At 68.2% G+C, this 56,369-nt stretch carries 51 protein-coding genes and 1 pseudogene (1 of these 52 running past the window's edge); 27 read left to right on the top strand and 25 right to left on the bottom strand.

Annotation, left to right across the window (positions count from 1 at the left end; translation table 11 throughout):
* The 3 genes from BDI24065_RS28955 to BDI24065_RS28945 all read left to right on the top strand — a co-directional run.
* Positions 1-480, top strand: the end of a protein-coding gene (locus tag BDI24065_RS28955; RefSeq protein WP_175034133.1) for a porin. Its footprint begins 708 nt before the window's first position; only the last 480 of its 1,188 coding nucleotides appear in the window; the start codon falls outside the window, past its left edge; it ends in the stop codon at positions 478-480.
* Between the two features lie 318 nt (positions 481-798).
* Positions 799-2,820 (top strand): BCCT family transporter, encoded by a 2,022-nt coding sequence (locus BDI24065_RS28950; protein WP_175034132.1) that lies wholly within the window; start codon positions 799-801, stop codon positions 2,818-2,820.
* Between the two features lie 52 nt (positions 2,821-2,872).
* Complete coding sequence (locus BDI24065_RS28945) at positions 2,873-3,184, top strand: hypothetical protein (protein ID WP_175034131.1); 312 nt, start codon at positions 2,873-2,875, stop codon at positions 3,182-3,184.
* Between the two features lie 99 nt (positions 3,185-3,283).
* Here BDI24065_RS28945 and BDI24065_RS28940 read toward each other — a convergent pair whose 3' ends face one another.
* Entirely contained in the window at positions 3,284-4,132 is an 849-nt protein-coding gene (locus BDI24065_RS28940; protein ID WP_175034130.1) for a class I SAM-dependent methyltransferase, read from the bottom strand.
* 200 nt (positions 4,133-4,332) lie between these two features.
* Between BDI24065_RS28940 and BDI24065_RS28935 the strand changes: the two genes are divergently transcribed.
* The 3 genes from BDI24065_RS28935 (at position 4,333) to BDI24065_RS28925 (ending at position 7,560) form a co-directional block, all read left to right on the top strand.
* Positions 4,333-5,796: a metallophosphoesterase family protein gene (locus BDI24065_RS28935; RefSeq protein WP_175034129.1), complete on the top strand. Its 1,464-nt coding sequence runs from the start codon at positions 4,333-4,335 to the stop codon at positions 5,794-5,796.
* Between the two features lie 68 nt (positions 5,797-5,864).
* Complete coding sequence (locus tag BDI24065_RS28930; protein ID WP_254609877.1) at positions 5,865-7,187, top strand: cytochrome-c peroxidase; 1,323 nt, start codon at positions 5,865-5,867, stop codon at positions 7,185-7,187.
* 97 nt (positions 7,188-7,284) lie between these two features.
* Entirely contained in the window at positions 7,285-7,560 is a 276-nt protein-coding gene (locus BDI24065_RS28925; RefSeq protein WP_175034127.1) for a hypothetical protein, read from the top strand.
* 81 nt (positions 7,561-7,641) lie between these two features.
* Here the strand turns inward: BDI24065_RS28925 and BDI24065_RS28920 are convergent, their stop codons facing one another.
* On the bottom strand, positions 7,642-9,126 hold the full coding sequence (locus BDI24065_RS28920; RefSeq protein ID WP_175034126.1) for a PLP-dependent aminotransferase family protein: 1,485 nt from the start codon (positions 9,124-9,126) through the stop codon (positions 7,642-7,644).
* 203 nt (positions 9,127-9,329) lie between these two features.
* Here BDI24065_RS28920 and BDI24065_RS28915 point away from each other — a divergent pair, with 203 nt between their 5' ends.
* Positions 9,330-9,680, top strand: a complete 351-nt coding sequence (locus BDI24065_RS28915) for a hypothetical protein (protein ID WP_175034125.1) — start codon at positions 9,330-9,332, stop codon at positions 9,678-9,680.
* A gap of 154 nt (positions 9,681-9,834) precedes the next feature.
* Here BDI24065_RS28915 and BDI24065_RS28910 read toward each other — a convergent pair whose 3' ends face one another.
* The 8 genes from BDI24065_RS28910 to gtdA form a co-directional block, all read right to left on the bottom strand.
* Entirely contained in the window at positions 9,835-10,257 is a 423-nt protein-coding gene (locus tag BDI24065_RS28910) for a DUF6691 family protein (RefSeq protein WP_175034124.1), read from the bottom strand.
* 1 nt (position 10,258) lies between these two features.
* Complete coding sequence (locus tag BDI24065_RS28905; RefSeq protein WP_175034123.1) at positions 10,259-10,693, bottom strand: YeeE/YedE family protein; 435 nt, start codon at positions 10,691-10,693, stop codon at positions 10,259-10,261.
* Positions 10,683-11,033 carry an ArsR/SmtB family transcription factor gene (locus BDI24065_RS28900; protein WP_175034122.1) on the bottom strand — a complete coding sequence of 117 codons (351 nt, stop codon included), beginning with the start codon at positions 11,031-11,033 and terminating at the stop codon, positions 10,683-10,685. The genes BDI24065_RS28905 and BDI24065_RS28900 overlap by 11 nt, the downstream gene beginning before the upstream one ends.
* Before the next feature lie 104 nt (positions 11,034-11,137).
* Positions 11,138-12,499, bottom strand: a complete 1,362-nt coding sequence (locus BDI24065_RS28895) for an MFS transporter (protein WP_175034121.1) — start codon at positions 12,497-12,499, stop codon at positions 11,138-11,140.
* A 79-nt stretch (positions 12,500-12,578) separates the two neighbouring features.
* Entirely contained in the window at positions 12,579-13,787 is a 1,209-nt protein-coding gene (locus tag BDI24065_RS28890) for a 3-hydroxybenzoate 6-monooxygenase (RefSeq protein WP_175034120.1), read from the bottom strand.
* Between the two features lie 19 nt (positions 13,788-13,806).
* Positions 13,807-14,448 carry a maleylacetoacetate isomerase gene (gene maiA, locus BDI24065_RS28885; protein WP_175034119.1) on the bottom strand — a complete coding sequence of 214 codons (642 nt, stop codon included), beginning with the start codon at positions 14,446-14,448 and terminating at the stop codon, positions 13,807-13,809.
* Between the two features lie 25 nt (positions 14,449-14,473).
* Positions 14,474-15,172 (bottom strand): fumarylacetoacetate hydrolase family protein, encoded by a 699-nt coding sequence (locus BDI24065_RS28880; RefSeq protein WP_175034118.1) that lies wholly within the window; start codon positions 15,170-15,172, stop codon positions 14,474-14,476.
* 95 nt (positions 15,173-15,267) lie between these two features.
* Positions 15,268-16,311: a gentisate 1,2-dioxygenase gene (gtdA, locus tag BDI24065_RS28875; RefSeq protein WP_175034117.1), complete on the bottom strand. Its 1,044-nt coding sequence runs from the start codon at positions 16,309-16,311 to the stop codon at positions 15,268-15,270.
* A 164-nt stretch (positions 16,312-16,475) separates the two neighbouring features.
* Between gtdA and BDI24065_RS28870 the strand changes: the two genes are divergently transcribed.
* Entirely contained in the window at positions 16,476-17,420 is a 945-nt protein-coding gene (locus BDI24065_RS28870) for a LysR substrate-binding domain-containing protein (RefSeq protein WP_175034116.1), read from the top strand.
* A 58-nt stretch (positions 17,421-17,478) separates the two neighbouring features.
* Here the strand turns inward: BDI24065_RS28870 and BDI24065_RS28865 are convergent, their stop codons facing one another.
* The 4 genes from BDI24065_RS28865 to BDI24065_RS28850 all read right to left on the bottom strand — a co-directional run bounded on the left by BDI24065_RS28865 (position 17,479) and on the right by BDI24065_RS28850 (position 21,161).
* Complete coding sequence (locus tag BDI24065_RS28865) at positions 17,479-18,747, bottom strand: NAD(P)/FAD-dependent oxidoreductase (RefSeq protein ID WP_175034115.1); 1,269 nt, start codon at positions 18,745-18,747, stop codon at positions 17,479-17,481.
* A complete protein-coding gene (locus tag BDI24065_RS28860; RefSeq protein WP_175034114.1) occupies positions 18,744-18,977 on the bottom strand; it encodes a 2Fe-2S iron-sulfur cluster-binding protein in 234 nt (77 codons plus the stop codon). The genes BDI24065_RS28865 and BDI24065_RS28860 overlap by 4 nt, the downstream gene beginning before the upstream one ends.
* 127 nt (positions 18,978-19,104) lie before the next feature.
* Entirely contained in the window at positions 19,105-20,232 is a 1,128-nt protein-coding gene (locus tag BDI24065_RS28855) for an NAD(P)/FAD-dependent oxidoreductase (protein WP_175034113.1), read from the bottom strand.
* Positions 20,229-21,161 (bottom strand): 4-hydroxyproline epimerase, encoded by a 933-nt coding sequence (locus tag BDI24065_RS28850; RefSeq protein WP_175034166.1) that lies wholly within the window; start codon positions 21,159-21,161, stop codon positions 20,229-20,231. The genes BDI24065_RS28855 and BDI24065_RS28850 overlap by 4 nt, the downstream gene beginning before the upstream one ends.
* A 251-nt stretch (positions 21,162-21,412) precedes the next feature.
* Between BDI24065_RS28850 and BDI24065_RS28845 the strand changes: the two genes are divergently transcribed.
* The 5 genes from BDI24065_RS28845 (at position 21,413) to ilvD (ending at position 29,013) form a co-directional block, all read left to right on the top strand.
* Entirely contained in the window at positions 21,413-22,333 is a 921-nt protein-coding gene (locus BDI24065_RS28845; protein ID WP_006484863.1) for a dihydrodipicolinate synthase family protein, read from the top strand.
* A 232-nt stretch (positions 22,334-22,565) separates the two neighbouring features.
* Positions 22,566-24,191 carry an APC family permease gene (locus BDI24065_RS28840; protein WP_175034112.1) on the top strand — a complete coding sequence of 542 codons (1,626 nt, stop codon included), beginning with the start codon at positions 22,566-22,568 and terminating at the stop codon, positions 24,189-24,191.
* 75 nt (positions 24,192-24,266) lie between these two features.
* Positions 24,267-25,859 (top strand): aldehyde dehydrogenase (NADP(+)), encoded by a 1,593-nt coding sequence (locus tag BDI24065_RS28835; protein WP_175034111.1) that lies wholly within the window; start codon positions 24,267-24,269, stop codon positions 25,857-25,859.
* Positions 25,852-26,874, top strand: coding sequence for an Ldh family oxidoreductase (locus tag BDI24065_RS28830; protein WP_175034110.1), 1,023 nt, complete (start codon positions 25,852-25,854; stop codon positions 26,872-26,874). The genes BDI24065_RS28835 and BDI24065_RS28830 overlap by 8 nt, the downstream gene beginning before the upstream one ends.
* A 279-nt stretch (positions 26,875-27,153) precedes the next feature.
* On the top strand, positions 27,154-29,013 hold the full coding sequence (gene ilvD / locus BDI24065_RS28825; protein WP_175034109.1) for a dihydroxy-acid dehydratase: 1,860 nt from the start codon (positions 27,154-27,156) through the stop codon (positions 29,011-29,013).
* 141 nt (positions 29,014-29,154) lie between these two features.
* Here ilvD and BDI24065_RS28820 read toward each other — a convergent pair whose 3' ends face one another.
* Together BDI24065_RS28820 and BDI24065_RS28815 are read right to left on the bottom strand one after the other, a co-directional pair.
* Complete coding sequence (locus BDI24065_RS28820; RefSeq protein WP_175034108.1) at positions 29,155-29,949, bottom strand: SH3 domain-containing protein; 795 nt, start codon at positions 29,947-29,949, stop codon at positions 29,155-29,157.
* A gap of 33 nt (positions 29,950-29,982) precedes the next feature.
* The gene (locus BDI24065_RS28815; protein WP_175034107.1) at positions 29,983-30,417 is read right to left on the bottom strand and encodes a hypothetical protein; all 435 of its coding nucleotides are present in this window, start codon (positions 30,415-30,417) and stop codon (positions 29,983-29,985) included.
* 298 nt (positions 30,418-30,715) lie between these two features.
* On the opposite strand from BDI24065_RS28815, the gene BDI24065_RS28810 reads away from it, so the two are divergent.
* Entirely contained in the window at positions 30,716-32,251 is a 1,536-nt protein-coding gene (locus BDI24065_RS28810) for a sigma-70 family RNA polymerase sigma factor (RefSeq protein ID WP_175034106.1), read from the top strand.
* Positions 32,252-32,432: 181 nt separating this feature from the next.
* Positions 32,433-33,335, top strand: coding sequence for a helix-hairpin-helix domain-containing protein (locus BDI24065_RS28805; protein ID WP_175034105.1), 903 nt, complete (start codon positions 32,433-32,435; stop codon positions 33,333-33,335).
* Between the two features lies 1 nt (position 33,336).
* On the opposite strand, the gene BDI24065_RS28800 is transcribed toward BDI24065_RS28805, so the two are convergent.
* Both BDI24065_RS28800 and BDI24065_RS28795 read right to left on the bottom strand, forming a co-directional pair.
* Positions 33,337-34,134, bottom strand: coding sequence for a hypothetical protein (locus BDI24065_RS28800; RefSeq protein ID WP_175034104.1), 798 nt, complete (start codon positions 34,132-34,134; stop codon positions 33,337-33,339).
* 104 nt (positions 34,135-34,238) lie between these two features.
* A complete protein-coding gene (locus BDI24065_RS28795; protein ID WP_174910680.1) occupies positions 34,239-34,664 on the bottom strand; it encodes a helix-turn-helix domain-containing protein in 426 nt (141 codons plus the stop codon).
* 140 nt (positions 34,665-34,804) lie between these two features.
* On the opposite strand from BDI24065_RS28795, the gene BDI24065_RS28790 reads away from it, so the two are divergent.
* Positions 34,805-35,302: a DUF2938 domain-containing protein gene (locus BDI24065_RS28790; RefSeq protein WP_175034103.1), complete on the top strand. Its 498-nt coding sequence runs from the start codon at positions 34,805-34,807 to the stop codon at positions 35,300-35,302.
* A 246-nt stretch (positions 35,303-35,548) separates the two neighbouring features.
* Here BDI24065_RS28790 and BDI24065_RS28785 read toward each other — a convergent pair whose 3' ends face one another.
* A complete protein-coding gene (locus BDI24065_RS28785; protein WP_175034102.1) occupies positions 35,549-35,986 on the bottom strand; it encodes a MarR family winged helix-turn-helix transcriptional regulator in 438 nt (145 codons plus the stop codon).
* A gap of 121 nt (positions 35,987-36,107) precedes the next feature.
* Here BDI24065_RS28785 and BDI24065_RS28780 point away from each other — a divergent pair.
* A pseudogene (locus BDI24065_RS28780) lies at positions 36,108-37,637 on the top strand (DHA2 family efflux MFS transporter permease subunit).
* 37 nt (positions 37,638-37,674) lie between these two features.
* Here the strand turns inward: BDI24065_RS28780 and BDI24065_RS28775 are convergent.
* Positions 37,675-39,189, bottom strand: a complete 1,515-nt coding sequence (locus tag BDI24065_RS28775) for an acetyl-CoA hydrolase/transferase family protein (protein WP_175034101.1) — start codon at positions 39,187-39,189, stop codon at positions 37,675-37,677.
* A 652-nt stretch (positions 39,190-39,841) separates the two neighbouring features.
* Here BDI24065_RS28775 and BDI24065_RS28770 point away from each other — a divergent pair.
* From BDI24065_RS28770 to BDI24065_RS28740, 7 genes are read left to right on the top strand one after another with little or no spacing between them, the layout of a single operon-like run.
* Entirely contained in the window at positions 39,842-40,522 is a 681-nt protein-coding gene (locus BDI24065_RS28770) for a CDP-alcohol phosphatidyltransferase family protein (protein WP_174910694.1), read from the top strand.
* Positions 40,519-41,325 (top strand): HalD/BesD family halogenase, encoded by an 807-nt coding sequence (locus BDI24065_RS28765; protein WP_175034100.1) that lies wholly within the window; start codon positions 40,519-40,521, stop codon positions 41,323-41,325. Before BDI24065_RS28770 ends, BDI24065_RS28765 begins: the two co-directional genes overlap by 4 nt.
* Positions 41,322-42,323 carry an HpnL family protein gene (locus BDI24065_RS28760; RefSeq protein ID WP_175013426.1) on the top strand — a complete coding sequence of 334 codons (1,002 nt, stop codon included), beginning with the start codon at positions 41,322-41,324 and terminating at the stop codon, positions 42,321-42,323. Before BDI24065_RS28765 ends, BDI24065_RS28760 begins: the two co-directional genes overlap by 4 nt.
* Positions 42,324-42,359: 36 nt before the next feature.
* Positions 42,360-43,127 (top strand): NTP transferase domain-containing protein, encoded by a 768-nt coding sequence (locus BDI24065_RS28755; protein WP_175034099.1) that lies wholly within the window; start codon positions 42,360-42,362, stop codon positions 43,125-43,127.
* On the top strand, positions 43,124-44,809 hold the full coding sequence (gene aepX / locus BDI24065_RS28750) for a phosphoenolpyruvate mutase (RefSeq protein WP_175034098.1): 1,686 nt from the start codon (positions 43,124-43,126) through the stop codon (positions 44,807-44,809). The genes BDI24065_RS28755 and aepX overlap by 4 nt, the downstream gene beginning before the upstream one ends.
* Positions 44,806-45,987, top strand: coding sequence for a phosphonopyruvate decarboxylase (aepY, locus tag BDI24065_RS28745; protein ID WP_175034097.1), 1,182 nt, complete (start codon positions 44,806-44,808; stop codon positions 45,985-45,987). Before aepX ends, aepY begins: the two co-directional genes overlap by 4 nt.
* Positions 45,987-47,051 (top strand): 2-aminoethylphosphonate aminotransferase, encoded by a 1,065-nt coding sequence (locus tag BDI24065_RS28740; RefSeq protein WP_175034096.1) that lies wholly within the window; start codon positions 45,987-45,989, stop codon positions 47,049-47,051. The genes aepY and BDI24065_RS28740 overlap by 1 nt, the downstream gene beginning before the upstream one ends.
* A 119-nt stretch (positions 47,052-47,170) precedes the next feature.
* Here BDI24065_RS28740 and BDI24065_RS28735 read toward each other — a convergent pair whose 3' ends face one another.
* On the bottom strand, positions 47,171-47,926 hold the full coding sequence (locus BDI24065_RS28735; protein WP_175034095.1) for a carbon-nitrogen hydrolase family protein: 756 nt from the start codon (positions 47,924-47,926) through the stop codon (positions 47,171-47,173).
* A gap of 97 nt (positions 47,927-48,023) precedes the next feature.
* Between BDI24065_RS28735 and BDI24065_RS28730 the strand changes: the two genes are divergently transcribed.
* Together BDI24065_RS28730 and BDI24065_RS28725 are read left to right on the top strand one after the other, a co-directional pair.
* Positions 48,024-48,962, top strand: coding sequence for a LysR substrate-binding domain-containing protein (locus tag BDI24065_RS28730; RefSeq protein WP_175034165.1), 939 nt, complete (start codon positions 48,024-48,026; stop codon positions 48,960-48,962).
* 84 nt (positions 48,963-49,046) lie between these two features.
* Positions 49,047-49,841, top strand: a complete 795-nt coding sequence (locus tag BDI24065_RS28725; protein WP_175034094.1) for a multidrug ABC transporter ATPase — start codon at positions 49,047-49,049, stop codon at positions 49,839-49,841.
* 9 nt (positions 49,842-49,850) lie between these two features.
* Here BDI24065_RS28725 and BDI24065_RS28720 read toward each other — a convergent pair whose 3' ends face one another.
* Complete coding sequence (locus BDI24065_RS28720) at positions 49,851-50,999, bottom strand: acyltransferase family protein (RefSeq protein WP_175034093.1); 1,149 nt, start codon at positions 50,997-50,999, stop codon at positions 49,851-49,853.
* Positions 51,000-51,320: 321 nt separating this feature from the next.
* Between BDI24065_RS28720 and pip the strand changes: the two genes are divergently transcribed.
* Complete coding sequence (gene pip, locus BDI24065_RS28715; protein ID WP_175034092.1) at positions 51,321-52,253, top strand: prolyl aminopeptidase; 933 nt, start codon at positions 51,321-51,323, stop codon at positions 52,251-52,253.
* Positions 52,254-52,321: 68 nt separating this feature from the next.
* Here pip and BDI24065_RS28710 read toward each other — a convergent pair whose 3' ends face one another.
* The 3 genes from BDI24065_RS28710 to BDI24065_RS28700 all read right to left on the bottom strand — a co-directional run.
* On the bottom strand, positions 52,322-52,594 hold the full coding sequence (locus BDI24065_RS28710) for a hypothetical protein (protein ID WP_175034091.1): 273 nt from the start codon (positions 52,592-52,594) through the stop codon (positions 52,322-52,324).
* Between the two features lie 178 nt (positions 52,595-52,772).
* On the bottom strand, positions 52,773-53,819 hold the full coding sequence (locus BDI24065_RS28705) for a transglutaminase family protein (RefSeq protein ID WP_175034090.1): 1,047 nt from the start codon (positions 53,817-53,819) through the stop codon (positions 52,773-52,775).
* Positions 53,813-56,369: circularly permuted type 2 ATP-grasp protein (locus tag BDI24065_RS28700; RefSeq protein ID WP_254609875.1), on the bottom strand; the 2,557-nt coding region annotated here is incomplete at its 5' end. The genes BDI24065_RS28705 and BDI24065_RS28700, both read right to left, overlap by 7 nt.

Below are 56,369 nucleotides of genomic sequence, written 5' to 3'. Positions count from 1 at the left end.
CTGAACCAGGGCTACCTGACCGCGAAGGCCGTCGAGCAGGTCGCGGCGGCCGGCAACTACACGCTCGGCGACCTGACGATGGGCCTCAACTACTCGAACGTGAAGTACCTGCCCGGCAACGGCTCCGCGTTCACGGACACGGCCGTGTTCAACACCTACGGCGCGCTCGCCGCGTACCGCTTCACGCCGGTGTTCTCGGTAGCCGGCGCGTTCGCGTACACGCTCGCGTCGAAGGCGAACGGCGTCAACAGTGCGGCCCGCTACCAGCAGTATTCGCTGAAGGAGTCGTACAGCCTGTCGAAGCGCACGACGCTCTATGCGCTGCAGGCGTACACGCATTCGAGCGGGCAGACGCTCGGTGCGCAAGGCGCCGGCCACGTGATCGACGCGGCACCGATCGTCGGCGATTCGCAGCAGCTCACGCCGTCGACGACGCACGGCCAGTTCGTCGGCATGGCCGGGATCGCCGTCACGTTCTGAACCCTCGCGGCAGCGCGTTCGGCGCGCTGCCCCTGCCCCGGGCGACACGCATTTCGCGCATTCCACGCGTGCTGTCCGGGCGCCCGATACACGGCCGCCGCAGCGTTTTCAGCGGCCCGTCCGCCCGCCGCGCGAACCGCGCGGGTTTTCTCGATCCCCTTGATACCTTACAATTCGTCAGGTTCATCTCTTCTGCATGCCCCCTTCTTGCAGTCCTGACACCGCGGTACACTCGACGCACGCCGTATCAGGGTCCGACGCGCGACGCGCGCGCCGGGCGGCGTCGCGCCTCGTTGCGCCCACAACTGGATGCCAGCCATGCCAGATTCCCGCCCCTTGCCCCGCACGACATTCAAGCCGCAGGTCGTCCTGCCCGCGCTCGCGGTCATCGGCGCACTGCTCGTCGTGTGCGCACTGCGCCCGAGCGAAGCCGGCGCGCTGTTCTCCGCCGGCCAGCAATGGGTCATCGCACGCTTCGACTGGTTCTACGTGCTCGCCGTCACCGGCTTCCTCGTGTTTCTCGTGCTGATCGCAGCCAGCGACTTCGGCAACATCCGGCTCGGCCCCGACGATGCCGAACCCGAATTCAGCTTCATGTCGTGGACAGCGATGCTGTTCGCCGCCGGCATGGGCATCGGCCTCATGTATTTCGGCGTCGGCGAGCCGATGCAGCATTTCCTGAAGCCGCCGACCGTCGACCCCGGCACGCCCGCCGCCGCGCGCGAGGCGATGCTGATGACCTTCTTCCACTGGGGCTTCCATGCGTGGGCGATCTACGGGCTGATGGGGCTCGTGCTCGCGTACTTCGGCTTCCGCTACAACCTGCCGCTGACGCTGCGCTCGGGGCTGTATCCGGTGCTGCGCGAGCGCATCAACGGCTGGATCGGCCACACGGTCGACGCGTTCGCGCTGGTCGGCACGGTCGCCGGCATCGCGACGACGCTCGGCTACGGCGTGATGCAGCTGAGCGCGGGCCTGCATACCGTCGCCGGCTGGGACACCGGCAGCAACGTGTTTCGCGTCGGGCTCGTCGCGATCGTCGTGATCCTCGCGGGCGTGTCGGCCGCGACCGGCCTCGACAAGGGTGTGCGGCGGCTGTCCGAGCTGAACCTGCTGCTCGCGTTCCTGCTGCTCGCCTTCGTGGTCGTCGCCGGCCCGACCGCATTCCTGCTGCGCGCGCTCGGCGACAACATCGGCCAGTACCTGTCGAGCCTCGTCGACCTGTCGTTCCGCACGTACGCGTACGCGCCGCCGCGCGAGGAAGGCTGGTTCGGCGGCTGGACGATCCTTTACTGGGCATGGTGGGTATCGTGGTCGCCGTTCGTCGGCATGTTCATCGCGCGCATCTCGCGCGGCCGCACGATCCGCCAGTTCGTGATCGGCGTGCTGCTCGTGCCGACCGCGTTCAACCTCGTGTGGATGACCGTGTTCGGCAACAGCGCGATCTGGCTCGATACGCACGGCGCGGCCGGCGCGCTCGCGCAGACGGCCACCCATGTCGACGCGCTGCTGTTCCGCTTCTTCGATTTCCTGCCGCTGCCGCAAGGGCTGTCGATCGCCGCGATCGTGCTGATCGCGGTGTTTTTCATCACGTCCGCCGATTCGGGCGCGTTCGTGATCGACCAGATCGCCACGCGCGGCAACGCGCACTCGCCCGTGTGGCAACGGCTGTTCTGGGCCGCGCTGCTCGGCGTGACGGCCGCGGTGCTGCTCGTGGCAGGCGGGCTCGGCGCATTGCAGGCGATGACGCTGATCGCCGCGCTGCCGGTCGCGATCATCATGATCGCGCTCTGCTACGGGCTGTGGCGCGGGCTCGCGGCCGACCGCGTGCACTATTCGCAGGACGTCGCACCCGCGACGAGCTTCTGGACCGGCCAGCACTGGCGCCACCGCCTGACGCACATCCTGCGGCAGACGACCGAAGCCGAAGCGCGCCAGTTCGTCGCCGAGACGGTCGAGCCCGCGCTGCGCAAAGTCGCCGACGAACTGCGCGCGAGCGGCGTCGATGCGAACGTGCAGCGCGACAACGACGACGCGGTGCGGCTCACCGTGCCGACCGCCGACCACCGCGATTTCGTTTACGGCGTGCGCGTGACGGTGAAATCCGCGGCCGCGTTCCTGGTGCGCGAGGCGGCCGAGCCGGACGCGGCGCGGGCACACGTGTACGGGATCGTCACGTTCTTCGAGGATGGGCGGCTCGGCTACGACGTCGAATACCTGCGCGGCGACGAAGTGATTGCCGACGTGCTGCGCCAGTACGAACGCTATGTGTCGCTCGCGGCCGACAAGCGCACGCATCTGCTGAGCCGGGCGCCGGGACACGCGACGGAGGCCGAATGATCCCCGCCTTTGGTGTGCCGCGGCGGCCCGCTACGCGCGACGGAGTCGCACGATGACCGGGCTCCTGCAAAGCCGCGCCTCCGACGTCATCGCACTCGGCACGCTCGCGTTGCTCTACCTCGGCGGATCCGGCATCGCGCTGTGGCGGATCCGGACCGCGGCGCCGCGCGGCAAGGTCTACTGGATCGTCTGCGCGGCGCTGCTCGCCGGCGGCGCCATCGCGATGGGCATCAACCTGTCGCCGATGCCGGACACCGGTGACATGCCGCCCGGGTTTGCGCTCGGCGTCGAAGCCGTGCTGCTCGGTCTCGCGTTGGTCGCCGGCGGATGCGCGTGGTTGATGCTGCGCGCGCGGCGACGCTGACGCGCGACCGTCACGCCGCCCGGCGTCGTCCCGCACGAGCGACAACGTGCGGGGCGAACCTGCCGCCCCTTCCGTGATCCGCTTCTCGAGCGCAACGCGTCATGCGGACGGTGCGCGCGCCGTCACGAGCCAGCACGCCGCGTCGAAGCGCACATTCGCGCCGTCAACGTAAGGCTCGAATGCAGCACGCATCGTGTCGACCACACGCCGCCGCGTTGCCTCGTCCACCTCGAGCAATGCCAGCCCGACCGGGCCCAGCCGCGTGATGTAGTCGTCCAGCGCGGGCGCGGGCAGCGCACACGCCAGGTCGACCGGCTCGATCGCAACGTCCGCCCAGCCGCTGTCCGCCAGCACCGATGCGATCCGCTGCCGGTCGCCGAACGCGAATTGCCCCGGCGCGCCGGGCCGCCGTGCGGGCAGGTTCGGCAACAACGGTGCGGCGGCCCGCTCGGCGATCGTCATGAACGGATTGTCGGCCGCGCTGCGCCATGCGACGAATCGCATCTGCGCATTCGGCCGCGCCGCACGCCGCAGATTCGCGAAGGCCCGAACCGGATCGTCGAAGAACATCACACCTAGGCGCGACACGATCAGGTCGACGCTCCCGGGCTCGAACATGTGCGTCTGCACATCCGCGCGCACGAAGCGGGCGCGGACACCGCTGCGTTCGGCACGCGCCAGCGCGGCGTCGATCATCCGGGCCGAGATATCGATCCCCGTGCATTGCGCGCCCGCATCGAGCCGCTGCGCGATCGCGAGCGTGACCGCGCCCGTGCCGCAGCCGACATCGAGCACGCTGCGCGCGGACGACGTGGCGGCCGCATCCACAAGCAACTGCTCCAGCGGTTCGAACATCCGGTCGATCGGCGCCTGCGTATCGACCCAGGCGCGCCCCGACGGGCCGTTCCACAGTGCGGATTGTTCATCATTGGGCCGGCTGGTTTCCATCGTCGATTCCCCTTCTGGTTCATTGATCGTGCATCGCACTGTGCTGCTTCAAGCCGGCTTGAGGTCAAGCCCCTCCGGCCGCGGCCTGCCGCCGCAATGTCGACGCCCGGCCCGCGTGCGAACCCCCGTCACGCCTCGTTCTTTTCACATTTCTTACATTCACGCTGCGTATCGTTGACGACTTTCCTACGGTGCCTCCCATGCGACGATTCCTCACGCGCGCGCTGCTCGTGCGCTGCGCCCCCCTTGTTGCCCTCGCCGCGCTGTCCGCGTGCTCGAACCACATCGATTCGCCAGCCGATCCGGCGAGTGCGTCGGTCAACGTCCAGGCCGCATGGGTCGAGATCGGCGAGTCGAACCAGGCAATCGCGCGCGTGATCACGAACTACACGCCCGCGTCGGCCAGCGATCCGCTGTGCCCGCAACTGACCGTCGACGGCAAGCTGTCGCGCATGTCGCTGCGCTCGGGCGCCGCGACCATCGCCCAGCGGCCGACCGCCAGCGACCCGTCCGATTCGAAGCCGTCGAGCTTCCCGGTGTCCGTCTGCGAGGCGACGCTGCCGGCCGGCGCGCAGGCGGCGAGCGTCGCGGGCCGCACGCTGCCGCTGCCGAAGGCGCAACCCCAACGCATCGCAATCATCGCCGACACGGGCTGCCGCATGAAGAAGGCCGACAACGCGTGGCAGGCGTGCAACGACGCGTCGGTCTGGCCGCTCGACACGATCGCGGCCAGTGTCGCGAAACTGTCGCCCGATCTCGTGATGCACATCGGCGACTATCACTATCGCGAGAACGCGTGCCCGCCGGACATCGCCGGCTGCAAGGACAGCCCGTGGGGCTATGGCTGGGATACGTGGCAGGCCGACCTGTTCCGCCCGGCCGCGCCGCTGCTCGCGAAGGCGCCGTGGGTCGTCGTGCGCGGCAACCACGAGGAATGCGCGCGCGCCGGCCAGGGCTGGTTCCGCTTCCTCGATCCGCGCCCGTATTCGGCCGCGCGCTCGTGCGACGATCCGGCCAACGACAACAACGCGAACTATTCGGAACCCTATGCGGTGTCGCTCGGCAGCGGCTCGCAGGTGATCGTGTTCGACACCGCGAAGGTCGGCCGCACGCCGCTCAAGACGACCGACGCGCAATTCGGCATCTACCAGAAGCAGTTCCAGACGGTCGCCGCGCTCGCGTCGAAGGCCGGCATGACGACGACGATCTTCACGAACCATCATCCGATCCTCGCGTTCGCGCCGATCGCCGGCAGCACGCCCGCGCCGGGCAACCTCGCGCTGCAGTCGGTGATGTCGAGCCTCAACGCGCAGGCGTACTACCCGCCGGGCGTGCACGTCGCGCTGCACGGGCATGTGCACGACTTCCAGGCGATCAATTTCTCGTCCGGGCATCCGGCGACGATCGTGTCCGGCAACGGCGGCGACAATCTCGACGTCGCGCTGCCCGACCCGTTCCCGGCCGGCCTGACGCCCGCACCGGGCGCCGTGATCGAGCGGCTGTCGCACAACAACAGCTTCGGCTTCCTGATCATGGAGCGCCGCGCCTCCCCGGCGACCGGCTGGGTGTTCCACGCGTATTCGGCGGCCGGCAAGCTGCTCGCGTCGTGCAACCAGTCGGGCACGACGCTCGCCTGCGACAAGACGGGGTTCATCGCGCCGTGAGTGAAGGAGTTCGATGTGACGGCCGCCCTGCACGCGGCCGGCAAACGCCGCGCACACTGACCGCAGTCGTGCTCGCCGGCCTGACGCTCACGGCTCACGCCGCGCCGGCCGAAACGGTCCTGCTTCCCGGCGCGCCGCCGTCGCGAGTCGTCGACACGATCGGCAACGGCACGCCGCAGGTGACGGGCAAGATCGATGCGGCGACCGCGCGCTTCGCGCCCGACCCGACGCTCGTCGCGCTCGGCCGCCGGATCTTCTTCGACCCGCGGTTGTCCGAGCCGCGCGGCATGTCGTGCGCCGGCTGCCACGACCCGGGCCGCGCGTTCGCGCCGACGCTGTCGGCCGCCTCGCTTGCAGGGCCTGGCGTACCGGAAGGCAGCCGGCCCGGGCGCTTCAGCCAGCGCAACGCGCCGTCGCTGCTCTATGTGCGCTACGTGCCGCGCCGCCACTTCTACCAGGATGACGACGCACCCGCGCCGTCGCCGTTCGGCGGCCTGTTCAGCGACGGCCGCGCGGATACGCTCGCCGAGCAGATTCGCGGGCCGCTGTTCGATCCGAACGAGATGAACAACCGGTCGCCGGCCGCGCTGCTGCGCAAGGTCGACGCGACCGAACTCGCGCCCGATCTCGCTGCGCGCTTCGGCGCGCCGGTGCGGCGCGATCCCGAGCAACTGGTGCGCGCGCTGGGCCTGGCCGTCGAGGCCTATCTGCAGAGCGACGAGATGGCGCCGTTCACGTCGCGTTTCGATGTCTTCCTGCGCACGCGCAAGCCGCTCGCGCCGGCCGAGATGCGCGGCCTCGCGCTGTTCCGCAATCCGGACAAGGGCAACTGCATGAGCTGCCATACGCTGTCGGAGACGTCGAGCCGCCCTGAGCGCTCACTCTTCACCGATTTCGGCTACGACGCGATCGCGGTGCCGCGCAACCGCGCGCTGCCGGCAAACCGCGATCCGCGCCATTTCGACAACGGGCTGTGCGACACCGCACGGCGGCTGCGCTGGCCCGAGCCGACGCAATGGTGCGGCTACCTGCGCACGCCGGGGCTGCGCAACGTCGCGGTCAAGCAGACGTTCATGCATAACGGCGTGTTCACGACGCTGCGCGACGCGGTCGCGTTCTACAACACGCGCTCGACCGACCCGGGCTTCTGGTATCACGGGGCCAGAACGTTCGACGACGTGCCTGCTGCCTATCGCGGCAACATCAACGTCAACTCGACGCCGATGAACCGCCGGCCCGGCACGCTGCCCGCGCTGACCGATGCGGAAATCGACGACATCGTCGCGTTCCTCGGCACGTTGACCGACGCGCGCTATACGGGGGGTGCTGCCCCCGTGGCACCTGCCGCCCCTGCCGGCCGGATCACGCGAACCGCCGTACCGGCTCGCTGACCCTGGCCGAACGGCCAGCCCCACGCGCACCCGCTTGCGGCCTTCGCAAACACTGGTTATATTTACAGTACTGTATTTATGAACAGTGAGGTGCGTGATGGAACATCTGGTCCGTATCGTCAACGAAGCCGATCGCCAAGTGCTGGCGTGGCTCCGCGCCCAGGTCGGCGACGCCCGCGTCGAGCGCGCGGCTCGCCAGCTCGGGCATACGCGCAAGCCCTTCCCGTCCGCCGTCTGCCGGTATCTGGGCATGAGCGCACCGGCCACGCTGCGCCAGGCCGAACGGCCCCGCGCCGCGCGTGATTTCTCGGTCGGCGATCGTTACCTGTCGCTGATCCGCCAGCACCTCGCTACCCATCCGGCCAGCCGATGAAATGGCGGCGGCTTGCCGCGTCGGTGGCACGGAAAGCCGGCGGGCTTGCGAATTCGCAAGCCCGGCCGGTCGCCACCACGCTTACGTGGCTGCCATGGCTTCCCTTACGAGGCGGCCGAGCGTTTCGAATGCCGCTTCGTGCGCCGCATCGAACACGCGCGTGCAAGCAAGCCGGATATAGCCGTCGAAGCGGTCGGAATTCGAGAAGATCGAACCGGGCGCGATCCTGACTCCGTGCGCGAGCGCGGCGTCGAACAGCGGCTCAGAGCGCACTCCGTCCGGCAATGCGATCCACAGCAGCATCCCGCCCGGCGGCTGGTTCATCCGGGTTCCGGCCGGGAAATGCCGTGCAATCGCATCGATCGTCGCGTCGCGCTGCACGCGCAGCTGTTCGCGAAACCGGTGCAGATGGCGATCGAACGCGCCCGAGCCGACGAATTCGGCGGCAACAGCCTGCAGCAACGCGGCATTGTGCCGACTGTGCGCGAACTTCAGCATCTTCACGCGGGCGTGCCAGCGTCCCGCGCTTATCCAGCCAAGCCGCATTCCGGGGGCCAGCACCTTGTTGAACGACGGGCAGTAGATCACCGTGCCGTCGCGATCCCATGCCTTCACCGGCTTGACCGCCTGCGGCGCCTCGACGAGCTCGCGATAAGGCTCGTCCTCGATCACGGCCACGCCATGGCGCGAACAGAGCGACACGAGCGCGGCCTTGCGCTCGTCGGGCATCACGCAGCCGAGCGGGTTCTGCAGGTTCGGCACGACCACCACCGCCCGGATCTCCGGATACGCGTTCAGCGCCACTTCGAGCGCCTCGATCGACAGACCGGTCGTCGGGCTGGCCGGGATTTCCAGCGCGCGCAGGCCGAGGCTTTCCAGCAACTGGATCAAGCCGAAGAAGGCCGGCGATTCAATCGCGATCGTGTCGCCGGGGCGCGCCACCGCGCGCAATGCGAGATTCACGGCATCGACGCCGCCGCTCGTCGACAGCACGTCGTCCGGCGTCACCGTCACGCCGTATGACAGTGCGCGTTTGGCCATCGTCTGCCGGAACTCGGGCGAACCGCCAACGGGCCCCGCATCGGTCAGCAACGTGGGCTTGCGCCGCAACAGCCGGATCGCGAGCGCCTGCAGGCGCTCGGCCGGATACAGCGTGGCCAGCGCGGACGCGCCGCCGAGATTCAGCGCATCGGGTGCCGCGTTCGCGCGGTCGATCACGCGCGACACGCGTTCGTGCAGGCCCGCGAACGGCGGCTCGACGCTCAGCGGCGGCCCGTCGCTTTCCGGCAGCGTTTCGAGTGCGGCCGACGCGCGGCGCCGCACGAAGTAGCCGGAGCGCGGCTTCGCGTCGCACCAGCCGGTATCCTCGAGCCGACGGAACGCCTGGATCGCGGTCGACAGGCTCACGCCGTGCTGTGCCATGAACGCGCGCACCGACGGCATCCGGTCGCCGGGCGACAGCGTACCGGCCGCGATGATGCGGCGGTAATGCTCTGCGAGCCGTTCGTAAAGCGGCTCGCCGTCCATCGGCAAGGGTGGGCGGGATGAATCGGTGAAAGGCGTCATGCAGCCGATCGTGCCCGCGCGGCCAAGCGCACGCCAGATACAGATTCCGGGGAAACCCACCGATACAGCGACGCAAAATCGGCGTCTGCACCGCAACAGATTCCCGGCCCCTGAATCTGTCGTGCCGGTGCCCGTTTCCCTAACCTGATTGCACGCTGTCGCCTCGCCTTCGCGAGGCCGTGCAACCGGGAAAGGGAATCGCCATGCAGACGCATCACATCCGGCTCGACGCCGGGCAAAGCCACTTTGCGTGGTTCGACAAGGGCAGCCAGGTGATCGTGCTGGACGGCGCGCTGGCGGTCACGCTGCGCCACGGCGGGCTCGACTGGCTGCCCGACGCGCCGCAGCACATTCGCCGCTTGCTCGACGAAGGTGAATGCCTGACGCTCGAGACGGCTGGCCACGTCGCACTGTCGGCCGGCGGCACGGGCGCGGTCAGCACGGCGGTCGTGGAACCGGACGGGCAGCCCGGCGTGCTCGCGGGATGGCGTGCAGCCCTGCGCTGGCTATCCGAGAGGATGCGCGGCGGCCATCGTGTGCGCGAGCATTCCTGAAATCGGGACTTGCCGCGTCACGAAGAATGGTCAGGCTGCCACCGCATCATCTGGCGGAGATCGGGCGCGATCCGGTTCGACCGTACTCGTGCGGATCGACCGACCTCCACCCAATCAACCGCCGCAGCCTCCCTCGCACGTAGCGCTCACGACATCACCGCACGCTCCTGCGACGCTCGATCCACTCGAACACCGCCATCCCGGCCAGCATCGCGACGACGAACACGATCCCCTTCGCCGATCCGAAGCCGAGCGACACGATCGCGGGCCCCGGGCAGAACCCGGCGATCCCCCAGCCGATGCCGAACACGGCACTTCCGGCAACCAGCCGAACGGTGATCGCCCGCCCAGCCGGCAATTGCATCGGCAAGCCGAGCCACGACCGCGTCCGGCGCTTCGCCCATGTGAACGCGAACACGGCCACGCCCGTCGCGCCGGCCATCACGAACGCGAGCGACGGATCCCAACGGCCCGCCAGGTCGAGAAAGCCGAGCACCTTCTGCGGATTGGCCATGCCCGACACGATGAGGCCGACGCCGAACAGCAGCCCCGCCAGAAACGCGAATCCTGCCTGCATGTCAGCCTCCCAGCACGTGCCGTCGCACGAAGACGGTCACGAAGCCTGCGACCATGAAGACCACCGTCGCGACCACCGAACGCAGCGCACCGCGCGACATCCCGCACACGCCGTGGCCGCTCGTGCAGCCGCCCGCGTACCGCGTGCCGACGCCGACCAGCAGCCCGGCCGCCACCAGTTCGACCCAGCCTGCGTCGACCTGCGGCGTCAGGCTGTTCCCGGCGACGTACATCACGAGCGGCGCGGCGATCAGCCCGGCGACGAACGCGGCGCGCCAGTTGCGCTCGCCGGCGCGCGCCGTGAGCAGACCGCCAACGATGCCGCTGATGCCGGCAATCCGGCCGTTGAATGCAACGAGCCACGCGGCCGCGAGCCCGATCAGCACGCCACCGGCCAGCGACAGCCACGGCGTGAAATGAAGCGCATCAAGCTGCATCGCGCCGCCCCTTCGCGGCCGGGCCGCAGAACTGCTCGTACAGCACGCCCATCACCGCGATCGCGGCCGGGCTGTCGAGCGAATAGTGGATGTTCTTGCCGTCCCGGCGCGTGCGAACCAGCGCGTTGTCCCGCAACACGCCGAGCTGCTGCGACAGCGTCGGCTGGCGGATATCCAGCGCTGTCTCGAGATCGCTGACGCAGCGCTCGCCCTGGGACAGTTCGCAGAGCAGCAGCAGCCGGTCGGGATTCGACAGCACCTTGAGCAGCGCGCAGGCCGATTCGGCGGCCGCGCGCATCTGGGCGGATTCCGGCAACCCGGCGGAAAGATCGTCGTTCATCGGCGCAGGGAGACAATTAAAGCATCAATATTATATTAATTTATATAATGTTGCTCCCAGCCGCTTGCCGACAGAGGCAGGCGGCCTTGCGTCGCGTCCTTTGTTCAGGCCTGCTCGCCCGCCATCGCCTTCGCGGCAGGCATGCGCGCCGCATCGGCACGCACCGCACCGAGCGCCAGCACCGCAATCCCCGCGATCACGCACGGCGCCGCGACGACAGCAAACGCAGTCGACAACGGCACGCCCATCGCCAGCATCGCGCCGCCCGCCATCGATCCGACGACCGAGCCGCCGCGACCAATCCCGTTCGCCCAGCTCACGCCGGTGGTGCGGCACTCGGTCGGATAGAACGCGGCCGACAGCGCATTCGCGCCAACCTGCGAGCCCGACACGCAGAAGCCGGCCGCGAACACGGCGAGCGCAGCGCCCCACGGCGACGCGGCAAACATGTCGATCGCGGCGACGAATACGCCGGCCGCCGTATAGCTGCAGGCCAGCACGCGATGCGGGTCGAAGCGATCCATCAGCCCGCCGAGGACGATCGCGCCGAGCGTGCCGCCGATCTGGAACATCGCGGTCACGCGCGCGGCCGTCTGCAGCGTCGCGCCGGTCGTGCGCAGCAGCGTCGGCAGCCAGCTCGACAGCAGGTAGATCACGAGCAGGCTCATGAAGAACGTGAGCCACAGCAGCAGCGTGCCGCGCAGCAGGTCGGCGCCGAACAGGCGGCCGAGCGGCGATCCGGCCGGCTTGCCGGCGGGCGCGATGAACGCCGCATTTGCAAGATGCGGATCCGGTGCGATACGACCGAGCATCGCCGCGATCCGTTCGTGCGCCGCGCCTGTGTTGACGAGATAGCGCACCGATTCCGGCAGCCGCCACGCAAGCACCGGCAGCAGCAGCAACGGTGCGGCGCCGCCGACGACGAGCACCGAGCGCCAGCCGTGGTGCTCGATCAGAGACGCGGCCGCGAGCCCGCCGAGCGCGGAGCCGATCGTGAAGCCGCAGAACATCGTCGTCACCAGCAGCGAGCGACGGCGTGCCGGGCAGTACTCGGACGTCAGCGTGATCGCATTGGGCATCGCGCCGCCAAGCCCGAGCCCGGTCACGAAGCGCCACACGATCAGCTCGTTTAGGCCGCCTGCACTCGCCGACGCGGCGCTCGCGATGCCGAAGCACGCCACGCACGCGAGCAGCAGCCGCTTGCGGCCGAACCGGTCACCGAACGGCCCGAACACGAGCGCGCCGGCCATCAGCCCGGCGAGCCCCGCGCCGAACACCGGCGCGAGCTGCGCGGGCGACAGCCCCCATTCCGCGCGGATGACGGGGGCGATGAAACCGATCGATGCGGTATCGAAACCGTCGATCGCGACGATCAGAAAGCACAGGACGACGATCGCGGCCTGAAACGGCGCAACGCGATGCCGGTCGATCCATTCGCTGACGTCGATGGACAGCGTATCGGTCATGATGGTGTCTCCTCCAGGAAGGCGGTCGCGCGTCGTGTCGTCGAATGCGCGCCGCCGGAATCGGGCTGACCGTGCCGCGTTACGCGACGGACTTCAGGCAATCCTCCGCGCGCCAGCCGTGCAGCCAGTCGAGCGCGTCGTAGAACTGCGCCTGCGTGCGGCCGACCCAGAGCCCGTTGCGCACCTGCCGCTCGACGCCCTTCGCGTGATAGATCCGCCCCATCTCGCGTGCCGAATACAGCACGCGCGCGGTGCGCGGAATCCGCACACGCTCGTACAGTGCGAACGCGGCTTCGAAATCCCCGTCGGTCCGGGCAACGGCCGCACCGAGCGTCACGGCGTCCTCGAGCGCCTGGCACGCGCCCTGCGCGATGTATTGCGTCATCGGATGCGCGGCGTCGCCGAGCACCGTCGCGCGGCCCGCGCTCCAGCGTTCGACCGGATCGCGATCGGCGGTCGCCCAACGCTTCCACGACGTCGGCCGGTCGAGCATCTGCTTCGGCAGCGAATGGATGCCGTCGAAGTACGACAGCACTTCCTCCTTGCTCCCCTCGCGCACGCCCCAGGTTTCCTGCTCGCGGCTGTGGAACGTGACGACGAGGTTGTACTGCCGCCCGCCGCGCAGCGGATAGTGGACGAGATGGCAATGCGGGCCGGCCCACACGACCGGCGCATTGATCTGCAGGTCCTGCGGCATGTTCTCGACGTCGACCACCGCGCGATACACGACGTGGCCCGTCACGCGATGCGCGTCGCCGATCAGCGCATGACGGATCGCGGATTTCACGCCGTCGCAGCCGATCACCGCATCGGCGCGATACCGTTCGCCGTGCTGGTCGGTCACGGTCACGCCGTTGCCGTCCTGCTCGAAGCCGCACACCTGCGTGCTCGTCCGGAATTCGATCAGCGGATGATCCTTGACCGCCTCATAGATCGACAGGTGAATGTCCGCGCGATGAATCACCGCATACGGATTGCCGAAGCGCTCGCGGTACGCGGCGCCCGTATCGATGCGCGCAACCTCGCGTGCATCGATCGCGTCCATCAGTTGCAGCCAGTCGGTGAACACGGCCCGGCTGCGCGCGGCCTCGCCGACACCCAGCGCGTCGAGCGCGTTGAACGCGTTCGCCGCGAGCTGGATCCCGGCGCCGATTTCGCCGATCCGATCGGCCTGTTCCAGCAGCTTCACGCGAATGCCCTGGCGCGCAAGCGCGAGCGCCGCCGCGAGCCCGCCGATGCCGCCGCCGATCACCAGCACGCGCCGGCCGTTGTGTTTTGTCTCGCCCATGTATGTCTCCTGCTTCGTGTTACGCGACGTAATCCGGTTGCCGCTGCGGTTGCGCGGCCTCGAACGCCGGCTCGTTCCGCGCGTGTTCATAGATCGCGAGGCTGCGCGGATAGGCGCTCAGGTCGCAATCCATCCGCAACGCATTCGCGACCTGTGGCACGAGGCATACGTCGGCGAGCGTCGGCGTATCGCCGAAACACCACGGGCCCTCGTCCGCGCGCGCGAGCAGCCGCTCGACGCCCGCCATCCCTTCCGCGATCCAGTGCCGGTACCACGCGGTCTTCTGCTGCGGCGTGACCTTCAACTCGGCGTCGAGATAGCGCAGCACGCGCAGGTTGTTGACGGGATGGATGTCGCATGCGATCAGCGTGGCCAGTTCCAGCACGCGTGCCCGGCGATGCGGCTCCTGCGGGATCAGCCGCGGTTCCGGATGGATCTGGTCGAGGTAATCGAGGATCGCGAGCGACTGGCCGAGACGGAAATCGCCGTCGACCAGCGCCGGCACCGCGGCCGACGGGTTCACGTTCGCGACGTAGGCCGCGTCGCGATGCTCGCCGGTGCGGATGTTCACCGGCAGCGTGTCGTACGGCAGCCCTTTCAGCGCGAGCGCGATGCGCACCCGGTAGGACGTCGAACTGTTGAAGAAGCTATGCAGTTGCACGATGTCGCCTTTCGAGGAAGATGCGTCAGACCACGCGCACGGTCAGTTCGCCGAGCCGTTCGACGCCGACCTTCATCACGTCGCCCGCGACCACCGCGCCGACGCCTTCGGGCGTACCCGTGAAGATCACGTCGCCCGGTTCGAGGCGGAAGAACTTCGACAGGTCGGCCACCGTTTCCGCGACCGACCAGATCAGGTGCGACACGTCGCTCTTCTGCTTCGTCGCATCGTTGACGGTCAGCCACAAGCCGCCCTGCTCGAAATGACCGACGTCACTCGCCGGATGCACGGGCCCGATCGGCGCGGAGCGGTCGAACGCCTTGCCGATCTCCCACGGCCGGCCCATTTCGCGCATCTTCATCTGCAGGTCGCGGCGCGTCATGTCGAGGCCGACCGCATAGCCCCACACGTGTTCGAGCGCACGCTCGAGCGGAATGTCCGACCCGCCCTTGCCGATCACCGCGACGAGTTCGGCTTCGTAGTGATAGTTCTGCGTCTGCGACGGATACGCGAGATCGAGCGTTTCGCCGTATGCGACCGGCACGATCGAATCGGCCGGCTTGCAGAAGAAGAACGGCGGCTCGCGATCGGGATCGAAGCCCATTTCGCGTGCGTGGGCTGCGTAGTTGCGGCCGACGCAATAGACGCGGCGTACCGCGAACTGCGCGTCGCTGCCGACGACGGGAAGCGCCACGGGCGCTTCGGGCGGGAAAACGAAAGTCATGAATGGCTCCAGCGGAAATACGAATGAAGGGGCGCGCGCGGTGACGGCGCACGGAAAACGGGAATCGGGAAACGAATCGTTGAAAGCAGCCGGCGTCAGTCGCGCGCTTCACGCAGCAGGTTCAGCGCGGACAGCACGGGCCGGTCGGAATAGCTGAACAGCACGCTGTCGGACGACGCGGACAGCCGCACGGGCGCCCACGACGGCGCGACGAAAATGTCGTGCGGCTCGAATTCGAAGGCGTTACCGCCGATGTGCGCGGTGCCGCTGCCTTCGACGACGCAGTAGATCGTCGCGTCGGTGCTGCGATACGTGCGGCCGTCGAAACCGGCGGGCAGGAACTGCATGAAGGTGGCGATCGTCGGCATCGGCCAGCCGCCCGTCGCGGGGTTCACGTAGCGCAGCTTCACGCCGTCCCACGCATCGAGCTCGCCGTTCCGGTACAGCGCGTCGAGCGCCTCGCGGGTGCGTGCATACGGGTAGCTGAACACCGGCGACGACGGATCGCTCGCGCGGTGCCGCACCGGCACCATGTTGTGACCGAAGCGCGCGAAGCTGTCGCCTTCCGGGCGATTCACGGGCTGCACGGCTTCCGGGTAGTTCTCCGCGAAACCCGCGTCGAGGTTCGCGAGCAGCGGGATGTCGAGCCCGTCGAGCCACACGACCGGCTCGCCGCCCTCTTCCTCCGACGGGTTGCCGTGGTCATGCCATGCCCACGACGGCGTGATGATGAAATCGCCCGGATGCATCGTCGTGCGCTCGCCGTTCACGGCCGTCCACGCGCCGCACCCTTCGACGATGAAGCGCAGCGCCGACTGCGTATGCCGGTGGCTCGGCGCGATCTCGCCCGGCAGGATCAGTTGCAGGCCCGCGTACAGGGTCGGCGTCATGCTCGACTTGCCGGGCAGCCCCGGGTTCTCCAGCACCAGCACGCGACGCACGGCTTCTTCCGCGCTGATCACGCTGCCGGCCTGCATCACGAGGTCGCGCACCTGTGCGTACTTCCAGATCGCGGCCTGCGCGGCCGGCTGCGGGGTTTTCGGCACGAGGTTGTGCAGCGATTCCCACAGCGGCGCCAGGCGTTGCTCGGCGATCCGGGCGTAGTAGGCGGCGCGCGACGCGTCCGGCTGGGTCGTCATGATGTCTCCTTGGAGTCGGCCGATCGGCGTCGGCGCTATGTCGGGGCGGGGACCGTGCTGCAGTCCGTCAGGTGATTTATATTCGACCCAGACATACCCGGTAAAATGGCGAAATCATCTAATCCATATGATTCTGGATATACCTTCTCGCGACGAGGCATGTGATGGACTGGACCCACCGGCTGCGATTGCGGCATCTGCAGGTACTGTTGAGCCTTGCCGGCACCGGCAATCTGAGCCAGTCGGCGGTCGCGCTCGCGACTACGCAGCCCGCGCTGTCGAAATGGCTGAAGGAACTGGAGGAGGATGTCGGGCTGCCGCTATTCGAGCGGCATGCGCGCGGCCTGCGGCCGACACCCTACGGCGAAGCGCTGATCGAGCATGCGCGCCGCGTCGAAGCGCAGCTCGACGTCGCGCGCGACGACATGGCCGCATTGCGGGAAGGCGGCAGCGGCCTCGTGACGATCGGCACGTCGGGCGTGGCGGCGGCCGACACGGTGCCGCTCGCGGTGTCGCAGTTGCTGAAACGGATGCCGCGCGCACAGGTTCGGATGACCGAGAGCACGATGAACCAGTTGATGCCGCAGCTCGCGCGCAGCGAACTGGATATCGTCGTGGGCCGCTCGGGATCGACATCCGTCGATCCGCTGCTCCACGCCGAAGCGCTGTATGTCGATCCGGTCGTGTTCGTCGCGCGGCCCGGCCATGCGCTCGCCGGCGCGGCGTCGGTCGGCTGGGACGACGTGCTCGCCTATTCGTGGATCGTATGGCCGGCGGGCACGCCCGTGCACAACGCACTGGAGACCGCGCTGACGGCCGCCGGCCGCGTGCGGCCGCCGCACTGCGTCGAATCGAATTCGTCGATCCTCAACCTCACGCTGCTGAACAACACCGACCTGCTCGGCGTCGCGTCGCATCGTGCCGCGCAGCGCTTCGCGCAATTGAACGCGATCCGGATCCTGCCGATGCAGCTCGAAGGCCAGGGCGCGGTGTCGATGTACTGGCACCCCGACAGCGCAAATCGCGCGGCCGTGGCCGCGACGATCGAATGCCTGCGTGCCTGTGCGGCGCCGCAGGTCGGCGGATGGGAGAAAGTGAAGGCGGATTGAATGTGGCTCGGCCCGGCGTCAACCGGGCCGAGCCACCACGACGCCGCGATGCATCACATCACGCGCCGTCGCAGGATGCCGTGCCGTCCAGCATCAATGTGCCGACCCGCGCGGGCACGAGCGGCGTACGCGGCGCCGGCGGCGTCCAGCCGAACAGTGCCTGCGCGGCCGCGCCACACACGCGGCCCTGGCATGCACCCATCCCGCAGCGTGACTGCAGTTTCGCGGCCGTCCAGCCCGGCGCTTGCTCGACTGCATCGAAACGCACATCTTCGCAGCGACACAGCAGCGTATCGGGCCGCGCAAGCCGGCGGATCGGTTCGCGGATCGCGAAGCGCTCGCGTACGGCATCGGCAAACGCCTGCCAGTGCGCACGCTGCGTAACCAGCGCAGCCAACGGCGCCGTCTGCCCGGTCGCCGCCAAACCGGCGATTTCGCCTTCGACCATCGCCAGCTCGCTGCCGCCGACACCCGTACACTCGCCAGCCGCGAAAACGCCGTCGCGGCTCGTGCGCTGGTGTGCGTCGACCGCCACCGCGCCGTTGTCGATCCGGCAGCCGAGATGGCTCGGCAGCACCGTATTCGGCACGAGGCCGAAACCGCACGCGAGCCGGTCGCAATCGACGTCGAATTCGCGATCGCCCTGACGAATCCGCACGCGTTCGAGCCGCTTGTCGCCGAACGCTTCGACGACATGCGCATCGGGCCGATAAACGGCCGTGACGAGCTTTGCGGCCTGTGCGAGCTTCGACGGCCAGCGCCACAGCCCCGCACCGAAACCGGCCACGTCGCCCCATGCGGCCTGTTCGAGCACGTGCGACACGCGCGCGCCGGCCTGGCGGGCCGTCGCCGCGCTCGCCAGCAGCAGCGGCCCGCTGCCCGCGATCACCGTGCGCTGCCCGTGTACGTCGAGGCCGTACTTGATCAGTGCCTGCAAACCGCCCGCGCCGGTGACGCCCGGCAGCGTCCAGCCCGGAAACGGCAGCAGCAGCTCACGTGCGCCGCAGCAAAGAATCAGCGTGCGGTAGTCGAGCAGCAACCCGCGTTCGTCGTCTTCGAGCAGCAGCGTGCCCGGCTGCGTTTCGGCGACGATGCGCGTCGCCGCGAGATGCGTGACGTTCGGCTGCCGCAACACGGCGAGCCGCTCGGCGGCGGCCGGCACCGGTGTGGCCGCTGCGCCCTGTCGCCAGATCTGCCCGCCCGCGCGCGGGTTGTCGTCGACGATCGCCACCGTTGCACCGCTTCGCACGGCAGCCCGCGCGGCCGACAGGCCGGCCGGGCCCGCGCCGACGATCGCGACGTCCACGCTCAGTCGTTCCTGTTTCATCGCGTGCGCTCCACCTGCATCCCGTCGCGGCACAGCGTCTGGCAAGCCAGCCGGCGGCGGCCGTCGATCGTCATCCTGCACTCCTGGCAGATGCCCATCCCGCAAAACGGCGCACGCGCCGCGCCCGTGCACGACACCCGCGTCGTGTCGTCGCCGCTCGTCGCGACGGCGGCCGCGACGGTCGCGCCGTCTGCCACCGTCAGCGCGCGGCCGTCCAGATGAATGATCATGTCAGTCTCCGCCGAGCCGCCCCAACGGGGCTGACCGCCCCCGCGGGGGGTGCCGTGCATGGGACCGGCGTAAGCGCTGAAGCGCCAACTCCGGTCGACAGCGAACGAAGTGAGCGTGGGGGGCGTTTCATGTCAGCGCTCCGGCTACAAGGGACGCGCTCAGGAAGCGTCCCGGCAAATACGGTTCGATATCGATGGACGGCCGCTCGCCAGCCATCAGCGCAGCGACGAGCCGCGCGCTGCCGGGTGCGGTCGTCACGCCGAGCCCTTCGTGCCCGACCGCGAGCCACACGCCCGGCCGCGCCGGATGCTCGCCGAGCAGCGGCAGCCCGTCGGGGCTCGCGGAACGAAAACCCGTCCATGCGCGGATGCCGTTCAGGTCGGCCAGGTCGGGCAGATAGCCGACTGCGCGGCGCAGCATGCGCGCCAGCACGGGCGGCTCGACTTGCGCGTCCTCGGTGTCGAACTGGCGCGACGAGCCGATCAGCAACTGGCCGGTCGGCCGCGGCTGCACGTTGAACGCGACCGACGTGCCGTCGCTCGCATGTGCGCTCGCCGCATAGCCCAGCTCGACGAGCTGGTGCGACACCTGGCCCGGATAGCGGTCGGTAATCAGCAGATGGCCCTTTTTCGGGCGCAGCGGCAGCTCGGGCAGCAGCGTGCGCGCGGCAACGCCGTTCGCAACGACCACCCGCTCCGCGCGCAGCGTGTCGCCGCTCGCGAGCGTCACGCTCGGGCCATCAACCGCGACGGCCCGGTCGCGCCGCAACGTGATGCGCGGCGCGCGCTGCAGCAGCCAGTTCGCGGTAACGGGCGCATAGAGGATCGCATCGCCGGGAATCTTCAGCGCGCCGCCCAGGCCCGTGCGCAGCATCGGCTCCAGTTGCGCGAGCGTCGCCGCGTCGATCAGCTCGCCCGCCACGCCGTGCGCGGCCAGCGTCGCCTGCTTCGCGCGCGCCAGATCCATTTCGTGCGCATCGGCGGCGAGCCACAGCGTGCCGCAGTTGCGGTACGCGCACCCTTCGGGCATCTCGCCGCTCAGCGCGCGCCACAGTTCGATCGAGTAATGGCTGAGCGCGAGTTCGGCCGCGTTGTCGTCCATCGCGACGAGGTGCCCCATGCCCGCGCCGGTTGCCCCGCCGCTCGCGTCGTCGACGACGAGCACGCGCAGCCCGCGCTGCGCGAGTTCGTGCGCGCACGCGGCGCCGACGATGCCGGCGCCGATCACGACGACGTCGGTCTTCGTTTCGCTCACGGCGCAATGCCCCAGCCGAACGGATCGTCTTCCTCGATCAGCAGCGTCGCTTCCGCGCTCAGGTGCGCGCTGCCGCGAATCGTCGGCACGATGCCGCCGTCGGCCGCTTCGTAGCTCGCCTGGAACACGCTGCCGATCACGCTCGCCTGCCGCCACACCGCGCCCGGCGCGAGCTTGCCGTCGGCCGCGAGGCACGCGAGCTTCGCGCTCGTGCCGGTGCCGCACGGCGAACGGTCATATGCGAGGCCCGGACACAGCACGAAGCTGCGGCTGTCGTGTTCGGGATCGTCGGCGAACAGCTCGATATGGTCGATCTCGCCGCCGTTCGCGCCGGTGATGCCCGCGCGTTCGAGCCCTTCGCGCACGGCCGACGCATACGCGGTGAGCGCCGCGACGTTGTCGCCGGCGACGCGCTGCCCGTGGTCGCTGATCAGGAAGAACCAGTTGCCGCCCCACGCGATGTCGCCCTTTACGGGGCCGTAACCCGGCACGTCGAGCTCGACGCCCTTCGCATGGCGATACGCGAGTACGTTGCGCACGCTGACCGACAGGTCGTCGTGCAGCGTTGCCTCGACGGTGCCGACCGGCGTTTCGATCCGGTGCACGCCGGGCGCGATGCGTCCCATATGGTGCAGCGTGCGTACGACGCCGATCGTGCCGTGCCCGCACATCCCGAGATAGCCGCTATTGTTGAAGAAGATCACGCCGGCCGCCGCATCGGGCGACACGGGCTCGCACAGCAGCGCGCCGACCAGCACGTCGCTGCCGCGCGGCTCGAGAATGCAGGCGGTGCGGTAACGGTCGTGCTCGCGCGCGAGCACGTCGCGGCGCTCGGCCATCGTGCCGCTGCCGAGCGCGGGGAAGCCGGACACGACGAGCCGAGTGGGTTCGCCGCCCGTGTGCGAATCGATGATCTGGATGCGCTTCATCATGAGCCGTCCGAAGTGGGGAAAGGAGCACAGCTTCCTCCGTCGCGCGTCCGCCCGCTTGTGGCTTTTCGATGAGGACGACGACGAAATCGGCATAGTGCGGAGCGTCCTTCCCGCGCCGTCCGGCCGCTGTGCCGATTTCGTCATTTTGCTCCGCGATACGACTCAAGCGTGATGGGCATTTGCGCGGCGATACTGGTTGCCACACCGACACCTGTCGGCCGACCGATACAAACACGTAGGAGATTGAAGTGAGCCGAAACGCCATTCAGTGGACCGGGGTTTTCCCGGCCGTCAGCACCCAGTTCAAGCCGGACTTTTCCCTCGACATCGATGCCACGCACCGCGTGGTGAAGAACCTGGTGAACGACGGCGTGTCGGGCCTCGTGGTCTGCGGCACGGTCGGCGAAAACACGTCGCTGTCGACGAGCGAGAAGCTCCAGGTGATCGAGGCCGCACGCGACGCGGCCGGCGGCAAGATTCCGGTGATCGCCGGCATCGCCGAGTTCACGACCGAATTCGCGCGCAACACGGTGCGTGAAGCACAGCGCGTCGGCGTCGACGGCGTGATGGTGATGCCCGCGCTGGTCTACTCGGCGAAGCCGCACGAAACCGCCGCGCACTTCCGCGCGGTCGCAACCAGTACCGACCTGCCGGTGATGGTCTACAACAACCCGCCGATCTACAAGAACGACGTGACGCCCGACGTGCTGATCGCGCTGCAGGATTGCGAGAACATCGTCTGCTTCAAGGATTCGTCGGGCGATACGCGCCGCTTCATCGACCTGCGCAATGCGGTCGGCGATCGTTTCGTGCTGTTCGCGGGCCTCGACGACGTCGTGGTCGAGAGCATCGCGGTCGGTGCCGAAGGCTGGGTGTCGGGCATGTCGAACGCGTTCCCGAAGGAAGGCGAGACGCTGTTCCGCCTCGCGAAGCAGAAGCGCTTCGACGAAGCGCTCGCGCTGTATCGCTGGTTCATGCCGCTGCTGCACCTCGATGCACGCCCCGATCTCGTGCAGTGCATCAAGCTGTGCGAAGAGCTGGTCGGCCGCGGCAGCGCGATCACGCGTCCGCCGCGCCTCGCGCTGCAGGGCGACACGCTCGCGGAAGTGAAGGCCATCGTCGCGAAGGCGCTCGAAACGCGCCCGGCACTGCCCGACGTCGGTCTCTGATCGACTCCCCCCGCGGCGGTGCGCGGGCTTTTCGCCTGCACGCCGCCGTCTCCGGTCCGGCATGGCCTGAGGGTCCGTTCGCACCGGCGCCAGCCCGCGCCGCGCGTGAACGCCCCGCAGCCCGCCCCGGTCGTTCGAACCGGGCGATGCCGGCCGGCAGGCAAGCGCCGCTGCTCCGTCGGAGCGCGGCGCACCTCAAGCCGGTGCCGATATTCCCTCAGGAGACAAGCCCATGCCAGGCCAAGGCAACGCTCACCCGTCTGTCCCGCTTTCCCGTTCCGCGCACCCCGACGCGGGTCACGGCAAGTTCAAGAAACAGCTGTCGCTGACCGATCTCACGTTCATCGGTCTCGGCGCCATTTTCGGTTCGGGGTGGCTGTTCGCCGCGAGTCACGTGTCGACGATCGCCGGCCCGGCCGGCATCTTCTCGTGGCTGCTCGGCGGCTTCGCGGTGCTGCTGCTCGGCATCGTCTACTGCGAACTCGGCGCCGCGCTGCCGCGCGCGGGCGGCGTGGTCCGCTACCCGGTGTTCTCGCACGGCCCGCTGCTCGGCTACCTGATGGGCTTCATCACGCTGATCGCCTTTTCGAGCCTGATCGCGATCGAAGTCGTCGCCGCGCGCCAGTATGCGGCTGCGTGGTTTCCGGGCCTGACCGTCGAAGGATCGAGCGACCCGACCACGCTCGGCTGGCTCGTGCAGGCCGCGCTGCTGTGCTTCTTCTTTTACCTGAACTATTCGAGCGTGAAGACGTTCGCGAAGGCGAACAACATCATCAGCATCTTCAAGTTCATCGTGCCGCTGGCGGTGATCGCGGTGCTGTTCACGTTCTTCAAGCCCGCGAACCTGACGATCCAGGGCTTCGCGCCGTTCGGCATGCCGGGCATCGAGATGGCCGTGTCCGCGGGTGGCATCATCTTCGCGTACCTCGGACTCACGCCGATCGTGTCGGTCGCGAGCGAAGTGCGCAATCCGCAGCGCACGATTCCGATCGCGCTGATCCTGTCGATCCTGCTGTCGACGCTGATCTACGTGCTGCTGCAGCTCGCGTTCATCGGCAGCATCCCCACCGACATGCTCGCCGCCGGCTGGCATGACGTGAGCAAGGCGTTCTCGCTGCCGTACCGCGACATCGCGCTGGCGCTCGGCGTCGGCTGGCTCGCGGTGATGGTCGTCGCCGACGCGATGATCTCGCCGAGCGGCTGCGGCAACATCTACATGAACGCGACGCCGCGTGTGGTCTACGGCTGGGCGAAGACGGGCACGTTCTTCAAGGTGTTCACGCGCGTCGACGAAGCGTCGGGCATCCCGCGCGCGGGCCTGTGGCTCACGTTCGGCCTCGCGATCTTCTGGACGCTGCCGTTCCCGTCGTGGGAAGCGCTGATCAACATCGTGTCGGCCGCGCTGGTGCTGAGCTATGCGGTCGCGCCGGTATCGGTCGCCGCACTCCGCCGCACCGCACCCGACCTGCCGCGGCCGTTCCGCGCAAGCGCGTTCGGCATCACCGGCCCCGCGTCGTTCGTGATCGCCGCGCTGATCGTCTACTGGTCGGGCTGGAGCACCGTGTCCTGGCTACTCGGCCTGCAGATCGTGATGTTCGTCATCTATCTCGCGTGCCGCCGCTGGGTGCCGACCGCGCACCTGAGCCTCGCCGAGCAGGTGCGTTCGTCCGCGTGGCTGATCGCGTTCTATGCCGCGATGATCGTGCTGTCGTATCTCGGCGGCTTCGGCGGCACGGGCCAGCTTGCGCATCCGTACGACACGGTCGTCGTCGCAGCCGTCGCGCTCGTCATCTACTACTGGGGCGCCAACACCGGCGTGCGCGCCGACAAGCTGCAACTCGACGACGACGAGGACTGACGCATCCCCGCTCTTTCCCATGATCCCTTCGGCCGGGCGCCCCACGCCCGGCCCCTGCTTTTTCCGAGGAAAACCATGCAACTCACAGGTCAGCTCCTGATCGGCCAGTCCGCCGTCGCCGGACAGAACGGCACCCTCCACGCGATCGCCGCCGCCACCGGCGAACGGCTCGAACCCGCCTTCGGCGGCGCGAGCCTGCACGACCTGGAGCAAGCCTGCGCGCTCGCCGACGATGCGTTCGACACCTATCGCGAAACGTCGCTCGAGGCCCGCGCCGCGTTTCTCGACGCGATCGGCCGCCACATCATGGCGCTCGGCGACGACCTGATCGAGCGCTGCGTCATCGAAACGGGCCTGCCGCGCGCCCGCATCGAAGGCGAGCGCGGCCGCACGGTCGGCCAGCTCGCGCTGTTCGCGTCGCTCGTGCGCGACGGCGGTTTTCTCGACGCTCGGATCGATCCGGCGCGCCCCGAGCGCAAGCCGCTGCCGCGCGTCGACCTGCGCCTGCGCAACGTCGCGGTCGGGCCCGTCGCCGTGTTCGGCGCGTCGAACTTCCCGCTCGCGTTCTCGGTCGCCGGCGGCGATACCGCATCGGCGCTCGCGGCCGGCTGCCCGGTGATCGTCAAGGCGCATTCGGCGCACCCGGGCACGTCGGAACTCGTCGGCCGCGCAATCCAGCAAGCCGCGCGCGAATGCGGGATGCCGGCCGGCGTGTTCTCGCTGCTGTTCGACGCGTCGCGCGAAATCGGCCAGGCGCTCGTCGCCGATCCGCGCATCAAGGCCGTCGGCTTCACCGGCTCGCGCCGCGGCGGCGTCGCGCTGATGCACATCGCGGCCGCGCGCCCCGAGCCGATTCCCGTCTATGCGGAAATGAGCTCGATCAATCCCGTGCTGCTGTTTCCCGCCGCGCTCGACGCGCGCCACGATGCGATCGCGCCGCAGTTCGTCGCGTCGCTCACGCTCGGCGCCGGCCAGTTCTGCACGAACCCGGGCCTCGTGCTCGCGGTCGGCGGGCCCGCGCTGCGCGCGTTCGAGGAAACGGCCGCCGCCGCGGTACGTGCAGCGCCCGCGCAAACGATGCTGACGCCGCACATCCACGCCAGCTACGAACAAGGTGTCGCTGCGTTGCGCGATCACGCTGCCGTCGAACTGCTCGCACAAGGCGCGGAAGGCAATCGCCTGCAGGCCCGCGCAGCGCTGTTCGCAACCTCGGCAGACGCTTTCATCGCGCATCCCGAGCTGCGCGACGAAGTGTTCGGCCCCGCTTCGCTGATCGTGCGTTGCCCGGACGCCGACACGCTGCATCGCGTGCTGAAGTCGCTCGAAGGCCAGCTGACGATCGCCGCGCACCTCGCCGACGGCGATGCGTCACTGTTCGCCGCGCTGCGCCCGCTGCTCGAGCGCAAGGCCGGCCGCATTCTCGTCAACGGCTTCGGCACCGGTGTCGAGGTCGGCCATGCGATGGTGCACGGCGGCCCGTTCCCGGCCACCTCCGACACGCGCACGACGTCCGTCGGTGCGCGCGCGATCGAGCGCTTCCTGCGCCCCGTGTCGTATCAGGACCTGCCGGATGCGCTGCTGCCGGAAGCGATCCGCAACGGCAATCCGCTGAACGTGCCGCAACGCTTCGATGGCGTGCCGGCGACGCGGGAGGCGAACCATGTCTGAGCCCATCGTCGAGGTCGTCCTGTCGCTCGATGAAGTCCACGCGCTCGCGCTGCGCGTGCTGACGCACAACGGGATGTCCGACGCGCATGCACGGGCCATCGCCAGCGTGATCACGCAGGGCCAGCGCGACGAATGCCATTCGCATGGCGTGTACCGGCTGCTCGTCTGCGTGCGTTCGCTGAAGAAGGGCAAGGTCGATCCGCAAGCCGTGCCGACGCTGCGCCGACTGTCGTCGTCGATCGTCTCGGTCGACGCACATCGCGGCTTTTCGCTGCTGAGCTTCGAGACGGGCCTGCCGGTGCTCGTCGAGATGGCGAAGCAGCACGGCATCGCCGCGATGACGATCAACCACTGCTACCACTTCTCCGCGCTGTGGCCCGAGGTCGAGGCAATCGCGGCCGAGGGGTTGGTCGGCATCGCGATGAATCCGAGCCATAGCTGGGTCGCGCCGGAAGGCGGCCGTGAGCCGGTGTTCGGCACGAACCCGATCGCGTTCGCGTGGCCGCGCCCGGGCGGCGTGCCGTTCGTGTTCGATTTCGCGACGAGCGCGATCGCGCGCGGCGACATCGAGCTGCATGCGAAGCAAGGCAAGGCGATCCCGCCGGAATGGGCAATCGACGCCGACGGCCGGCCGACCACCGACCCGAAAGCCGCGCTGCAGGGCGCAATGCGCACGTTCGGCGGCCACAAGGGTTCGGCGCTGGCGGCGATGGTCGAACTGCTCGGCGGCGCGCTGATCGGCGACATGACAAGCCGCGAGTCGATGGACTTCGACGAAGGCGTCGGCGCGACGCCGTGCCATGGCGAACTCGTGATCGCGTTCGACCCGAAGGTGTTCCTCGGCGACGATCTCGACACGGGGCTCGCCCGCGGCGAGCGGATGTTCGAATCGATCGTCGCGCAGGGTGCGCGACTGCCGTCGCAACGGCGCTTCGACGCCCGCGCGCGCAGCGTCGCGAACGGTGTACGGATCCCGAAGCCGCTGTACGACGAGATCCTGGCGCTGCTCGACTGACGCCGGCACCGGTGGGCCGCGCACATTCGTCATCGACGGAACGGCGCGGCTCCCTTTCGTACCGGCCCGGCGGGCAACCCGGCGTTGCCCCCGCCTTCCACGCCGGACACGCCATGCGCCCCCGTCGCCAGCGCCATGGGCGCCACGCCCGCGGCGGCTGTGGGATAATCGCCCGGTTTGCCCAGGGCGCAGCTCAAGAGGTTGTTCGCACGGGCGCGAGAGAGGCCTTTATTCCGTGTGCCTCCACCCTTTTCCCGCGATATTTCTTCAGCAACGACAATGCCCACTTACCGTTCCAAAACCTCCACCGCCGGCCGCAACATGGCAGGTGCGCGCTCGCTCTGGCGCGCCACCGGCATGAAAGACGACGATTTCTCGAAGCCGATCATCGCGGTCGTCAACTCGTTCACGCAGTTCGTGCCGGGTCACGTGCACCTGAAGGATCTCGGCCAGCTCGTCGCGCGCGAGATCGAGGCTGCCGGCGGCGTCGCGAAGGAATTCAACACGATCGCGGTCGACGACGGCATCGCGATGGGCCACGACGGCATGCTGTATTCGCTGCCGAGCCGCGACATCATCGCCGACTCGGTCGAATACATGGTGAACGCGCACTGCGCGGACGCGATGGTGTGCATCTCGAACTGCGACAAGATCACGCCGGGGATGCTGATGGCCGCGATGCGCCTCAACATCCCGGTGATCTTCGTGTCGGGCGGCCCGATGGAAGCGGGCAAGACGCGCCTCGCGAACCCGGTCACCAAGGCCATCGAAGTGAAGAAGCTCGACCTCGTCGACGCGATGGTGATCGCCGTCGACCCGTCGTATTCCGACGCCGAAGTCGCCGAAGTCGAGCGCTCGGCCTGCCCGACCTGCGGTTCGTGCTCGGGCATGTTCACCGCGAACTCGATGAACTGCCTGACCGAAGCGCTCGGCCTGTCGCTGCCCGGCAACGGCACGGTAGTGGCCACGCACGCCGATCGCGAGCAGCTGTTCAAGCGCGCCGGCCGTCGCATCGTCGAACTCACCCGCCAGCACTACGAGCAGGACGACGAACGCGTGCTGCCGCGCTCGGTGGGCTTCAAGGCGTTCGAGAACGCAATGACGCTCGACATCGCGATGGGTGGTTCGACCAACACGATCCTGCACCTGCTGGCGATCGCGCAGGAAGCCGGCATCGACTTCACGATGAAGGACATCGACCGCCTGTCGCGCGTCGTGCCGCAGCTGTGCAAGGTCGCGCCCAACACGAACAAGTACCACATCGAAGACGTGCACCGCGCAGGCGGCATCATGGCGATCCTCGGCGAGCTCGACCGCGCCGGCAAGCTGCACACCGACGTGCCGACCGTGCACACGCCGTCGCTGAAGGATGCGCTCGACCAGTGGGATATCGTCCGCACGCAGGACGACGCGGTCCGCACGTTCTATCAGGCCGGCCCGGCCGGCATCCCGACGCAGGTCGCGTTCAGCCAGAACACGCGCTGGCCGAGCCTCGACCTCGATCGCGCCGAAGGCTGCATCCGCTCGTACGAGCACGCGTTCTCGAAGGAAGGCGGGCTCGCCGTGCTGACGGGCAACATCGCGGTCGACGGCTGCGTGGTGAAGACGGCCGGCGTCGACGAAAGCATCCTCGTGTTCGAAGGCACGGCGCACGTGACCGAATCGCAGGATGAGGCAATCGAAAACATCCTGAACGACAAGGTCAAGGCCGGCGACGTGGTGATCGTGCGCTACGAAGGCCCGAAGGGCGGCCCGGGCATGCAGGAAATGCTCTACCCGACCAGCTACATCAAGTCGAAGGGCCTCGGCAAGGCATGCGCGCTGCTGACGGACGGCCGTTTCTCGGGCGGCACGTCGGGTCTGTCGATCGGCCACTGCTCGCCGGAAGCGGCAGCGGGCGGCGCGATCGGCCTCGTGCGCGACGGCGACAAGATCCGCATCGATATCCCGAACCGCACGATCGACGTGCTGGTGTCGGACGAGGAACTGGCGCGCCGCCGCGAAGAGCAGAACGCGAAGGGCTGGAAGCCGGTGCAACCGCGTCCGCGCAAGGTGTCCGCTGCGCTGAAGGCCTACGCGAAACTGGTCATGTCCGCCGACAAGGGTGCCGTGCGCGACCTGTCGCTGCTCGACGACTGACAGGGGCAGTAGCACCATCAGCTGCTTGTAACACGTAGCCGGTCGGGCCGCGGGCCGTGCGACTGCCCGCTTGCCCGATCCAGAAGCCGCTCTCCGGAGCGGCTTTTCTTCGTCCTGCTTCGGCAGAAACCGCCGGCATCGTCAGTGACGGAATTCTTCCGGGCCGCCGCCTCCTCCGCCGCCACCGCCACCACCACCGTGGCTTCCGCCGCCGTTCCCGCCGCCTTGCGGCCGCGCGCCGCCGTAACCACCGCCCCCACCGCCCGGATGCATCGGTACCGGCATCGAGCGGCCCTCACCGCCCGGCGCGGGCGGCGGACGCATGACGGCGGCCGGTGGCGGACGCATGACGGCCGGCGGCGGCGCAGCCGGTGGTGGCGTGCGGATCGCGCCGTTCCAGCCACCGCGTGCAGCGGACGGCCGCGTGTCATGCACGGGTGGCGGACCGCCCGGTGTGACCTGCACCGCCCCGCCCGGTTGCGGGCGTCCCTGTCCCGGCGGCATGCCGCCGGGGCCGAGCCGCGGTTCCGCGCGGTGCTCCCACCGGTCGCGGTCATGGAACCACGGCCGGTGACGGTAATAGCGATCCCAGTACGCGCCGATCGCGAACCCGGTAATCGGCACGCCGATGATTGCGCCATATTCAAGCAGCGGCGCGTAACCGCCCTGGTACGGATAGTCGATCAGTTGCGCGTCGATCCAGCCGCGCACGCCCGGCAGCGCGACGTCGCACCACGTGTAGTCGCTCAGGCAGCCGAACACGTCCAGCGCGGTGCCCGGCGGAATCTGCGCGACGACCGGATAATCCGGCGCCGGCCCGGCGAACAGTTCGGCCGGCGCGTTCGTGTAGCCGGTGCTCTGCGCCTGTGCGATGCCCGGTGCGGCCGCGAGGCCGAACAGGACGACGCACAGACTTCGGACAATCGTGTTCCTCATGATGCTCTCCCGCGCGGTGCCGCCGCGCGCCGGTCAATGCCGATGCCCGCCCCAGCCGCCACCCCAGTGGCTGCCGCCCCACGGACGATGCCAGTACCCGCCGCGCCCACGCCAGCCGCCGCCCCAGCCGCCCCAGAAGCCGACCGAGATCGCCGGCGCCCCCCAGCCGTACCAGCCCGGGTAATACGCGGGGGCATAGTATGGATAGGGATAGGGATACGGCGGCGGATAGGCCGGCGCGACGTAGACGGGAGCCGGTTCGGCCGCAGGCGGCGTGACGGCCGCCGAGGTGGCCGGCGCAGCGGGGCCCGGTGTAGCCGGCGTGACGGGTATCTCGCGCTGCGTCAGCGTGGCCGGCGCCGGCGCGTAGTACGGAGCATAACCATACGGACTCGAGTAATAGCAGCCGCCGAGGCTCAGTGTCGTCAATGCGAATACCGCACACCTCGCGGCAGGAATCGGGGTCATGTCTTGCTCCGGCAGAATCCGCGCGTCACCGCCAGGCGCGCGCCTGACTCTAGCTTACGTCCCCTGCAGATTTCCGCTGCGTATGATCGGTTACTTTTTGTTTCCTGCACCGGACGGGCGCGCGGGCATGCCGTGTGCTGGCATGTCTGCCGCGCTTGCGTTGAAGTTCGCGCAAATGCCCTCAACTTGAACGATGTCAGGCTGGCCGGCGCGGACAGGGGTTCGCGAGCAACCGGCGGCCCGAAACCGGCGGACTTCGGCCCGCCCAGACAGGAACGCGGCTCACGCCGCCATCGACATGACTACGCCACGCCCCACTCCCCGGGCGGACACGCCGCTCGATCCGATCATCCAGTTGCTGGCGCTCGCCAGTGAACAGGGTTATCTGACCCACGCCGACCTCGTCGACGCGCTGCCGCCCGAAAGCGACAGCCCCGATGCGCTCGACGTCGTGCGCGCCGCGCTCGCCGACATCGGCATCGCCGTGCTCGACGAGCCGGCCGCGCCTGCGCCGTTCGCCGGTTCGGCGCCTGTCGACGTCGATCGCGATGCGCTCGACGAAGGCCGTGCGATGCTCGGCGACCTCGCACGCGGCACGAGCGCGTCAACCGATCCGCTCGCGCTCTACCTGCGGCGCATGCAGGCGGTGCCGCTGCTTTCGCGCGAAGGCGAGATCGTGCTCGCCCGCGAGATCGAGACGGGCCGCCACCAGATCCTGCACGCGCTCGCCGGCTGTCCGGCGGCGGTCGACGCACTGCTTGCGCGTCATCGCGCAACGGCGACGACCGGCGCGGCCGGTTCGTCCGATGACGACGCCGGCGACATGCCCGCGCCGGCCAGCTATGACGCGCTGCAGGCAGCCGTCGCGGCCTTGCGCGACGCGCTGCACGCGCATGGTGTCCGTTCGGACGAATACCGTGACGCGCGCAACCGCCTGGCCGCTTTGCTCGGCTCGATCGCATGGGTCGCGCCGGCCGTCGACGACGCGAGCGGCGTCGTGCGCGCGCTCGCGTCTGCGCCTCATGGCACCGCGGATGGCGAAGCCGCGTGCTTCGACGCGGTCGCGCGGCGGGCACTCGCGGCCGCGCTCACCGACGGCCAGCAGAAAGTGCGCGATGCCACGCGCGCGATGCTCGAGGCGAACCTGCGGCTCGTGCTGTCGATCGCGCGCAAATACATGAACCGCGGCGTCGACCTGCCCGATCTCGTGCAGGACGGCAGCCTCGGCCTGATGCGCGCGATCGAGAAATTCGAATACCGGCGCGGGTTCAAGCTCTCGACCTATGCGACCTGGTGGATTCGCCAGGCGATCGCACGCGCGGTCGCGGATCGCTCACGCACGATCCGCGTGCCGGTGCACGTCGGCGACCAGTACCAGCGCGTGCAGCGGCATGCGCTGCGCTTTCGTCAGCGCACGGGCCGCCGCGCGACGCCGGCCGAACTCGCGGCCGAAACCGGCCTCGACGAGGTCAAGCTGCGCGCGGTGCTCGCGCTGCCCGCCGAGCCGATGTCGCTCGACACGCCGCTGCCCGATGCCGATACCGGCCTGGTGGAGCTGATCGAGGACCAGGCGTCGGCCAGCCCGTTCGAGCAACTGGCCGACACGCGCATGCGCGAGTGCGTGAGGTCGCTGCTCCGGTCGGTCACGCCGGCCGAGGCCGACGTGCTGCGCCGGCGATTCGGCCTCGGCGGCACCGAGCCCGATACCTACGACGCGATCGCGCAGGACGCGGGCATGTCGCGCGAACGCGTGCGGCAGATCGAGAAGCGGGCGCTCGCCGCGTTGCGCACGGCCGCCGAGGCCGAGAACGCGCAGTCGTTCCTCGACGCGTGATCGCGTCACGCGACGCACGGTCGTGCCACGCTCCGGCACGACCGTGCGCTTCGCACCTGTGCTACGTTTGCCATTGACGTGCGTCAAGTTTTCTTCATCGCGTGTCGCGACAATGATGAAAAGCCGACCGGCGCATCGTTCGCCGTGTCCATTCCGTTTGTGCTTCCCCGGGTCCCTCGCCATGCAGACGAGCGCCAGCCAAACGTACGAGGAAAACCGGCATATCGCGGCCTGCCTGCGCGAGGCGGCGCAGCGGCTGGCTGACCAGGGCGCGAATCCGTACCGGGTCGCCGCGTATCGCGCGTCGGCCGAGACGGTCGATGCGCTCGACCTCGACATCCGCTCGCTGTTCGAGTCCGGCGGCGTCGCTGCGCTCGGGACGCTGCCCGAGATCGGCACGGGCGTCGCCCAGGCGATTGCCGAGTTGCTGGTGACGGGGCGCTGGCGCCAGCTCGACCGGCTGTGCGGCGACGCCGAACGCACCTCCGCGTTCGAAGCGGTGCCGGGCATCGGCCACGCGCTCGCGCTGCGCATTCACGACCTGCTGCACATCGATACGCTCGAGGAGCTCGAACGCGCGGTCCGCAACGGCCAGCTCGAAACGATCTCGGGCGTCGGCCCGCGGCGCGCGGCCGGCATCCTCACCGCGCTCGACGACGTGCTGAGCCGCCGCCGGCGCTGGCAGGGCCACGTGCAGGACGCCGGCCCCGGCACGGAGCCCCCCGTCGAACTGCTGCTCTACATCGACCGCCTGTACCGCAACAAGGCCGCCGCCGGCGTGTTGCCGACGCCTGGCGTTGTGCAACGCGCAACCATGCATCGGCGGCCGAACGCGGACGGCTACATGCCGCTGCCCGTGATGCACATGACCAAGGGCGGCTGGCATTTCACCGCGCTGTGCCTGCATGCCGCGATGCGCACGCCGGAGGCGTCCCGCCCGACGGACTGGGTCTCGCTCTATTTCTACGACGCCCTGCAACGCGAGCACCAGCGCACCGTCTTCACCGAAACGTACGGCTCGCTCGTCGGCAAGCGCATCGTGCGCGGGCGCGAGCAGGAATGCCGCGTGTATTACGCGGGATGACTCAGTCGTCGCCGACCTCGTCGACGTCGAACGCGACATCGAGCACCGACGCGATCTCGCGAAATGCGAGGGGGAGCATGCGTGAGCGGCGGCCGGCACGGTCCACCCCGATATCGAACCAGGTCGAATACGCGTTGTAATCGGTAGCGCGCTCCCGCTTCGGCACGTCGAACCAGAACGTCACCATGTAGTCGCCGTTCCAGCGAACCGGCATCACATGCGTGAACCGCAGTCTCGTGATTGCGCCGTGGCGGAACCGGAAGCTGTCGTCACCGACGCGGAACCCCGACCACGCGCCGTCGTTCGACACGAACACGGTCAGCGTTTCGTCCGGCGGCACGGCCGACAGGCCCTCTGCCGGGGCGAGGTCGGCCGTCGACACCATTGCCGCGGCCGAACCGTCGCGCCCCGTCTCGACATCCACGTACGCTTCGATCGCCCGCTTCGCCTTGTCGTAGAAACGGCGCGTGACCTCGGGCCGTGCTGCGTCGGCAATCAGGACCAGTTGCTTGAATCGTGCCTGCTCGCCGTATCGAAGCAGCACATCGGGTTCGTCGCCGGGTTCGTCAGCCGGTTCGTCCTCCAGACTATCGGTCGCTACGGGCGATGCGGTCGCCTCAGGCGGCTCAATGGCGCCACGCCGCCGTTTCACCCATGCAGTTCCCCACGTCAGCAGCGCGGTCTGCGTCGCCAGCACGGCGGCCAGTGCCGCGCACCCGGCGAGAAACCCGTAATGCGGCCCGACCTTCGATGCCGCATACGCGGCAGGAAGCACATACAGCACAAGTAAAAACCACACGCGGCAACCCCGTTGTTCTTGTTGGTGATGTCCGTTACGGAATGGTGCGGCGCGCCACGCTGCCGCCGGACTGCCACTCCAACCCGCCGATGCACGCTCGCCGCCTATGCGCCTTCCGCCTTCGTGCGGCGCGCCGGATGGCGATGCGCGGCGATCCGCAGCAGCTTCTGGAACGACGGGCATTCGAGATGGTTCGATGCCGGGCACACGGCCGCATGCCGCAACGCATCGCGCACGGCGCCGAGACGGCGGATCGTGCGGTCGAGTTCGTCGGCCTTGCCGTCGAGCTTCGCGCGATCGATCGCCGGCAGGCCGTCCGTGCCGACCATCGCGAGGATGTCGTCGAGCGAAAAACCGGCCTCGCGGCCCAATGCAATCAGCGCCAGGCGCTCCAGCACCGACTCGTCGTATTGCCGCCGCAGCCCATGGCGGCCGGTCGGGACGATCAGCCCCTTTTCCTCGTAGTAACGCAGCGTCGACGCGGGCAATCCCGAGCGTCGCGCCACATCTGCAATGTCCAGCCGGCTCATGCTTGACCTCAAGTGAACTTGAGGTTGCAAGATAGTCGCTCGACTCCATAAAGACAAGCCCGGACTGCCATGAAACCGCTGAAACCACGCCCTATTGCGCTGCATCGCGCAGCCCTTTCCTCTCTTCGCGGAGGGTCGCGATGAGCCCGTCCGACGTCCTGCTCAACCTGTTGCTGATCGGTGCGGGCGCCACGCTCGTAATGGATCTGTGGACACTCTTTCGCCGGCGCGCTTTCGGCATTCCGTCGCTCGACTACGCGCTGGTCGGCCGCTGGATCGGTCACATGATGCGAGGCCGGTTCCGGCACGTGTCGATCGGCGCCGCGCCGCCCGTGCCGGGCGAACGCGCACTCGGCTGGATCGCGCATTACGCGATCGGCATCGCGTTCGCGGCACTGCCCGTCGCGATCGCGGGCACGGAATGGATCGGCACGCCGACCCCGCTCCCCGCGCTCGTCGCCGGCCTCGCCAGCGTGGTCGCGCCGTTCTTCGTGATGCAGCCCGCGTTCGGCTTCGGCATTGCGGCGTCACGCACGCCGAACCCGGGCGTCGCGCGGCGGCGCAGTCTCGTCACGCATCTGTCGTACGGGGTGGGGCTTTATCTCGCGGCGTTCACGCTCGCGGCGCTGGCCCGTTGAGCACTTGGACTCGGCAAGGTAGCGTCGGCTCAACCGAGCCAACGTCGACACCCACGCAAGCGCTTCGTCGAGCACGACGCGCGCATCGTCATGTGCCAACCGGACGAAGGCCGCGCCAGGCATCAGCACCCGCGCAGCGGCAATGACAACGCCGCATGCCGGCATCCCGGCGAACGCGGCGTGCTTGCGCGCTGCCACCCGGTGTTTTCAAACCGTTCATCCGGCCTGCCCGGATGGCCGCCCCCGTCACTCCCCGCCGCAGTCGATCAGGTTGTGGCGCATGCGCCCGAGCAGCCGCACGAGCGTATCGCGCTCGTCGGGCGTGAAGCCGCGCAGCCCGTCGTCGGCGACGGTGTCCCCCACTTCGAGCATCTGCGGAAAGATCTCGCGCGACTTGTCCGTCAGCCGGATCACGAATGCGCGGCGATCGTCGTTCGCGATGCGCTCGATCCAGCCATAGCTTTCCATCCGGTCGAGCAGCCGCGTGAGCGAGATCGGCGTGATCTCGAGCCATTCGGCAAGCCGCGCCTGATTCATCTCGCCCTTCCACGTCAGGTACGCGAGCACGCGGCTCTGCGCCCGTGTCAGCCCGATCCGCTTCGCGCGCCGGTCGAACAGGCGTCCGTTCAGGCGGGCGACATCGGCGATCAGATAGCCGATCCGGTTCTCGTAAGTCTTGTCCATGCGGCGATTATAGGGTCAAGCCTGCAATGGCCCGGCGATAAGCGGATATATAATAAGCGTGCTTATAATCCCGACCAGACCGGATCGCCGCCCACGGCGACCGCCCCACGGAGACACCCGCTTGAGCCCCGCCGCCGACGCCCCCGCCTCGCCCGCCCTGAACCGGCCGATGCTGACCCTGTCGATCATGCTCGCCACGCTGATCCAGACCCTCGACAGCACCATCGCGAACGTTGCGCTACCGCACATGCAGGGCACGCTGTCCGCGTCGCAGGACGAGATCACGTGGGTGCTGACCTCCTATATCGTCGCGGCGGCGATCGCGACGCCGCTCACCGGCTGGCTGTCCGACCGGCTCAGCGTGAAACGGCTGCTGATCGTGTCGATCGCGGGCTTCACGGTCGCGTCGGCGCTGTGCGGGCTGTCCGAGACGCTCGTTCAGATCGTCGGAGCCCGGCTGCTGCAGGGCGTGTTCGGCGCCGCGCTGGTACCGCTGTCGCAGTCGATCCTGCTCGACATCAACCCGCGCGAGAAACAGGGCCAGGCGATGGCAATCTGGGGGATGGGCGTGATGGTCGGTCCGATCCTCGGCCCGACGCTCGGCGGCTGGCTCACCGACAGCTACAACTGGCGCTGGGTGTTCTTCATCAACGTGCCGATCGGTGCGTTTGCACTCGCCGGCGTGATGACCTTCCTGCCCGCACGCGCGCCGCGCCCGCACGTGAAATTCGACGCGTTCGGCTTCGCGACGCTAGCGCTCGCGATCGGCGCGTTCCAGGCGATGCTCGACCGAGGCGAACAGCTCGACTGATTCGGTTCGTACGAGATCCGCATCGAGGCGATCGTCGCGGCGCTCAGCTTCGCGTTCTTCCTCGTGCATACGGCGACCGTCGGCAAGGCGTCGTTCTTCAAGTCGGAACTGCTGCGCGACCCCAACTTCGCGACGGGCACGCTGTTCATCTTCGTGGTCGGCGCGGTGCTGTACGCGACGCGCGCGCTGCTGCCGCCGATGCTGCAGAACCTGATGGGCTACCCGGTCGCGACGACGGGCCTCGTCACCGCGCCAAGCGGCGCCGGCACGATGATCGCGATGCTGTTCGTCGGAAGGCTGCTGAAACACGTGGATGCGCGGATGCTGCTGCTCGCGGGGCTGTCGATCTCCGCGCTCGCGCTCTGGCAGATGATGCAGTACACGGTCGTGCTGTCCGAAGCGGACATCGTGTGGCCCGGCGTGGTGCAGGGCTTCGGGCTGGGGCTCGTGTTCGTGCCGCTGAGCGCGCTGTCGTTCTCGACGCTGCCGCCGGACTTGCGTGCGGACGGCACGGCCACCTACAGCCTGATGCGCAACATCGGCAGCAGTATCGGCATCTCGATCGTGCAGACGCTGATGACGCGCAACACGCAGGTCGCACACGCCGACCTCGCGACCCACATCACGCCGTTCAACCCGGCCGTGCAGGCGATGACCGGCAGTCCCCTCGACATCGCGCTGCTCGACCGCACGATCAACCAGCAGGCGTCGATGATCGCGTACCTGAACGACTTCAAGCTGATGTTCGTCGCGACGCTGCTGATGATTCCGCTGTTGCTGCTGATCCGCCCGCCGCAGAAAGCGGCGAGCGTGGAGATCGCGCACGCGGCGATGGATTGACGGGCGCACGCGCGGCGCGCGCCCGCTTCGCTCCGCGTCAGGCCTTCATCGTGCCCGTGCGCACGTAGCGCTCGTGCCACGACAGCGCCTCGGCGAGCAGATGCGGCGTGTGCTTGCCGAAGCTTTCGCGCGACGCGCGCTCGAAGTAATCCTCGAGCATCGGCCGGTAGTCGGGATGCGCGCAGGTCGCGATGACCTTGCGTGCACGCTGCTTCGGCGACAAGCCGCGCAGGTCCGCGAGGCCCTGCTCGGTGACGACCACCGCGACGTCGTGCTCGGTATGGTCGACGTGGCTCGCCATCGGCACGATCCGCGAGATCGCGCCGCCCTTCGCGGTACTCGCCGACATGAAGCACGACAGGTAGCCGTTGCGCGCGAAATCGCCCGAGCCGCCGATCCCGTTCTGGATCTTCGTACCCATCACGTGCGTCGAGTTCACGTTACCGTAGATGTCGGCCTCGATCATCCCGTTCATCGCGATGCAGCCGAGACGGCGCACGAGTTCCGGATGGTTGCTGATCTCCTGCGGGCGCAGCACGATCTTCTCGCGGAACGTCGCGATTTCGTCGGCGAAGCGCTGCACCGCGGCCGGGCTCAGCGACAGCGCGGTGGCCGACGCAAAGCTCAACGTACCGTCCTGCAGCAGGTCGAGCATGCCGTCCTGGATCACTTCGGTGTACGCGGTCAGGTTCGAGAAGCCGGCCGAGCTGAGTTCCGCGAGCACCGCGTTCGTGATGTTGCCGACGCCCGACTGCAGCGGCAGCAGGTTTTCCGGCAGGCGGCCGCGCTTCACTTCATGGCGCAGGAAATCGATCAGTTGATGCGCGATCTGCTTCGACGTCGCGTCCGGCGCGGAGAACGCGTTGCTGCGATCCGGCGCGTCGGTCTCGACGATCGCGACGATCTTGTCGGCCGGGCAGCGCAGGTACGGCTCGCCGATCCGGTCGTCGCTCTTCGTCAGCGGAATCGGCTGGCGGTGCGGCGGCAGCGCGGTGCCGTAATAGACGTCGTGCATCCCGTCGAGGCCGAGCGGCTGGCGCGAGTTGACCTCGAGGATCACGTGCTTCGCGCGTTCGAGCCAGGTCTTGTTGTTGCCGATCGACGCGGACGGAATCAGCAGCCCGTCCTCGCGGATGCCCGCGACTTCGACGATCGCGACGTCCAGATCGCCGTACAGCCCGAACCATGCGTACTGCGCGACGTGGCTCAGGTGGACGTCCTGGTAGTCGACTTCGCCGCCGTTGATCTTGTCGCGCAACGTCGGGTCGGACTGGTACGGCAGGCGCATCGAGATGCCGTTGGTGCGGGCGAGCGCGCCGTCGAGTTCCGGCGCGGTCGACGCGCCCGTCAGCACGTTGATCCGGAAGTCCTCGCCGCGCGTGTGCGCCGCGTCGATGTGGGTGGCAAGCGCGGCCGGCACGGCCTTCGGATAGCCCGACCCCGTGAAGCCGCTCATGGCGACGGTCATGCCGGGACGGATCAGCGCGGCGGCTTCGTCGGCGGTGCGGACGAGCGAACGCAGGGCGGGAGCGAGGATGCGTGATGAAGACATGGCTGGTTTCTGACGCTTTGGTCTGTCGTTGACGTCGCTGGGGGTGTCTCCTGAGCGACATGAAGCCCTTGGGGCCGCGAGGGGCGGCCGGCACCACAGGCACGGTCGGAGTATCGCAGAGGCGATCACCGCGAAATGTCCGCTGAATGAAAAAGATCCTTGCCGGATTTGCCGGGTATCGAACGGCCGTTCTGTGACAGGCGCTCCATTTAAACCGGATGCACGCGAAAGGTGCGCGAAAGCCTGGAGCCGAAAGACCGGCTGACGATCGCCAACCCATGCGCATCAATCGACGGATTTCCACTGGAATTTATTGCCTGTCGATCGGCAATGACCGACACCCGTCCGGCGCGGCCAATTGTCACCCGATGCGGCTTGTCCCGACCTGACGCACGTCAAGCCCGCACGCGCCGCGTGACGTGCGCCGGGAAGCGCGAAAAACCCCGCCGCACCGGCCTGCGAGGCCCGTCCGTCCTTGACAGCGGCGCGCCGCGAACCACACTGGAATACGAACCCGCAGCCCCGTTCGGCCGCCCTTTCGTACATGCGTTTTTTGGCCGGCCGATCGACGCAAGACGCGGTAACACTCCCTCATGTCAGGACATTGATCGAATAAAAAGCAACAAATTACAATTCCGTATATATTTCGCCGATGGACCAAAGAAAAACCGCCACACGTTCCGAACCGCCGCTGCCACGCACCTGGGATGCGCGGCTCGCGCGCTCGCTTGTCCGGCCGCTCGTCGACACGCCCGTCACCCCGAATCACCTCACCACCGTTCGTCTGCTGATCGGCCTCGCCGGCGCCTGGTGCCTCGCGCACGGCGGTTTCGGCTGGAGCAATGCAGGCGCGTTCCTGATCGTGCTGTCGAACTTCGTCGACCACACCGATGGCGAGCTCGCCCGCATCAGCGGGAAATCCAGCAAGATCGGTCATTTTTACGACCTCGCGGCAGACGCGCTCGTCACCGTCGCGCTGTTCGTCAGCATGGGTGTCGGCATCGTCGCCCAGGGCGGCCAGATGGCCGCGTCGCCGGTGCTGCTCGGCGCGGTGGCCGGCGCGGCCGTTGCGCTGATCTTCTTCCTGCGCATGCGGATCGAATCGTTCGCCGGCAAGGCCGGCACCAAGCAGGCATTCGCCGGCGGCTTCGAAACCGAAGACGTGCTCTACCTGCTGCCGCTCGTGACGCTGTTCGACGGCGTCGAGCCGTTCCTGCTCGCGGCGTCGATCGGCGCCCCGCTGTTCGCCGCATGGGTCGTGATCGACTGGTGGCGCATCGTCCGGCGCGGCAACGTTGCTCAGAATCCCACCGAAATCCAGGCTTCCAAATGAATAGCACGCGCGACGACTCCGTGCTGAGCCCAGCACGCCCCGCGCCCGTGCGCGCGGCCGCGGCCGATCCCGATCGCACCGTGGCCGACTGCGTCGGCCCGCTCGACCTCGACCGCCTGCGCGGCGACTACACGCGCCAGGGCTCGTTCCTGTACCTCGACGCATTCCTGCCGGCCGACGCGCACGCGAAGCTGGCGGACGCCGCCCGCGCGATGCAGGCCGGCCTGAACCGCAATTACCTGCCCGGCCACAAGCAGGGCGGCAGCGTGAGCCGCCATACGATCGACGAGCAGGCGCCGTACATCGCCGAACTGTATCGCTCGAAGGCACTCATCTCCTTCCTCGAGAAAGTCACGGGCGACAAGCTGATGCTGTCGCCGGACGACGATCCGCACGCATACGCGCTGTATTACTACACGAAGCCCGGCGACCACATCGGCTGGCACTACGACACGTCGTACTACGACGGCCGCCGCTACACGCTGCTGATCGGCGTGATCGACGAATCGTCGTGCCGGCTCGACTACGAGCTGCACACGCGCAATCCGGACGTGGCCGACGAACCGGGCTCCGTGCAGATCGCCGACGGCGGCATCGTGCTGTTCGACGGCGACAAGCTGCGCCACCGCATCACGCCGCTCGGCCAGAACGAGATGCGCGTGTCGCTCACGTTCGAATACGTGACGAACCCCGGCATGCGGCCGTGGAAACGCTTCATCTCGAACATGAAGGACGCGATCGCGTATTTCGGTTTCCGCCAGGTGTTCAAGCAACTGGCGACGCGACGCACGACCGGGTCATGACGCGCGCCGGCCTGATCCTGCTGTCCCTCGGGACCGCACTCTTCGTTGCACTCCTGGCCTGGCAGGGTGTTGGCGCGGTCGCGTCCACGTTCCTCGCGGCCGGCTGGGGGCTCGCGCTCGTCGCGGTGTTCCACGTCGTGCCGCTCGTGATCGACGCGATGGCGATCTCCGTGATGTTCCGCCCCGGCCAGCCGGGCGCCGAACTCGGCAATGCGCTGCGCGCGCGCTGGGTCGGCGAATCGGTGAACAGCCTGCTGCCCGCCGGGCAGATCGGCGGCCCCGTGCTGATGGTGCGCCACCTCGCGCAGCGCGGCACGCGGATGGCCGACGCGGCGGCGGCCGTCACCGTCAGTACGACGATGCAGGCGCTCGCGCAGATGGCGTTCGCGCTGATCGGCATCGCCGCGTTCAGCCTGTATGCGACGCACGAATCGGTCGCGCACCTGCGCACGCCCGCGCTGATCGCCACCGGCGTGCTCGGCGCCCTCGCCGCGCTGTTTTACGTCGCGCAGCGGCGCGGGCTGTTCGGCCGCGGCCTGCGCCTCGCGTCGAAGCTGCTCGGCCCGCGCGACTGGTCGTCGCTGGCCACCCGCGCCGACGCGATCGACGATGCGGTCGGCGCGCTGTACCGCGATCGTGCGAAGGTTGCGAAGACGTTCGCATTGAGTCTCGTCGGCTGGATCGTCGGCACCGCGGAAGTGTGGCTTGCGCTGCACTTCCTCGGGCACCCGGTGAGCTGGCTCGACGCGCTGCTGCTCGAGAGCGTCGGCCAGGCCATCCGTGGCGCGGCCTTCGCGATCCCGGGCTCGCTCGGCGCGCAGGAAGGCGGCTACCTGCTCCTCGCGCCGCTGGTCGGACTGCCGCCCGACGCGGCGCTCGCGCTGTCGCTTGCGAAACGCGCGCGCGAACTCGCGCTCGGCCTGCCCGGCCTGCTCTATCTGCATTTCAGTGAAAGAAACTGGCAGCGGCGCCGTGCGCCGCAGCCGCTCGCCGACTGATCGTTCAGATCCGCCGGCTTTTTGGTTGGAGAACCCATGCGAGCCATCATTCTTGCGGCAGGCCTCGGCTTGCGCCTGCAACAACCGCCCGAAGCGCAGTTCCCGAAGTGCCTGCTGCGCTTCGACGACGTTTCGCTGCTCGAGCGCCATCTGCGCGTACTCGATGCCGCGGGCGTCGACGAGATCGTGCTCGGGCTCGGCTTTCAGCACGAGACGGTCGAGCAGGAACTGAAGCGCCTCGGCCGCCAGGCCGAGATCGTGATCAACGACCGCTACGACCTCGGCAGCGTGCTGACCGTGCATACCGTCGCCGATGCGATGACGCGCGGCGGCGACGTGCTGCTGATGGACGCCGACGTGCTGTATGACGAGAACATCCTGCACGCGCTGGTGGCCGATGCCGACAAGGCAGTCGATCGCCTGCTGATCGATCGCGACTTCGAGGCCGGCGACGAACCCGTCAAGCTGTGCCTGAAGAACGGCGTGCCGGTCGAGCTGCGCAAGCAGCTCGCGGTCGACCTCGAATACGACACGATCGGCGAATCGGTCGGCTTCTTCCGCTTCACCGAAGGCACCGCGCGCCGCCTCGCGACGATCGTCGCGGGCTACGTCGACAGCGGCCGCGCGAACATGCCGCACGAGGAAGCCGTGCGCGACCTGCTGCTCGAAGGCGGTCATTCGTTCGACGTCGCCGACGTGACCGGCTCACCGTGGATCGAGATCGACTTCCCGAACGACGTCGCCCGCGCCACGCAAGAAATCCTCCCCCTGATTCAACGCACTACCGCAGGAGTCGCACGATGAACGCACGCGAACCCAACTTCACCGAATCGCGCAGCGCACGCCTGCGCCGCATGCTCGTCAGCAGCGACCTCGAATTCCTGATGGAAGCGCACAACGGCCTGTCCGCGCGGATCGTCCGCGAAGCCGGCTTCAAGGGCATCTGGGCATCGGGCCTCGCGATCTCCGCGCAGTTCGGCGTGCGTGACAACAACGAGGCGAGCTGGACCCAGGTCGTCGACGTGCTCGAATTCATGGCGGACGCGAGCGACCTGCCGATCCTGCTCGACGGCGACACCGGCTACGGCAACTTCAACAACGTGCGCCGCCTCGTGAAGAAGCTCGAGCAACGCGGCATCGCCGGCGTCTGTATCGAGGACAAGCAGTTCCCGAAGACCAACAGCTTCATCGGCGGCGAGCGCCAGCCGCTCGCGGAAATCGACGAGTTCTGCGGCAAGATCAAGGCCGGCAAGGATTCGCAGACCGATCCCGACTTCTCGATCGTCGCGCGTGTCGAAGCGTTGATCGCCGGCTGGGGGATGGACGAGGCGCTGCGCCGCGCGAACGCGTATGCGGAAGCCGGCGCGGACGCGATCCTGATCCACAGCAAGCTGTCGCGCCCGGACGAGATCCTGCAGTTCGCACGTGAATGGAGCGGCAAGGCGCCGCTCGTGATCGTGCCGACCAAGTACTACAGCACGCCGACCGACGTGTTCCGCCAGGCCGGCATCAGCACCGTGATCTGGGCGAACCACCTGATCCGCGCATCGGCATCCGCGATGCAGGCGACCGCGCGCGAGATCTACGAGAGCGAAACGCTGATCAACGTCGAGGACCGCGTCGCATCGGTCAACGAGATTTTCCGCCTGCAGGACGCCGACGAGTACTCGGCGGCCGAGCGTATCTACCTGTCGTCGTCGTCGCGCGCGTCGAACGCGGCGATCGTGCTCGCCGCGAGCCGCGGCAAGGGCCTCGAAGCCGTGACCGAAGACAAGCCGAAGGTCATGCTGCCGGTCGCCGGCAAGCCGCTGCTGCGCTGGCTCGTCGACGGCTTCAAGACGCACGGCGTGAACGACATCACCGTGGTCGGCGGCTATCGCGCCGACGCGATCGACACGTCGGGCATCAAGCTCGTCGTCAACGAACGCCATGCGCAAACGGGTGAACTCGCGTCGCTCGCGTGCGCTGCCGAACGCCTGACCGGCGACACCGTGATCTCGTACGGCGACCTGCTGTTCCGCAGCTACATCGTGCGCGACCTCGCGGAGAGCGAGGCCGAATTCAGCGTGGTGGTCGATTCGTCGCTCACGGAGACCAACCAGAGCGTGCGCGATTTCGCACTCTGCTCGGCCGAGGACGATCGCGGCCTGTTCGGCCAGAAGACGTACCTGCAACGCGTATCGAGCGACGTCGCCGCCGGCACGCCGCACGGCCGCTGGATCGGCCTGCTGAACGTGCGCGGCGCCGGTGTCGACCGCCTGAAGGCAATGCTCGCGACGCTGCAGGCGCGTCCTGATTTCGACACGCTCGACATCCCGTCGCTGCTCAACGAGCTGATCGCCGCCGGCGAGAAGATCGAGGTGCAGTATGTGCACGGCCACTGGCGCGGCGTCAACGATCTCGAAGACTTCCGCCGCGCGGGCGACTTCGCGCACGGCCAGACGCCGCTGTCCGAACCGGGCGCCGGCAACGGGGGCGCGCAATGATCGAAGCGGCCCAGTTCGTCGAGGCCGCGCGCGAGCGCGGTTTCGACTGGTACGCGGGCGTGCCCTGCTCGTACCTGACGCCGTTCATCAATTACGTGCTGCAGGACCCGACGCTGAATTACGTGTCGGCCGCGAACGAAGGCGACGCGGTCGCGCTGATCGCGGGCGCGACGCTCGGCGGCAAGCGCGGCATTGCGATGATGCAGAACTCGGGGCTCGGCAACGCGGTGAGCCCGCTCACGTCGCTCACGTGGACGTTCCGCCTGCCGCAGTTGCTGATCGTCACGTGGCGCGGCCAGCCGGGCGTGGCCGACGAGCCGCAGCACGCGCTGATGGGCCCGATCACGCCCGCGATGCTCGACACGATGGAGATCCCGTGGGAGACGTTCCCGACCGACCCCGAACAGGTCGGCCCGGCACTCGACCGCGCGATTGCGCACATGGACGCGACGGGCCGCCCGTACGCGCTCGTGATGCAGAAAGGCAGCGTCGCGCCGTATGAACTGAAATCGAACCCGGCCGCGAAGCCGCGCGCGCATGTCGTCGCGCAGTCGTCGTCGCGCGCCGCGTCGGCCGAAGCCTGGCCGACCCGCCAGGACGCGCTGCAGCGCGTGATCGCGCACACGCCGGTCGATTCGACCGTCGTGCTCGCGTCGACCGGCTTCTGCGGCCGCGAACTCTACGCGATCGACGATCGTCCGAACCAGCTGTACATGGTCGGCTCGATGGGCTGCGTGACGCCGCTCGCACTCGGTCTCGCGCTCGCGCGCCCCGACCTGCGCGTGGTGGCCGTCGACGGCGACGGCGCCGCGCTGATGCGCATGGGCGTGTTCGCGACGCTCGGCACCTACGGCCCGGCCAACCTCACGCACGTGCTGCTCGACAACGGCGCGCACGAATCGACGGGCGGCCAGGCCACCGTTTCGCAACATGTTTCGTTCGCGGGTGTTGCTGCCGCGTGCGGGTATGCGTCGGCGGTCGAAGGCGATACGCTGGACGTGCTCGATACGGCGTTGGCCGAGTCGCACGACGGTGCGCAGTTCGTGCGCCTGGCGATCCGCACCGGCGTGCCCGACGGCCTGCCCCGCCCGACCGTGACGCCAGTCGAGGTCAAGACCCGTCTGATGCGGCACATCGGCGCCGCGCAGACCGAAGCCCACGTTGAAGGAGCCCATTGATGCTGCTGCTGAATCCCGGCCCGGTCACGCTCACCGAACGCGTGCGCCGCAGCCTGCTGCAACCCGACCTGTGCCATCGCGAAAGCGAATTCTTCGATCTGCAGGATGAGGCGCGTGCGCGCCTCGTCGCCGCGTACGAACTCGATCCGGCCGAGTGGACGGCCGTGCTGATGACGGGCTCGGGTACGGCTGCCGTTGAAAGCATGATCGCTGCGCTCGTGCCGAAGGACGGCAAGCTGCTCGTGATTGAGAACGGCGTATACGGCGAGCGGATCACGCAGATCGCGACGCAGTACGGGATCGCGCACGACGTGCTGAAGCATGAGTGGATGCAGGCGCCGGATCTCGCGCAGATCGGTGCGCGACTCGATGCGGGTGGTTACTCGCACGTCGCGGTGATCCATCACGAAACGACGACGGGCCGCCTGAACGATCTCGGTGCGATCGCGGAAGTCTGCCGTTCGCGCGGCGTGAAAATGCTCGTCGACGGCGTCAGCAGCTTCGGCGCGGAAGCGATCGATTTCGCTGGTGGCGACATCGATGCTGTTGCGGCAACCGCGAACAAGTGCCTGCACGGTGTACCGGGCGCAGCGTTCGTGATCGTGCGCCGCAGCGCGCTCGCGAAGGCCGCAAGCCGCACGTATTACCTCGACCTCGGCCGTCTCGCGAAGCTGCAGGACCAGCGGAATACGCCGTTCACGCCTTCCGTGCACGCGTATTACGCGCTCGTCGAGGCGCTGCGCGAGTTTGATGAGGCTGGCGGCTGGCGTGCGCGGCATGCGCATTACAAGGCGCTGGCTGACCAGGCGCAAGCCGGGCTTGCCGAGCGCGGGATGCCGCTGGTGCTGCCGGAAGGGGAATCGTCGGTTGTGCTGCGTGCGTACCGGTTGCCGCAAGGTGTGACGTACGAAACGCTGCATGACGGGCTGAAGGCGCGTGGCTTCGTGATCTACGCGGGGCAAGGCGGGTTGTCGAAGGAACTGTTCCGCATCTCGACGATGGGCGCGATTCAGGCGGCTGATGTTGAGCGGTTGCTGGAAGGGTTTACGGCGCTGACGCGGTAAGCGTTCGCCCTTCCCTTCTGTAGTCGACGAAAGGCCCGCAAGGGCCTTTTTTATTTTTCGTAGATTGCAACGGTTGAGCGCGGCGAGGGCCCCGGCACTGGTACTGGCAAAAGCAGGCGCTACGCCGCCCTGATCGCCACGACGGACCCGGCCCAGCCCTTCGCTCCTTCGGTGGCGATGACAAGCAAGTCGCCGGTGCCCGGCGCAGCAACCACCCGCTCACCGCCCTCTGCCCAGATCGCACTACGCCCCGCCGACTCCCAACCCCCGGTGATGCCGCCATGGTTGGCCATCAGTACGACCATGTTGTGTTTGGCCGCATAGCCAGCCAACAGCCCGGTATCGTACGCGTACCCGTTGTCTGTAATCAGCGCGCTCGCCGCATAGACACGCGCGCCCGAATCTGCCGCGCTCGCCGCGTGGGTGGCATGCGAGAAATCGGCGCAGATGGCCAACGCGATCGAGTTCCCGTCGATGGCCACCTCCGGGCCGCCGTTTCCGGCCGCAAATACGAGGTCTTCGCCTGGATGCAGATGCTGTTTCGTGTGCGCGTGGATTCCATGAACCCCGAGCGTGAATGCGCCGATAAACACATCCGGCCGGCCTTCGTGCCTCAGAGGCGCACCCACGACGACGGTCACGCCCAGCCGCTGCGCGTCGGCCAACAACGGAAGGAGCCGTGGGTCCTCGCGCGTCATGGCGAGTTGACGCCCAAGCTGCCGCTCGTATCCCGTCAAGGACAGTTCGGGAAATACCAGATACTTGACGCCGTGTTCCGCGGCGGCATGGACGAAGGTCAAGTGCCGAGCCACGTTGGCTTCAATGTCTCCTGCTTGGGCGCTGAACTGCGCGGCGGCGATCGTGAAGGTGTTCATGAGGGATAGAGTCGGTTGTTCGCACAGGCTCTCGAAGTATCAAGGTCATGTTCCGAACCGACTACAATGGATTCTTATTGATCTATTGAGTTTTGTTATGTCGCCGCGGGATATCGAGATCTTTCGAGCACTGATGACCGCCGGTACGACAGCGCGCGCAGCCGAGTTGCTGGGTGTCAGCCAGCCTGCGGTCAGCCAGGCCATTCAGCGGGTAGAGTCATTTGCCGCCATGCGATTGTTCGAGCGCGTTCGGGGACGAATGGTCCCGACGAACGAGGCGAATGTGCTCATGACTTCGATCGAGCGGTACTTCGTGGGCTTTGAAACCGTCGAGCACGTGATTCGCAGCCTGGGCTCGTACCAGCAGGGGCGTCTCGTGATTGCCTGCTTCCCCGCGTTGGGAAACTGCTTTCTGCCGCGCGCCATCGCCGGGTTTCATCGCGACTCGCCCGGCATTCAGCTTTCGTTGCAGGTCATGAGTTCCCGCGAGGTGTATCAGCAGGTTCAGTCCGGCGTGGCCGACATCGGCTTGATGGCTAGCGAAATGCCGACTTCCGGTCTCGAGCATTCGATATTCAGTGCACTGCCTGGCGTCATCGCAATGGCACCCGATCATCCGCTGGCTCGACGGGCGGTCGTCACGCCGGCGGACCTTCAATCCGATCACTTCATTTCGCTGAATGCGGAAGATGTGACACGACGGGCGCTGGAAGCAGCACTGGCACACGAAGGGGTCACGCTGCGGACAATCGTGGAAACGCCCTACTCGATCAGTGCCTGCGAGTTTGCACGGAATGGCGTCGGGCTTGCGTTTGTCCACCCCGTCGCGGCCATCGACTTCATTCCTCGCGGGCTCGTCATCAAACGCTTCGCGCTCGACGTTCCGTTCGAGGATCGGATCATCTTCCGCCCGGGCAAGCCCATGTCCGAGCATACGAAATCGATCCTGAAACTGCTTCGACTGCAACTGGACAAGGACTGCAAGCAGTTGCAGCTCGCATTGAAGGGAAGGAAGAATACGGGGCGTCACGCGTGACCTGTTCATCGCGCGTTGGCCGACCGCTCCTGATCGGCAAGCGACATCCACGGCATCCATGAAGAACCTTTTTTCATCGTGAACATGAGCATCCTTCGCTTCGCCCCGCTGCTGGCGCTTGCCGCCGCCTCCACCGTTCAGGCTGCCGACAACCAGGCCTGTGATGACGCGACCGTCGTTGCGGTCGCCCGCTGGGCCGGCATCGCGAACGCACGCCTCGCCACGCGCGACACGAACCGGCTCGTTGTCGCGTCCGCATGCAAGGTCATGCCGAATGCGCCGGAAACGACGATCGCGGCCGTCGCGTTCGATTCGCTGCCGAAAAGCAAGAACCCGGACGAAAGCAACAAGCTGCAGGTCATCGCGCTCGTCGAAGGCGGCAAGGTCGTGGCGGCCGAACGGTCGGTGGTCGAAGAAGATGCGGCAACGGAGATCGACGCGAGCAGCTATCGCATCGATACGGCGCCGTACCGGCTGTCGCCTGATGTGCGCGCGTTTGGCGTTGTATTCACGAGCAGCGCGCGCGGGCCGAGCTGCCCCGATGCCAACGCCAGCGAGGAGCTGACGCTGTGGGTACGCGAAGGCAATCGCTTGCGTCCGGTCTTCGGTACCAACCTCGCCGGCTGGGTCAACACCGACGACAAGCATGCGGTCTGCAGCCCCGGCGGGAGCGACGACGCAATCGTATCGGCAACCATGACGATCGGCGTCGAGAAGACTTCGAGCCACGGGTTCGCCGACCTGTCTATCACCGCACGTGTCGACCCGCCGCAGCGCAAGGACAAGCGCCCGGTCCGCACGATCGTCCGCTACGACGGCAAGTCGTACGGCGTCGATATGTACCGGAACTTCTGGTATCCGCCTTCGGTGCTCAAATGACGTGGCGGCCTACTCCGCCACCTTCGCTCCGATCGCCTCCGACGCCGGCATCCGCAGCGCGTCGTCGCGTACACGTCGCATCTCGCGCGCCGAATACCGATCCTTCAGCCGCAGGAACGGTTTTTCAACGAGGAAGTAGCTGGCCGTCGCGGCCATCAGCGCCCACACGATGCCAAGCGGAAACGCATGCGGGACCTGTAGATCCGGATTCGCGAACGGCTGCTGCCACAGATAAAGACTGAACGAGATCGTGCCGACGAACACGACCGGCCGCGTACGCAGCCACCGCGCACACCAGAACTCACTACGGAAATTCAGCACGACGATCACGATCGCGATCAGCGCGGCTTCGAGCGTCACGCCGTACGTCGCATTCCAGAACCCGCCGAGCCGATGTTCGGCGAGCGGCATGCCGATCAGCACGATCACGATGATCGCCGTCACGATGCGCGCCTCGCCGCGCCACGAGCGAATCCACGCTTCCAGCCGTTCGCGGTTGAGCGATGCATAGCAGCCGATCAGGATCGGATCGACGCCCGTGTGAAGCATCATCCCGAGTTGCCCGCGCAGCGCGGGCGCAACGAAGTACGTGACGGCGCGCACCAGCGGCACGATCAGGATCAACGCGGCCAGCCAGCGCGTGCCGCCGCGGCGCATCCCGTACACGAACAGCAGCGGCCAGAACCAGTAGAACTGTTCCTCGAGCGCGAGCGACCAGAAATGGCCGAGATACCACGCGCCGTCCGGATGCAGCGCGTTGTCGCCGGTCAGCCCGAACCACGCCGAGTAATTCCACAGGTGCAGCGCCGCATACAGCCATTGCCGGCGGTCGACGTCGAACCAGCCGGCGAAGGCCACGATCGCGACGGCCGCCAGATAGACGTAGCAGGCCGGCCAGATCCGCAGCGCGCGACGCACGTAGAACGACGTCAGCGCGATGCCGCCGGTGCGCGCGAACTCGGCGCGCAGCACGTTGGTGATCAGGAAACCGCTGAGGACGAAAAAAATCAGCACGCCGAGCCGGCCGTCGGCGATCAGCCGCAGCGGCGCGTACCAGCCTGTGTAGCCGCCGGGCAGCACATGCTCGGCGTGTCCGACCACGACCATCGCCACCGCGACGGCGCGCAACCCGGTCAACTGCGTGACGCGATGGTTCATCGGCTGGTTTCCGTTGGCACGGTGGATGGGCAGCAGACCGGCGCCCCCGCTTCGGCACGCCGGTATGCCGCCGGGATTTTGTATGAAAAATATCGGAATGAAATTGCTTCAAAAATCCCCGGGCCGGCAACGGCGGCCACGCACGCTGGAACGAGCCGACGCCAGGGGCTGCGAATGGGCATAATGACAAGCCTTGCCCGGCGGCGGCCGGTCCGATGCCAACACAACGATTTTTGCGGCGGCGCAATATTCGTAACCCCCCGCCCGCACACCGGCCCGCGCCTCGTCCGCCTCCTGTCGACCCTTACCCGGAGCCTGCCTGTGTACCCACCGATCGAACCCTACGCCCACGGCCACCTCGATACCGGCGACGGCCACCGCATCTACTGGGAGCGATGCGGCAACCCGGCCGGCAAGCCCGCCGTGTTCCTGCACGGCGGCCCCGGCGCCGGCTGCAGCCCCGACCATCGCCGCCTGTTCGATCCGGAGCGCTACGACATCCTGCTGTTCGACCAGCGCGGCTGCGGGCGCTCGACACCGCATGCAAGCCTCGAAAACAACACGACCTGGCATCTGGTCGCCGATATCGAGCGCCTGCGCGAGATGGTCGGCGCGGAAAAGTGGCTCGTGTTCGGCGGTTCGTGGGGCAGCGCGCTGTCGATCGCCTATGCAGAAACGCACCCCGAGCGCGTGAGCGCACTGGTCGTGCGCGGCATCTTCACGATGCGTCGCGCGGAATTGCTGTGGTACTACCAGGAAGGCGCGTCGTGGTTGTTCCCCGACCTGTGGGAAGACTTCCTTGCCCCGATTCCGGAAGCCGAGCGCGGCGACCTGATGGCCGCCTACCATCGCCGGCTGACCGGCAACGACGAAACCGCGAAGCTCGAAGCCGCCCGCGCGTGGAGCATCTGGGAAGGCCGCACGATCACGCTGCTGCCCGACCCCAGACTCGCCGCGCACTTCGCGGACGGTCACTACGCACTCGCGTTCGCGCGAATCGAGAACCACTACTTCGTGAACAAGGGCTTCGTCGAGGAAGGCCAGCTGCTGCGCGACGCGCACCGCCTCGCCGGCATTCCGGGCGTGATCGTGCAGGGCCGCTATGACGTCGCGACACCGGCGCGCACCGCATGGGACTTGTCGAAGGCATGGCCGGAGGCGACGTTCGAGATCGTGCCCGGCGCCGGGCACGCGTACAACGAGCCGGGGATCCTGGAAGCGCTGATCGCGGCAACGGACCGGTTCGCCACGTAAGCGTAATCAATGCAATGCAACGCGGTGCGTGCGGCCGTGCCCACCGGGTACGCTCACGCACTGCCCGGTCAAAGCGCGGTTTCGACGATCGTCCTGCCGCTGATCGCCCGCTCGACGAGCTGCTCGTCGCCGACCTTGCGGATCGCATCGTCGAGCAACCCTTCCGGCGCTTCGGTCGCCACCTTCAGCAAGCCCGACAGGCCGCGCGCGTCGAGCACCACCAGCGTCTCCATCGAATCCGCACGGCTCACGAGCACGCGGCGCCACGCCGGCCCCGCGCCGAAGCTCGCGCAGAGCGCAATCGTGTCGCTGCCGAGCGTGTAGTCGAAGGTCTTGATCATGATCCGCCGCCGTTGCAAGGGAATGGCGATGCGCGACGGTGCGGCGCCGTGACGTCGACGCACCCGCGCGTGCCGCCGGCGCCCCGGACCGAGTCCGATCCGTTCGCCGGCATGACCATGCTAGGCGTGCAGTATTAACGAAGACTTAAAGCGCATTCGCGCAGGCACGCGGCATGCGTCATGGCGCATCGAGCGGCTCGACCGTCACACCGACCTTCAGCTCCTGATCCGCACCGCCGCCGCGGATCACGCCGCGCAGCGGTGTCACGTCCGCATAGTCGCGGCCGATCGACAGCATCACGTAGTCGTCGCCCGGCGCGCGATCGTTGGTCGGATCGAGCTGCAGCCAGCCGTTGTCCTCGGGCCAGGCCGGGTCGTACACCTCGACCCACGCATGCGACGCGTCGGCGCCGATCAGCCGCGGCTGCCCGGGCGGCGGCTGCGTGAGCAGGTAGCCGCTCACGTAACGCGCGGCCAGCCCGAGCGAGCGCAACGCGCCGATGATCACGTGCGCGAAATCCTGGCACACGCCCTTGCGCAAGCGCAGCGCGTCGAGCGCCGACGTCGTGATGTCGGTGCTGTTCGGCGTATACGCAAAATCGGCATGCACGCGCCGCATCAGCTCCCAGGCGGCCTGCACGAGCGGTCGTTGCGGCGTGAAGCTGGCGGCCGCATACGCGGCGAGTTCGGGATCGCACGCGACATGCGGCGACGTAAACACGAATTCGCTCGCCGCGTCGTAAGGCTGCCCCGCGCGGAACCGCAAGCGGTCGCGCACGGCTTCCCACGCGGTCGCCTGTTTCGCATCGGGTTTCGCGATGGCAGGCGGCGGCGCGCCGCGCGCACCGCGCGACCATACCGGCGGCGTCACACGTACCGTGCTGCGGCTGCGCACGAGCAGCGCATCGTGCGGCTGGTTCAACGCAAACGACGCGCGCGCATTGCCGAACGCATCGATCTCGGTACCGACCGATTCCGGCGCGGGATCGATGTCGAGCGCGAACGACAGCACCTGCTGGCGCGGCGTGACGAGCGGTTGCAGGCGAGCCTGGTGCTGCGCCGATTCGACACGCGCCGCGTAACGGTATTCGGTGTCGTGCGTGACGCGCAGCAACCGGCCCAGCGCAACGTCGACCTTTGCGGCCGGCGCCGATGGTGGTGCCGATGTGTTCCGCGCATCGCCGGAACCTTGTGACGCTTTCGCCGCGCCTTTCGTCGTCACCATAACGTCCTGCCCGCCTCGCGCACGTGGCTGAAATAGCGCTCGCCGATCCGGTTCGACAATTCCCATACCGCCTTCACCGTCGTGTCGAGCGCTTCGAGCAGCTTGTCGTGCCGGCCGCCGTCGGCGGTTTCGCACAGCTCATGCAGCGACCATGCCGGGACGTCGGGAATCGTCTCGGCCAGCTCGGACAGCGCATAGCCTTCGCTACGTTCGACCTTCGTCAGCCGGCCGCGCAGCGCCTGCACGACCCAGCCGAGCGAGCGCGGGTTGTCGGTATCGAGCACGACGAGCGACAGCAGCGGCGCGACGTCGAAGCCGCGCTGGAACCGCGAACGGAACGTGATCGTGCTGTCGAACAGCTCCAGCACGAGCTCGAAGCCGTCCTGCCGGTGCACCGCGCCTTCGTCGAACGCAGCCTTCAGCACGCTGCACAGGAAGTCCAGCCGGTCGATCTGCCGGCCGATCGACAGCAATCGCCAGCCGTCGTCGCGCGTCATGTTGTCGGTCTGCGCGCCCGTGATCGCGCCGAGCAGCAGGCCGAGGCGCTCCAGCAACTGCAGCGCCTCATTGCCGATCTGCTCCTCGGCTTCCGGCAGGCCCGCGCTGTCCGCGAACAGTTGGGTCGCATCGTCGATCAGCCGCCATTGATCGCTCGACAGTCGTTCGCGAATCGCGGCGGCCGCACCACGCATGCCGAACAGGCACGACGCGATGCCCGACGTGCGATCGGCACCGCGCGTCAGCGACGTCGCGAGCGTGTGCTGGAACGCACGCGGCGCATCGACGGCGTTCGGTGCATCGGCCGCGATCAGGCCCGTGTCGCGGCAGAGCGTATCGAGCAGCTCCAGGTGCGCGGGGCTGTCGACGTCGTCCTCGCCGCGCAGCCGTTCCAGTGCGGCGCGCGCGAGGCGCATCAGGTTGGTCGCGCGCTCGGTATAGCGGCCGAGCCAGAACAGGTTCTCGGCCGCGCGACTCGCGATTGCGCGCGGGCGCTCGACGAGGTCGTCGGGGCCGAGGTGCGTCTGCAGCAGCGTCGTCGAATCGACGATGCCTTCGGTCATCACCCACGTATCGACCGTGCTGCCGCCACGCGGCATCGGCGCGTTGAACAGCGTATCGCGCGTACCGACTCGCGACAGCCCGCCCGGCAGGAGCCGCCAGCGCTGCGCACCGTCGGCGAGCGCGAACACGCGCAGCAGCACCGGCTTCGGCACGATGCGCGCGCCGCCGTGGCTGTCGGGCGCGTCGTGGCGCGGCCAGGTCGGCGCCTGCGACAGCGGCAGGTCGGCCTGCACCGTGTAGTGTTCGGGCCGCGCGAGGATCCGCGCGCGCCACTCGGCCAGCTGCGCCTGCGTGAGCCGCGCGCCGATCACCGGCTCGAACGGGCCGCCGGCCTGCACGTCGGGTGGATAGGATGCCTTCACGATGCTGCGCGCAAGCTGCGGCAGCGCGTCGTCGCACGCAGCCGCTTCACCGCACCACCACGAATGGACGGCCGGCAGCGTCAGCGTTTCGCCGAGCAGCCCTTCCGCGAGACGCGGCATGAAGCCGAGCATCGCCGGCGACTCGAGGAAGCCCGAGCCCGGCGCGTTCGCGAGCAGCACGTTGCCCGCGCGCACGGCCTGCAGCAGCCCCGGCACGCCGAGCATCGAATCGGGCCGCAGTTCGAGCGGATCGAGCCACGCATCGTCGACGCGTCGCAGGATGCCGTGCACGGGTTCGAGCCCGCGCAGCGTCTTCAGGAACACGCGGTTGTCGCGCGCGGTCAGGTCGCCGCCTTCGACGAGCGTCAGGCCGAGGTAGCGCGCGAGATACGCGTGCTCGAAATACGTCGCGCTGTGCGGCCCCGGTGTGAGCAGCACGATCCGCGAATTCTTGCGGGCCGGGCTGAGCGCCTGCATGCTCTGCAGCAGCGCGCGGTACGCGGACGCGAGCCGCTGCACGCGCAGCCCGCGAAACCCTCGCGGAAAGAGCCGCGACACGATCAGCCGGTTTTCGAGCAGGTAGCCGAGCCCGGCCGCGCCCTGCGTGTGCTGCGCGACGATCCGCCACTGCCCGTCCGGGCCGCGCGCGAGATCGAACGCGACGACGTGCAGCCAGGTATCGCCCGGCACGCGTGCGCCACGCATCGCGCGTAGATAGCCGGGATGCGCGGTGACGAGCGCGGGCGGCAACAGCCCGCGCTCGAGAATCGTCTGCGGCCCGTACAGGTCGGCCAGCGTCGCGTTGAGCAGCCGCACCCGCTGCAGCACGCCGCGCTCGATCGCGACCCAGTCCTCGGGCGTGACGATCAGCGGCAGCAGGTCGAGCGACCACGGGCCGGCCGCGCCGTCGCCGGCGCGCTGTTCGTGCAGTTGATAAAACAGGCCGTTCTCGCGCATACGCCGGTGCAGCGCGTCGGCGCGGCGATCGAGGTCGGCCACGCCGTCGCTGCCGATCGACGTGAAGAAGCTGCGCCACGCGGGCGCGAGCGCAGGCGCGTTCAGGCCGGCCGCGCTGCCGCGCAGTTCGTCGTAGCGGCCGGCAGCGGCCGGCGCCGCGAGCGCGGCG

Source organism: Burkholderia lata (assembly GCF_902499025.1).
Taxonomy (GTDB): domain Bacteria; phylum Pseudomonadota; class Gammaproteobacteria; order Burkholderiales; family Burkholderiaceae; genus Burkholderia; species Burkholderia lata_C.
Note: the sequence above shows the minus strand (reverse complement) of the source record. Positions and strands in the feature narration are given on the sequence as shown.

Bases quoted from the DNA above. Each gene is read 5' to 3' on its own strand.
- BDI24065_RS28950 (WP_175034132.1), top strand. From the start codon at position 799: ATGCCAGATTCCCGCCCCTTGCCCCGCACGACATTCAAGCCGCAGGTC.
- BDI24065_RS28945 (WP_175034131.1), top strand. From the start codon at position 2,873: ATGACCGGGCTCCTGCAAAGCCGCGCCTCCGACGTCATCGCACTCGGC.
- BDI24065_RS28940 (WP_175034130.1), bottom strand. From the start codon at position 4,132: ATGGAAACCAGCCGGCCCAATGATGAACAATCCGCACTGTGGAACGGC.
- BDI24065_RS28935 (WP_175034129.1), top strand. From the start codon at position 4,333: ATGCGACGATTCCTCACGCGCGCGCTGCTCGTGCGCTGCGCCCCCCTT.
- BDI24065_RS28925 (WP_175034127.1), top strand. From the start codon at position 7,285: ATGGAACATCTGGTCCGTATCGTCAACGAAGCCGATCGCCAAGTGCTG.
- BDI24065_RS28920 (WP_175034126.1), bottom strand. From the start codon at position 9,126: ATGACGCCTTTCACCGATTCATCCCGCCCACCCTTGCCGATGGACGGC.
- BDI24065_RS28915 (WP_175034125.1), top strand. From the start codon at position 9,330: ATGCAGACGCATCACATCCGGCTCGACGCCGGGCAAAGCCACTTTGCG.
- BDI24065_RS28910 (WP_175034124.1), bottom strand. From the start codon at position 10,257: ATGCAGGCAGGATTCGCGTTTCTGGCGGGGCTGCTGTTCGGCGTCGGC.
- BDI24065_RS28905 (WP_175034123.1), bottom strand. From the start codon at position 10,693: ATGCAGCTTGATGCGCTTCATTTCACGCCGTGGCTGTCGCTGGCCGGT.
- BDI24065_RS28900 (WP_175034122.1), bottom strand. From the start codon at position 11,033: ATGAACGACGATCTTTCCGCCGGGTTGCCGGAATCCGCCCAGATGCGC.
- BDI24065_RS28895 (WP_175034121.1), bottom strand. From the start codon at position 12,499: ATGACCGATACGCTGTCCATCGACGTCAGCGAATGGATCGACCGGCAT.
- BDI24065_RS28890 (WP_175034120.1), bottom strand. From the start codon at position 13,787: ATGGGCGAGACAAAACACAACGGCCGGCGCGTGCTGGTGATCGGCGGC.
- BDI24065_RS28880 (WP_175034118.1), bottom strand. From the start codon at position 15,172: ATGACTTTCGTTTTCCCGCCCGAAGCGCCCGTGGCGCTTCCCGTCGTC.
- gtdA (WP_175034117.1), bottom strand. From the start codon at position 16,311: ATGACGACCCAGCCGGACGCGTCGCGCGCCGCCTACTACGCCCGGATC.
- BDI24065_RS28870 (WP_175034116.1), top strand. From the start codon at position 16,476: ATGGACTGGACCCACCGGCTGCGATTGCGGCATCTGCAGGTACTGTTG.
- BDI24065_RS28865 (WP_175034115.1), bottom strand. From the start codon at position 18,747: ATGAAACAGGAACGACTGAGCGTGGACGTCGCGATCGTCGGCGCGGGC.
- BDI24065_RS28860 (WP_175034114.1), bottom strand. From the start codon at position 18,977: ATGATCATTCATCTGGACGGCCGCGCGCTGACGGTGGCAGACGGCGCG.
- BDI24065_RS28850 (WP_175034166.1), bottom strand. From the start codon at position 21,161: ATGAAGCGCATCCAGATCATCGATTCGCACACGGGCGGCGAACCCACT.
- BDI24065_RS28840 (WP_175034112.1), top strand. From the start codon at position 22,566: ATGCCAGGCCAAGGCAACGCTCACCCGTCTGTCCCGCTTTCCCGTTCC.
- BDI24065_RS28835 (WP_175034111.1), top strand. From the start codon at position 24,267: ATGCAACTCACAGGTCAGCTCCTGATCGGCCAGTCCGCCGTCGCCGGA.
- BDI24065_RS28830 (WP_175034110.1), top strand. From the start codon at position 25,852: ATGTCTGAGCCCATCGTCGAGGTCGTCCTGTCGCTCGATGAAGTCCAC.
- ilvD (WP_175034109.1), top strand. From the start codon at position 27,154: ATGCCCACTTACCGTTCCAAAACCTCCACCGCCGGCCGCAACATGGCA.
- BDI24065_RS28820 (WP_175034108.1), bottom strand. From the start codon at position 29,949: ATGAGGAACACGATTGTCCGAAGTCTGTGCGTCGTCCTGTTCGGCCTC.
- BDI24065_RS28815 (WP_175034107.1), bottom strand. From the start codon at position 30,417: ATGACCCCGATTCCTGCCGCGAGGTGTGCGGTATTCGCATTGACGACA.
- BDI24065_RS28810 (WP_175034106.1), top strand. From the start codon at position 30,716: ATGACTACGCCACGCCCCACTCCCCGGGCGGACACGCCGCTCGATCCG.
- BDI24065_RS28805 (WP_175034105.1), top strand. From the start codon at position 32,433: ATGCAGACGAGCGCCAGCCAAACGTACGAGGAAAACCGGCATATCGCG.
- BDI24065_RS28795 (WP_174910680.1), bottom strand. From the start codon at position 34,664: ATGAGCCGGCTGGACATTGCAGATGTGGCGCGACGCTCGGGATTGCCC.
- BDI24065_RS28790 (WP_175034103.1), top strand. From the start codon at position 34,805: ATGAGCCCGTCCGACGTCCTGCTCAACCTGTTGCTGATCGGTGCGGGC.
- BDI24065_RS28785 (WP_175034102.1), bottom strand. From the start codon at position 35,986: ATGGACAAGACTTACGAGAACCGGATCGGCTATCTGATCGCCGATGTC.
- BDI24065_RS28775 (WP_175034101.1), bottom strand. From the start codon at position 39,189: ATGTCTTCATCACGCATCCTCGCTCCCGCCCTGCGTTCGCTCGTCCGC.
- BDI24065_RS28770 (WP_174910694.1), top strand. From the start codon at position 39,842: ATGGACCAAAGAAAAACCGCCACACGTTCCGAACCGCCGCTGCCACGC.
- BDI24065_RS28765 (WP_175034100.1), top strand. From the start codon at position 40,519: ATGAATAGCACGCGCGACGACTCCGTGCTGAGCCCAGCACGCCCCGCG.
- BDI24065_RS28760 (WP_175013426.1), top strand. From the start codon at position 41,322: ATGACGCGCGCCGGCCTGATCCTGCTGTCCCTCGGGACCGCACTCTTC.
- BDI24065_RS28755 (WP_175034099.1), top strand. From the start codon at position 42,360: ATGCGAGCCATCATTCTTGCGGCAGGCCTCGGCTTGCGCCTGCAACAA.
- aepX (WP_175034098.1), top strand. From the start codon at position 43,124: ATGAACGCACGCGAACCCAACTTCACCGAATCGCGCAGCGCACGCCTG.
- aepY (WP_175034097.1), top strand. From the start codon at position 44,806: ATGATCGAAGCGGCCCAGTTCGTCGAGGCCGCGCGCGAGCGCGGTTTC.
- BDI24065_RS28740 (WP_175034096.1), top strand. From the start codon at position 45,987: ATGCTGCTGCTGAATCCCGGCCCGGTCACGCTCACCGAACGCGTGCGC.
- BDI24065_RS28735 (WP_175034095.1), bottom strand. From the start codon at position 47,926: ATGAACACCTTCACGATCGCCGCCGCGCAGTTCAGCGCCCAAGCAGGA.
- BDI24065_RS28730 (WP_175034165.1), top strand. From the start codon at position 48,024: ATGTCGCCGCGGGATATCGAGATCTTTCGAGCACTGATGACCGCCGGT.
- BDI24065_RS28725 (WP_175034094.1), top strand. From the start codon at position 49,047: ATGAGCATCCTTCGCTTCGCCCCGCTGCTGGCGCTTGCCGCCGCCTCC.
- BDI24065_RS28720 (WP_175034093.1), bottom strand. From the start codon at position 50,999: ATGAACCATCGCGTCACGCAGTTGACCGGGTTGCGCGCCGTCGCGGTG.
- BDI24065_RS28710 (WP_175034091.1), bottom strand. From the start codon at position 52,594: ATGATCAAGACCTTCGACTACACGCTCGGCAGCGACACGATTGCGCTC.
- BDI24065_RS28705 (WP_175034090.1), bottom strand. From the start codon at position 53,819: ATGGTGACGACGAAAGGCGCGGCGAAAGCGTCACAAGGTTCCGGCGAT.